The organism is Halobacillus sp. BAB-2008 (genome assembly GCF_000328325.1).
GTDB lineage: Bacteria > Bacillota > Bacilli > Bacillales > Halobacillaceae > Halobacillus.
In genome coordinates, this window is sequence record NZ_ANPF01000002.1 from 56,442 (window position 1) to 113,086 (window position 56,645).

The 56,645-nt window shown below is 45.6% G+C and carries 66 protein-coding genes and 1 pseudogene (2 of these 67 cut by a window edge); 26 read left to right on the top strand and 41 right to left on the bottom strand.

Annotation, left to right across the window (positions count from 1 at the left end):
- From D479_RS01105 to D479_RS19755, 3 genes are all read left to right on the top strand, one after another.
- On the top strand, positions 1-205 hold the 3' portion of the coding sequence (locus tag D479_RS01105; RefSeq protein WP_008632680.1) for a YbjQ family protein. It extends 119 nt beyond the left edge of the window; 205 of the gene's 324 nt are visible here — the last part of the coding sequence; its start codon lies beyond the left edge, outside the window; its stop codon occupies positions 203-205.
- A gap of 135 nt (positions 206-340) precedes the next feature.
- Positions 341-1,111 (top strand): SDR family oxidoreductase, encoded by a 771-nt coding sequence (locus D479_RS01110; protein WP_008632681.1) that lies wholly within the window; start codon positions 341-343, stop codon positions 1,109-1,111.
- A gap of 108 nt (positions 1,112-1,219) precedes the next feature.
- A complete protein-coding gene (locus tag D479_RS19755) occupies positions 1,220-1,735 on the top strand; it encodes a DUF6241 domain-containing protein (RefSeq protein WP_008632682.1) in 516 nt (171 codons plus the stop codon).
- Between the two features lie 64 nt (positions 1,736-1,799).
- Here D479_RS19755 and D479_RS01120 read toward each other — a convergent pair whose 3' ends face one another.
- On the bottom strand, positions 1,800-2,198 hold the full coding sequence (locus tag D479_RS01120) for a GNAT family N-acetyltransferase (RefSeq protein WP_008632687.1): 399 nt from the start codon (positions 2,196-2,198) through the stop codon (positions 1,800-1,802).
- 183 nt (positions 2,199-2,381) lie between these two features.
- Between D479_RS01120 and D479_RS01125 the strand changes: the two genes are divergently transcribed.
- Complete coding sequence (locus D479_RS01125; RefSeq protein WP_008632689.1) at positions 2,382-2,849, top strand: hypothetical protein; 468 nt, start codon at positions 2,382-2,384, stop codon at positions 2,847-2,849.
- Positions 2,850-2,874: 25 nt separating this feature from the next.
- Here the strand turns inward: D479_RS01125 and D479_RS01130 are convergent, their stop codons facing one another.
- Positions 2,875-5,025: a UvrD-helicase domain-containing protein gene (locus D479_RS01130; RefSeq protein ID WP_008632696.1), complete on the bottom strand. Its 2,151-nt coding sequence runs from the start codon at positions 5,023-5,025 to the stop codon at positions 2,875-2,877.
- Positions 5,026-5,148: 123 nt separating this feature from the next.
- On the opposite strand from D479_RS01130, the gene D479_RS01135 reads away from it, so the two are divergent.
- Complete coding sequence (locus D479_RS01135; protein ID WP_008632697.1) at positions 5,149-6,249, top strand: NADH:flavin oxidoreductase; 1,101 nt, start codon at positions 5,149-5,151, stop codon at positions 6,247-6,249.
- Between the two features lie 47 nt (positions 6,250-6,296).
- On the opposite strand, the gene D479_RS01140 is transcribed toward D479_RS01135, so the two are convergent.
- Together D479_RS01140 and D479_RS01145 are read right to left on the bottom strand one after the other, a co-directional pair.
- Entirely contained in the window at positions 6,297-7,010 is a 714-nt protein-coding gene (locus tag D479_RS01140; protein WP_008632699.1) for a PAS domain-containing protein, read from the bottom strand.
- A gap of 164 nt (positions 7,011-7,174) precedes the next feature.
- Positions 7,175-7,381 carry a DUF3006 family protein gene (locus tag D479_RS01145; protein WP_008632701.1) on the bottom strand — a complete coding sequence of 69 codons (207 nt, stop codon included), beginning with the start codon at positions 7,379-7,381 and terminating at the stop codon, positions 7,175-7,177.
- A gap of 185 nt (positions 7,382-7,566) precedes the next feature.
- On the opposite strand from D479_RS01145, the gene D479_RS01150 reads away from it, so the two are divergent.
- From D479_RS01150 to D479_RS20540, 4 genes are read left to right on the top strand one after another with little or no spacing between them, the layout of a single operon-like run.
- Positions 7,567-8,157 carry a TetR/AcrR family transcriptional regulator gene (locus D479_RS01150; RefSeq protein ID WP_008632702.1) on the top strand — a complete coding sequence of 197 codons (591 nt, stop codon included), beginning with the start codon at positions 7,567-7,569 and terminating at the stop codon, positions 8,155-8,157.
- 2 nt (positions 8,158-8,159) lie between these two features.
- A complete protein-coding gene (locus D479_RS01155; protein ID WP_008632703.1) occupies positions 8,160-8,513 on the top strand; it encodes a multidrug efflux SMR transporter in 354 nt (117 codons plus the stop codon).
- 2 nt (positions 8,514-8,515) lie between these two features.
- Positions 8,516-8,830, top strand: a complete 315-nt coding sequence (locus D479_RS01160) for a multidrug efflux SMR transporter (RefSeq protein WP_008632704.1) — start codon at positions 8,516-8,518, stop codon at positions 8,828-8,830.
- A 58-nt stretch (positions 8,831-8,888) separates the two neighbouring features.
- Positions 8,889-9,050, top strand: a complete 162-nt coding sequence (locus tag D479_RS20540; RefSeq protein ID WP_161484930.1) for a hypothetical protein — start codon at positions 8,889-8,891, stop codon at positions 9,048-9,050.
- Positions 9,051-9,086: 36 nt separating this feature from the next.
- Here D479_RS20540 and msrA read toward each other — a convergent pair whose 3' ends face one another.
- From msrA to nadE, 3 genes are all read right to left on the bottom strand, one after another.
- A complete protein-coding gene (msrA, locus tag D479_RS01165; protein ID WP_008632705.1) occupies positions 9,087-9,782 on the bottom strand; it encodes a peptide-methionine (S)-S-oxide reductase MsrA in 696 nt (231 codons plus the stop codon).
- A 63-nt stretch (positions 9,783-9,845) separates the two neighbouring features.
- Positions 9,846-10,409, bottom strand: a complete 564-nt coding sequence (locus D479_RS01170; protein ID WP_008632707.1) for an isochorismatase family cysteine hydrolase — start codon at positions 10,407-10,409, stop codon at positions 9,846-9,848.
- A gap of 12 nt (positions 10,410-10,421) precedes the next feature.
- Positions 10,422-11,162, bottom strand: coding sequence for an NAD(+) synthase (nadE, locus tag D479_RS01175; RefSeq protein ID WP_008632709.1), 741 nt, complete (start codon positions 11,160-11,162; stop codon positions 10,422-10,424).
- A gap of 153 nt (positions 11,163-11,315) precedes the next feature.
- Here nadE and bshB2 point away from each other — a divergent pair, with 153 nt between their 5' ends.
- Positions 11,316-12,002 (top strand): bacillithiol biosynthesis deacetylase BshB2, encoded by a 687-nt coding sequence (gene bshB2 / locus D479_RS01180; protein WP_008632710.1) that lies wholly within the window; start codon positions 11,316-11,318, stop codon positions 12,000-12,002.
- Positions 12,003-12,139: 137 nt separating this feature from the next.
- Positions 12,140-12,886, top strand: coding sequence for a FixH family protein (locus D479_RS01185; RefSeq protein WP_008632711.1), 747 nt, complete (start codon positions 12,140-12,142; stop codon positions 12,884-12,886).
- 40 nt (positions 12,887-12,926) lie between these two features.
- Here the strand turns inward: D479_RS01185 and typA are convergent, their stop codons facing one another.
- A complete protein-coding gene (gene typA, locus D479_RS01190) occupies positions 12,927-14,768 on the bottom strand; it encodes a translational GTPase TypA (protein WP_008632713.1) in 1,842 nt (613 codons plus the stop codon).
- Between the two features lie 257 nt (positions 14,769-15,025).
- On the opposite strand from typA, the gene D479_RS01195 reads away from it, so the two are divergent.
- Positions 15,026-15,955: an RluA family pseudouridine synthase gene (locus D479_RS01195; protein WP_008632714.1), complete on the top strand. Its 930-nt coding sequence runs from the start codon at positions 15,026-15,028 to the stop codon at positions 15,953-15,955.
- Between the two features lie 178 nt (positions 15,956-16,133).
- On the opposite strand, the gene D479_RS01200 is transcribed toward D479_RS01195, so the two are convergent.
- Together D479_RS01200 and D479_RS01205 are read right to left on the bottom strand one after the other, a co-directional pair.
- Positions 16,134-16,439, bottom strand: coding sequence for a 4a-hydroxytetrahydrobiopterin dehydratase (locus D479_RS01200; RefSeq protein ID WP_008632716.1), 306 nt, complete (start codon positions 16,437-16,439; stop codon positions 16,134-16,136).
- A 76-nt stretch (positions 16,440-16,515) separates the two neighbouring features.
- The gene (locus D479_RS01205) at positions 16,516-18,291 is read right to left on the bottom strand and encodes a M3 family oligoendopeptidase (RefSeq protein ID WP_008632717.1); all 1,776 of its coding nucleotides are present in this window, start codon (positions 18,289-18,291) and stop codon (positions 16,516-16,518) included.
- A 149-nt stretch (positions 18,292-18,440) separates the two neighbouring features.
- Between D479_RS01205 and D479_RS01210 the strand changes: the two genes are divergently transcribed.
- The 4 genes from D479_RS01210 to D479_RS01225 all read left to right on the top strand — a co-directional run bounded on the left by D479_RS01210 (position 18,441) and on the right by D479_RS01225 (position 21,140).
- Complete coding sequence (locus D479_RS01210; RefSeq protein ID WP_008632718.1) at positions 18,441-18,800, top strand: PilZ domain-containing protein; 360 nt, start codon at positions 18,441-18,443, stop codon at positions 18,798-18,800.
- Positions 18,801-19,146: 346 nt separating this feature from the next.
- Positions 19,147-20,088, top strand: coding sequence for a TIGR03571 family LLM class oxidoreductase (locus tag D479_RS01215; RefSeq protein WP_008632719.1), 942 nt, complete (start codon positions 19,147-19,149; stop codon positions 20,086-20,088).
- Positions 20,089-20,113: 25 nt separating this feature from the next.
- Entirely contained in the window at positions 20,114-20,833 is a 720-nt protein-coding gene (locus D479_RS01220) for a DUF5694 domain-containing protein (RefSeq protein WP_008632724.1), read from the top strand.
- A 40-nt stretch (positions 20,834-20,873) separates the two neighbouring features.
- On the top strand, positions 20,874-21,140 hold the full coding sequence (locus D479_RS01225; RefSeq protein WP_008632726.1) for a hypothetical protein: 267 nt from the start codon (positions 20,874-20,876) through the stop codon (positions 21,138-21,140).
- 2 nt (positions 21,141-21,142) lie between these two features.
- Here the strand turns inward: D479_RS01225 and D479_RS01230 are convergent, their stop codons facing one another.
- The 3 genes and pseudogenes from D479_RS01230 to D479_RS01240 all read right to left on the bottom strand — a co-directional run bounded on the left by D479_RS01230 (position 21,143) and on the right by D479_RS01240 (position 23,580).
- Positions 21,143-21,397: a hypothetical protein gene (locus tag D479_RS01230; protein ID WP_008632728.1), complete on the bottom strand. Its 255-nt coding sequence runs from the start codon at positions 21,395-21,397 to the stop codon at positions 21,143-21,145.
- A 159-nt stretch (positions 21,398-21,556) separates the two neighbouring features.
- On the bottom strand, positions 21,557-21,982 hold the full coding sequence (locus tag D479_RS01235) for a hypothetical protein (protein WP_008632730.1): 426 nt from the start codon (positions 21,980-21,982) through the stop codon (positions 21,557-21,559).
- A gap of 168 nt (positions 21,983-22,150) precedes the next feature.
- Positions 22,151-23,580 (bottom strand): annotated as a pseudogene (locus D479_RS01240) (aldehyde dehydrogenase family protein).
- Positions 23,581-23,740: 160 nt separating this feature from the next.
- Here D479_RS01240 and purU point away from each other — a divergent pair.
- Both purU and D479_RS01250 read left to right on the top strand, forming a co-directional pair.
- Positions 23,741-24,637 (top strand): formyltetrahydrofolate deformylase, encoded by an 897-nt coding sequence (gene purU, locus D479_RS01245; protein ID WP_008632738.1) that lies wholly within the window; start codon positions 23,741-23,743, stop codon positions 24,635-24,637.
- 114 nt (positions 24,638-24,751) lie between these two features.
- Positions 24,752-25,246 carry a L,D-transpeptidase family protein gene (locus tag D479_RS01250; protein WP_008632747.1) on the top strand — a complete coding sequence of 165 codons (495 nt, stop codon included), beginning with the start codon at positions 24,752-24,754 and terminating at the stop codon, positions 25,244-25,246.
- Here D479_RS01250 and D479_RS01255 read toward each other — a convergent pair whose 3' ends face one another.
- From D479_RS01255 to D479_RS20550, 11 genes are all read right to left on the bottom strand, one after another.
- Positions 25,247-25,903 carry a reverse transcriptase-like protein gene (locus tag D479_RS01255; RefSeq protein WP_008632749.1) on the bottom strand — a complete coding sequence of 219 codons (657 nt, stop codon included), beginning with the start codon at positions 25,901-25,903 and terminating at the stop codon, positions 25,247-25,249.
- Between the two features lie 45 nt (positions 25,904-25,948).
- Positions 25,949-26,374 (bottom strand): GNAT family N-acetyltransferase, encoded by a 426-nt coding sequence (locus D479_RS01260; protein ID WP_039870383.1) that lies wholly within the window; start codon positions 26,372-26,374, stop codon positions 25,949-25,951.
- Positions 26,375-26,439: 65 nt separating this feature from the next.
- Positions 26,440-28,014 (bottom strand): acyl--CoA ligase, encoded by a 1,575-nt coding sequence (locus D479_RS01265; RefSeq protein WP_008632756.1) that lies wholly within the window; start codon positions 28,012-28,014, stop codon positions 26,440-26,442.
- Between the two features lie 399 nt (positions 28,015-28,413).
- Positions 28,414-29,037, bottom strand: a complete 624-nt coding sequence (locus tag D479_RS01275) for a GntR family transcriptional regulator (protein WP_008632760.1) — start codon at positions 29,035-29,037, stop codon at positions 28,414-28,416.
- A gap of 66 nt (positions 29,038-29,103) precedes the next feature.
- Positions 29,104-29,952, bottom strand: a complete 849-nt coding sequence (locus D479_RS01280) for a YitT family protein (RefSeq protein WP_008632763.1) — start codon at positions 29,950-29,952, stop codon at positions 29,104-29,106.
- Between the two features lie 395 nt (positions 29,953-30,347).
- Complete coding sequence (locus D479_RS01285) at positions 30,348-32,075, bottom strand: PAS domain-containing sensor histidine kinase (protein ID WP_008632765.1); 1,728 nt, start codon at positions 32,073-32,075, stop codon at positions 30,348-30,350.
- 227 nt (positions 32,076-32,302) lie between these two features.
- Positions 32,303-33,172: a DNA-3-methyladenine glycosylase gene (locus D479_RS01290; RefSeq protein WP_008632777.1), complete on the bottom strand. Its 870-nt coding sequence runs from the start codon at positions 33,170-33,172 to the stop codon at positions 32,303-32,305.
- 240 nt (positions 33,173-33,412) lie between these two features.
- Positions 33,413-34,192: a delta-lactam-biosynthetic de-N-acetylase gene (gene pdaA, locus D479_RS01295; protein WP_008632779.1), complete on the bottom strand. Its 780-nt coding sequence runs from the start codon at positions 34,190-34,192 to the stop codon at positions 33,413-33,415.
- 85 nt (positions 34,193-34,277) lie between these two features.
- Complete coding sequence (locus D479_RS01300; RefSeq protein WP_008632781.1) at positions 34,278-35,582, bottom strand: Na+/H+ antiporter NhaC family protein; 1,305 nt, start codon at positions 35,580-35,582, stop codon at positions 34,278-34,280.
- Positions 35,583-35,673: 91 nt separating this feature from the next.
- On the bottom strand, positions 35,674-35,850 hold the full coding sequence (locus D479_RS20545) for a hypothetical protein (protein ID WP_161484931.1): 177 nt from the start codon (positions 35,848-35,850) through the stop codon (positions 35,674-35,676).
- 20 nt (positions 35,851-35,870) lie between these two features.
- Positions 35,871-36,020 (bottom strand): SE1561 family protein, encoded by a 150-nt coding sequence (locus tag D479_RS20550; RefSeq protein WP_008632783.1) that lies wholly within the window; start codon positions 36,018-36,020, stop codon positions 35,871-35,873.
- Between the two features lie 106 nt (positions 36,021-36,126).
- Between D479_RS20550 and D479_RS01305 the strand changes: the two genes are divergently transcribed.
- Positions 36,127-37,005 carry a mechanosensitive ion channel family protein gene (locus D479_RS01305; RefSeq protein WP_008632786.1) on the top strand — a complete coding sequence of 293 codons (879 nt, stop codon included), beginning with the start codon at positions 36,127-36,129 and terminating at the stop codon, positions 37,003-37,005.
- Here the strand turns inward: D479_RS01305 and D479_RS01310 are convergent.
- From D479_RS01310 to D479_RS01320, 3 genes are all read right to left on the bottom strand, one after another.
- On the bottom strand, positions 36,975-37,772 hold the full coding sequence (locus D479_RS01310) for a YfkD famly protein (RefSeq protein WP_008632787.1): 798 nt from the start codon (positions 37,770-37,772) through the stop codon (positions 36,975-36,977). The two genes, D479_RS01305 and D479_RS01310, sit on opposite strands and share 31 nt — an antisense overlap.
- A 58-nt stretch (positions 37,773-37,830) precedes the next feature.
- Positions 37,831-38,451, bottom strand: a complete 621-nt coding sequence (locus tag D479_RS01315) for a membrane protein (RefSeq protein ID WP_235601516.1) — start codon at positions 38,449-38,451, stop codon at positions 37,831-37,833.
- Between the two features lie 106 nt (positions 38,452-38,557).
- The gene (locus tag D479_RS01320) at positions 38,558-38,950 is read right to left on the bottom strand and encodes an OsmC family protein (RefSeq protein WP_008632790.1); all 393 of its coding nucleotides are present in this window, start codon (positions 38,948-38,950) and stop codon (positions 38,558-38,560) included.
- A gap of 147 nt (positions 38,951-39,097) precedes the next feature.
- On the opposite strand from D479_RS01320, the gene D479_RS01325 reads away from it, so the two are divergent.
- Complete coding sequence (locus tag D479_RS01325; protein ID WP_008632791.1) at positions 39,098-40,270, top strand: MFS transporter; 1,173 nt, start codon at positions 39,098-39,100, stop codon at positions 40,268-40,270.
- A 23-nt stretch (positions 40,271-40,293) separates the two neighbouring features.
- On the opposite strand, the gene D479_RS01330 is transcribed toward D479_RS01325, so the two are convergent.
- The 6 genes from D479_RS01330 to D479_RS01355 form a co-directional block, all read right to left on the bottom strand.
- Positions 40,294-41,292, bottom strand: a complete 999-nt coding sequence (locus tag D479_RS01330) for a zinc ABC transporter substrate-binding protein (protein ID WP_008632792.1) — start codon at positions 41,290-41,292, stop codon at positions 40,294-40,296.
- Positions 41,293-41,424: 132 nt separating this feature from the next.
- Positions 41,425-41,835 (bottom strand): Fur family transcriptional regulator, encoded by a 411-nt coding sequence (locus D479_RS01335; protein WP_008632794.1) that lies wholly within the window; start codon positions 41,833-41,835, stop codon positions 41,425-41,427.
- Positions 41,832-42,689, bottom strand: coding sequence for a metal ABC transporter permease (locus D479_RS01340; RefSeq protein ID WP_008632796.1), 858 nt, complete (start codon positions 42,687-42,689; stop codon positions 41,832-41,834). Before D479_RS01340 ends, D479_RS01335 begins: the two co-directional genes overlap by 4 nt.
- Positions 42,682-43,464 (bottom strand): metal ABC transporter ATP-binding protein, encoded by a 783-nt coding sequence (locus D479_RS01345; protein WP_008632798.1) that lies wholly within the window; start codon positions 43,462-43,464, stop codon positions 42,682-42,684. The genes D479_RS01340 and D479_RS01345 overlap by 8 nt, the downstream gene beginning before the upstream one ends.
- A 184-nt stretch (positions 43,465-43,648) precedes the next feature.
- On the bottom strand, positions 43,649-44,341 hold the full coding sequence (locus D479_RS01350) for an amino acid ABC transporter permease (RefSeq protein ID WP_008632800.1): 693 nt from the start codon (positions 44,339-44,341) through the stop codon (positions 43,649-43,651).
- A gap of 6 nt (positions 44,342-44,347) precedes the next feature.
- Positions 44,348-45,190, bottom strand: a complete 843-nt coding sequence (locus tag D479_RS01355) for a transporter substrate-binding domain-containing protein (protein WP_008632801.1) — start codon at positions 45,188-45,190, stop codon at positions 44,348-44,350.
- Positions 45,191-45,387: 197 nt separating this feature from the next.
- Between D479_RS01355 and D479_RS01360 the strand changes: the two genes are divergently transcribed.
- Positions 45,388-47,298, top strand: coding sequence for a heavy metal translocating P-type ATPase (locus tag D479_RS01360; RefSeq protein ID WP_008632802.1), 1,911 nt, complete (start codon positions 45,388-45,390; stop codon positions 47,296-47,298).
- 66 nt (positions 47,299-47,364) lie between these two features.
- Here D479_RS01360 and D479_RS01365 read toward each other — a convergent pair whose 3' ends face one another.
- The 3 genes from D479_RS01365 to D479_RS01375 are packed head-to-tail and all read right to left on the bottom strand — an operon-like array spanning position 47,365 to position 49,024.
- Positions 47,365-48,195: a YihY/virulence factor BrkB family protein gene (locus D479_RS01365; RefSeq protein ID WP_008632803.1), complete on the bottom strand. Its 831-nt coding sequence runs from the start codon at positions 48,193-48,195 to the stop codon at positions 47,365-47,367.
- Between the two features lie 19 nt (positions 48,196-48,214).
- Positions 48,215-48,544, bottom strand: coding sequence for a YtxH domain-containing protein (locus tag D479_RS01370; RefSeq protein ID WP_008632804.1), 330 nt, complete (start codon positions 48,542-48,544; stop codon positions 48,215-48,217).
- A gap of 12 nt (positions 48,545-48,556) precedes the next feature.
- Positions 48,557-49,024: a low molecular weight protein-tyrosine-phosphatase gene (locus tag D479_RS01375; protein WP_008632805.1), complete on the bottom strand. Its 468-nt coding sequence runs from the start codon at positions 49,022-49,024 to the stop codon at positions 48,557-48,559.
- 214 nt (positions 49,025-49,238) lie between these two features.
- On the opposite strand from D479_RS01375, the gene D479_RS01380 reads away from it, so the two are divergent.
- The gene (locus D479_RS01380) at positions 49,239-50,621 is read left to right on the top strand and encodes a sodium:alanine symporter family protein (protein ID WP_035388653.1); all 1,383 of its coding nucleotides are present in this window, start codon (positions 49,239-49,241) and stop codon (positions 50,619-50,621) included.
- 33 nt (positions 50,622-50,654) lie between these two features.
- Here D479_RS01380 and D479_RS01385 read toward each other — a convergent pair whose 3' ends face one another.
- The 4 genes from D479_RS01385 to D479_RS01400 all read right to left on the bottom strand — a co-directional run bounded on the left by D479_RS01385 (position 50,655) and on the right by D479_RS01400 (position 53,188).
- Positions 50,655-51,320, bottom strand: coding sequence for an SOS response-associated peptidase (locus tag D479_RS01385; RefSeq protein ID WP_008632807.1), 666 nt, complete (start codon positions 51,318-51,320; stop codon positions 50,655-50,657).
- 85 nt (positions 51,321-51,405) lie between these two features.
- Positions 51,406-51,777 carry a DUF1992 domain-containing protein gene (locus D479_RS01390; protein ID WP_008632808.1) on the bottom strand — a complete coding sequence of 124 codons (372 nt, stop codon included), beginning with the start codon at positions 51,775-51,777 and terminating at the stop codon, positions 51,406-51,408.
- A 39-nt stretch (positions 51,778-51,816) separates the two neighbouring features.
- Positions 51,817-52,455, bottom strand: a complete 639-nt coding sequence (locus D479_RS01395; protein ID WP_008632809.1) for an MOSC domain-containing protein — start codon at positions 52,453-52,455, stop codon at positions 51,817-51,819.
- Entirely contained in the window at positions 52,445-53,188 is a 744-nt protein-coding gene (locus tag D479_RS01400) for a YkgJ family cysteine cluster protein (RefSeq protein ID WP_008632810.1), read from the bottom strand. Before D479_RS01400 ends, D479_RS01395 begins: the two co-directional genes overlap by 11 nt.
- A gap of 167 nt (positions 53,189-53,355) precedes the next feature.
- Between D479_RS01400 and mreBH the strand changes: the two genes are divergently transcribed.
- The 4 genes from mreBH to D479_RS01420 all read left to right on the top strand — a co-directional run bounded on the left by mreBH (position 53,356) and on the right by D479_RS01420 (position 56,196).
- Complete coding sequence (gene mreBH / locus D479_RS01405) at positions 53,356-54,363, top strand: rod-share determining protein MreBH (protein WP_008632819.1); 1,008 nt, start codon at positions 53,356-53,358, stop codon at positions 54,361-54,363.
- 177 nt (positions 54,364-54,540) lie between these two features.
- Entirely contained in the window at positions 54,541-54,852 is a 312-nt protein-coding gene (locus tag D479_RS01410) for a hypothetical protein (protein WP_008632820.1), read from the top strand.
- 34 nt (positions 54,853-54,886) lie between these two features.
- Positions 54,887-55,255, top strand: coding sequence for a DUF1428 family protein (locus tag D479_RS01415; protein ID WP_008632822.1), 369 nt, complete (start codon positions 54,887-54,889; stop codon positions 55,253-55,255).
- Between the two features lie 20 nt (positions 55,256-55,275).
- On the top strand, positions 55,276-56,196 hold the full coding sequence (locus tag D479_RS01420) for a ketopantoate reductase family protein (protein ID WP_008632823.1): 921 nt from the start codon (positions 55,276-55,278) through the stop codon (positions 56,194-56,196).
- A 98-nt stretch (positions 56,197-56,294) separates the two neighbouring features.
- Here D479_RS01420 and D479_RS01425 read toward each other — a convergent pair whose 3' ends face one another.
- On the bottom strand, positions 56,295-56,645 hold the 3' portion of the coding sequence (locus D479_RS01425) for a M15 family metallopeptidase (protein WP_081594756.1). Its footprint extends 135 nt past the window's final position; 351 of the gene's 486 nt are visible here — the last part of the coding sequence; the start codon falls outside the window, past its right edge; it ends in the stop codon at positions 56,295-56,297.

Below are 56,645 nucleotides of genomic sequence, written 5' to 3' on the forward strand. Positions count from 1 at the left end.
GAACGTCGTCGGAGGAGAAATTAAAGACTATACAGCAATGATGGACGAAGCCCGTCAGCAGGCTATCGGGCGCATGATCAAACACGCAGAAGAAAAAGGTGCGGATGCGGTAATCGCCGTCCGCCTGGAAACCTCTACGGTTACAAACTCTGCTTCAGAAATAATGGCATATGGGACCGCTGTGACTCTTAAACCCAAAGAATAAGCTCAAGGAATACAAGAAACAACATTAGCCCCTGTCAACTCCCATTGAGTGGAGTACAGGGGCTTGATTTGTAGAATTCAGTATTTGGGTATAGACTATTAGCAATCCAAGAGAAGTTATAAAGGAGAGAGACGTATGAAACCAACTGCACTCATTACCGGTGCTTCCGGAGGAATCGGGTACGAACTCGCCCGCCTCTTTGCAAAGTCCGGGTACAACCTGATTGTCGTAGCAAGATCAGAGGCCAGGCTGGAAGCGTTAAAACAGGAATTGGACGGACATCCCGTCACCATAATTGTCCAGGATCTTTCCGAGCCAGGTGCTGCCCAACAGATTTATGACCGGGTAAAAGAACTCGGACTGACGATTACCGTGTTGGTCAACAATGCCGGGTTCGGTTTAAACGGAATATTTGATGAACTCCCCCTTGCCGATCAGCAGCAGATGCTGCAGGTCAATGTGAATGCTTTAACAGAACTGACTCACCTGTTCCTGCCTGAAATCAAAGCGGCGCGGTTCCGTTCGATACCGAAGGGGATCCTCAATGTAGCGAGCACAGCTGCATTCCAGCCAGGCCCTAGAATGGCCGTTTACTATGCGTCCAAAGCTTACGTACTATCCTTTTCCGAAGCTCTTGTCGAAGAGTGCAGAGATACAAGTGTGACAATCACAACTCTCTGTCCAGGTGCAACGGAGACAGAATTCTTCAAAAGAGCGAAAGCAGAGCATACAAAGCTCGTCTACAGCACTATGAAGCCGGAGACCGTTGCTAAATCCGGGTTTCTAGGCTTCGTAAAAGGGAAGCGCGTCGTCATTCCCGGAATGGCAAATCAAGGGATGGCCTACGCTTCAAAACTACTCCCCCGCTCTCTTGCCGCCAAACTGGCACACTATGTCGACCGTTAAGAGTATGCATCACAAATAGAGAGATTCCCCCGATAAACCTTTCGTCCTGAATCTTTTTTCTCTATAATAGAGATATTATGGAAATGAAAGGGATTAAAGGGGGATCTTATGAAGAAGTGGATCATCGGGATATTGTCAGGGGTCGTCCTCATTGTCGGAGCGGCTGCCTACTACTTCGCAAGCCAGGAAGAAACGATGACGGCAGAAGAAATGGAGACGACCAGACAGTCTGCCGAACAGACCGTAACCGAGGAAGTCGAACAATTCGAGAAAGAAAAGAAGAATCCTTTCGGAGACGAAAAGGCCGGTGGTGATTTGACGGATTCCGATTACCAGCAGTACATCCACGCCATGTCTCACCAGAAGGTCAAAGCAGATAAGAAGTGGACGAACTACGTCATCCATCCCGAGCGGATCGACTGGCTGCTTCAACACACCGCCTCTTCTGAATTACAGCATGGGGACACATATAAAGAGATTTTGACGCGCTGGAAGAACGATGATTACTCCCATGCCGTCTCCGATCACAACACCATTTGGAACCTTCAAAATGGTAATGTCGGAAAAGCGACAGGCCTGCTAACCGAACAAGAAGAAGTCCAATATATAGAAAAGCACCAGTAATAGATTGTCCCTGCACCAAGACAAAAAAAACGCCCGGACCGTGTGTCCGGGCGTTTCTTTGGTTCTACAATTCTTCTGCAGTCTTCCGGAAACCGGCGAAATTACGAAAACCCTGTCCTGTGTAATAAGAGGCAGAGCTTTCTGTTGCCAGCATCTCCATCCTCGTTTCAGGATAACACTCATGTGCTGTGCGCAACAACTGCTGCGCCACGCCGTTATTCCGATACTCTTCCTTAACGAGCAGCTCACAGATATAAAGGGTCATCGTGCCATCGGTAAGGCCGCGCAGGTAACCGATGACTTCCCCATCGGAAACGGCAACAAGCGCGGGCTCTGAATTCAGCCAGGAACACAGAGTCTCCTCGGCCCGATCCACAAGGACTTTCCAGTTTTCCTTTTCGTTCAACTGTTGAACGGCATCGATGTCGTGTTCTAGAAATGAGCGGACTTGAATGGAATTCATAAAATCCAACCTTTCTTCTTATAGGATGTTGATTCCCTTCTGCCGTCACCCAGTCATTGTAGATTCTATTTCTCTCCTACTTTATCTCTTTTTTAATTTTACCAGCCCTTTACATGCGCATTATCATAAGGGTTATGTTAAAATATTATCGGACTTTTTCGAATTATTCAAGGGGGATAAGACATGTTTAAGCGTTCCATCCTGATTATTTCTCTGCTTCTGCTTGCCGCCTGTTCTTCCCAAGACTTAGGTTTGCAGGATTTGGAGGAAGCACACCCGGACACATTCGCGGAACCTATCCAGGCTTTATCAGACAGTCAGAAGGAGCGACTGGGACTTCCGGATAAGCTGCCCTTTGACGTCTCTAATGTCCAGGCGAGTATAGATTCCAGCACCGTTACAATTGTATATGGATCAGAGAAAGAAACGGAAGCAGCCGTGCATACGATCTATGAGCCAGGTAACATCCTTCAGGAATCCGAGCTGCAGATACCTCTTAACAATGGAGCAGTAGCCGGTGTTCAAGAAAGAAACGATACCGTATTCGTCGAGTGGTATGAGTCCGACTCTGATGTCATATATCAAGTGGAATATAACGGAACAGGAGAGGACCGGACAGAACAAGCAATGAATATCGCAAATTCGATTTAAAAAAAACAGCCGCTGAGCGGCTGTTTTATATTTTTTCAAGTTTTTTAAAGTTTCGACTGATCGGCCGCGGAGCCTTCAGACGGTCAAAGAAAATCATATAATTGTTCCTCTTCCCATCGATTTCCTCAATAACGCCTTCACCGAAGACCGGGTGTTTCACCCGCTCGCCCTTCTTAAAGCCGCTATCGGTCGGTTCCGGAGCGCGGTAGGCAGCACGGATATATTCTTCTGCCTCCTCCCGTAAGGAAGGATCCATTTCTCCAATACTCTCATAAAGACCTTCTTCCACTTCGAACAGAAAACGGGAAGGGTATTTCTTCTGCCCTCCGTTCTGAAAGCCTTCCGATTCCGTCAGATACAGTTCCTTCTCCGCCCGGGTGACGGCTACGTAAGCAAGGCGACGCTCTTCTTCAAGGGCCCGTTCTTTCCGTTCCCTGAGCGCCCGGACATTAGGAAGGATATTCTCTGACAACCCGATCAGAAATACGTAAGGGAATTCAAGTCCTTTCGCTGTATGAATCGTCATCAGTTTGACGGAATCCTTTTGCTCCTCCCGGTCGTTTTCGGTATATAACGCCAGCATTTGAAGATACTCATCGAGGTGTATAGCTTCCCCCGCCACCTGTTCATACTGCACGACGGAATGAAGGAGTTCCGCCAGATTATCAAGCCGTTCCTGGTCCCCGTCTTCACGCCTGTATGCTTCATAACCGGTAGACTGCATGGACTCCTGCAAAAGCTCCGAAACTTTTCTCTCTTTCTGAATGGATCGAAGATGCTCCATTGATTCAATAAAGGAAGCTGCTCCTGTTCTCAGGAACAAAGGATCCTCCTGATATTTTTTCAATGTTTCATAAAGAGTCGTCCCGTCCTTTTCCGCCCTTTGACGAAGAAAGGTCATCCGCTTCTTCCCAATCTGCCTTCTCGGAACATTGATAATCCGCGCAAAGGAAAGATCATCTCCCCAGGCGATCATTCGCAAGTGTGCAAGCGCATCTTTAATTTCCATACGTTCGAAGAATTTGAAGCCGCCATAGATCGTGTAATCAATATTGGCAGCAATCAATTCCTGCTCGACGGAACGGGATAAGTAATTCGCCCGGTACAGGATGGCGATATCCGAACGTCGCCCGCCCTCCTTTTGAAGAATGGATTGAATTCTATCTTTCACCCATTTCGCTTCCTTGACTTCGTCTTTGGCATGATAGTGGAGAACCTTGACCCCTGATGGATGGACAGGGGTCATCTGCTTATCGACGCGAAAATAATTATTCTGGATCAGCGCATTCCCCAAGGACAGAATTTCCGGAGTCGAGCGATAATTTTCGTTTAGAAAAATGGTCTGAGCTTCAGGGAAATAGTTTTCAAAGTCGACCATATATTTCGGGTCTGCTCCCCGCCATTCATAGATGGTTTGATCCGGGTCGCCTACGACAAACAGGTTCCGATGTTTATCGGAAAGCATACGCACAAGTTCGAACTGTTTCAGACTGCTGTCCTGAAATTCATCCACCTGGAGATAGAAGAGGCGCTCCTGCCATTTCTCCAACACTTCTTTATATTGATCAAACAGGACGAAGACGAAATTTAACAAGTCATCAAAGTCAAGTCCATATACCCGTTTCTGCTTTTTCAAGTAACGTTGGATAATCTGACCGTCCAAATCGCCGGATGCTTCCGAATCGGGCATCTTCCCCCGGAGTATCATCTGTTGGACGTAATGTGTATTCCCCTTCAGGATACCGATTTTGTCCAATATCCGCTTGAATGTCTTCTCGTTCATCTTCAGTTCAAGCTCTTCGAATATTTCCCGAAGCAGCACTTTCTGATCCTCTACATCCAGAATGGCGAAATTCTTCGGATAGAATAAGCGGTGGATATCCTCCCTTAAAATACGGACACAGAATCCATGATAGGTGGTGATGAAGCCCGTATCCTGCTCCCCGCCGATTAATTTTTTGACTCGTTTTTTCATCTCATTGGCTGCCTTATTCGTAAACGTCACCGATAATATATTACCGGGGTCGATTCCGAGCTCTTCGACAAGAAAGGCGTATCGATTTGTCAAAGCGCGCGTCTTTCCTGACCCTGCTCCCGCGATAACCCGCACATATCCCTCCGTGGATGCGACCGCCTCCTGCTGGGAAGGGTTCAATCCGTTCAATAACTTCTCCATCGTGCTTCTCCTTTTCAAGAACATTTGTTTGTATTATAGCACATTCGGGGACTATTCCCATGATCCGACTGTTTGAGAATGACCAAAAGAGGAAACGAGGAAGGAAGAAGGAGATGAGAGACAATGAAGGACAAGGTACAACCTCTATTCACAGAAAAGAAAGTGCATCATACACACTTCCCGAACAGGTACGTCGTCGCACCAATGACGAGAATCAGCGCAGCTGATAACGGAATAGCGACAGACCGAATGAAGCACTATTACGAACGATTTGCAGCCGGTGGGTTCGGCGCTGTCATCACGGAAGGAATATACCCCGATAAGTCCTATTCGCAAGGGTATGCCAATCAACCAGGCCTTGCCGATGAGAATCACAGGGATGCTTGGAAGCCGATTATCCAAGGGGTTCAAAAGCACGGAACCCGGATCATCGCCCAAATTATGCATGCCGGGGCTCAGTCCCAAGGTAACGCCTATAAGGATCAAACCATCGCTCCTTCCGAAGTGGCACCAAAAGGGGACCAGCTTTCTTTCTATGGTGGAAATGGTGCGTTCTCAACACCGAGGGCAATGAACAAAGAAGACATCGCATCCGTCAAAAAGGCTTTCGCGACTTCTGCACGCCTGGCGAAGGAAGCCGGATTCGATGGTGTGGAGATCCATGGTGCGAATGGTTATCTAATCGATCAATTCCTTACTGATTATTTTAACCAAAGAGAGGACGAGTACGGAGGAGTAACGAAGAACCGGCTTCGTTTTGCACTGGAAGTCATAGAGGAAGTCAGACAGGCTGTCGGCAGTGACTATCTCGTCGGGATAAGAATTTCTCAAGGAAAAGCTTCGGATGGCGAACACCGCTGGGCGTTAGGAGAAACGGATGCGCGCACAATTTTCGGAGACTTGGGAGACAGCTCTCTGAACTTTATTCATGTTACAGATAAAGACGGCACCCAGCCCGGCTTTGGTGAAGGATCTATGTCCATGGCGGCTGCCGCCAAAACGTTCAGCGGGCTACCGGTCATCGCAAACGGCCAGCTTCAGGACCCGGAAAAAGCAGCAAGACTGATTAATGGAGAAGAGGCTGATTTTATCAGTCTCGGCACAAGCGCTTTGCAAAACCCTGATGCCCCTGACAAGATCAGACGCGGAGAATCACTGGAAGCCTTTGATTTCCAAAGCATTATGCTTCCCCAGGCTGATATTAAAGAACAGGAATGGAGATAACAACAAGAGCCGAGCCCCCATACAGGGAGTTCGGCTCTTGTTGTCAGTCAGGATTGTCCATAATAATAGCGGGTTGCCTGTTGAAGGTTTCGGAACGTACGAACACCGTCCAGTCTTATTCTATAATTTGTAAACTGCATCGCCACTTCCGGCCTTAGACCTGCAAGCGCCACCTCTACTCCAAGAAGCTGAAGGTTCTGGATCAGACGCCTTAGCAGGTCGCCCCAGGCTTCGTCAATAGAAGTAATACTGGCGAATTGGATGGCGAGTCTGTCTATTTGTTTTTTTTGACAGGTCGCAGGCACACGCGTCAACAGGGTTTCTTTTTGGGCTTCCCGTAAAATAGGCTGCAGCGGGAGCAGCCCGAACCCTTTGGCGATTGTTACAATATTGACCGTCATTTCTTCTATAATATAGGTCAGCCGATCTTCCTTTTCCTTTTCTGCGGTTTTATCCCTCACCCTTGCAAGGATGTACACTTCCCCGTCCTCACGAAATGACTTGGTGAACCACTCCAGTACGACCTCTTTCCCTCGGATCCGATGCTGCTTCTCTGCTACTTCTTCCCTCTCATCATTTCCGACTGCAAGTTCCAGCATGTCGCTGTCCGGGTACAGCTCAGAAAACCTCCTGCCGATGATCTCCTCCATCTCCAGTTCAAATATCCGTCCATAAGCTGGGTTGGCGTAGGCTATTCTATATTGCTTATCCGAAATCAAGACCCCTTCGTCCAAAAGATCCATCGCATTCTGCATAAGCATCCGGAACCCCCCTGTCTTCATACTTTCATTATGATGGGGGTACACTTGGAAAATCAAGATAATTCGACATAATTTTCTGAAAAAATAGTATAATTAAAGATGCATTCTTTTCTAAAGGTCGGCTTTCTGTGCAAATAAAAAAAGCACCCGCAAGAAGGATGCTTTTACGCCTTTTCCATTTGATCCAATCTGGATATGATAGCTACATGTTTTAGGTTCCCGATCGAGTCGAACTCGATTTCAAGACAATCGCCGGGCTTTACAAATCCAATTAATCGTTCTTTCAAGACAGAAAGTTCATTTCTCCGTTCAGAATCTTCAACTAAGACAGCATAGTTACCTTCGTATCGATCCAGTCTGTATTGGTTCACCGGTCCAATCCCCTTCTGTAGTTGGTCCACCCTTCTTTCCTGCGCCAGGCGGCTCTTACCTACCCTTACCCCTGTCTACTTATAGCTAAACATGTCGAATAAACCCCTGCTCTGGACATCGTTCTATGACCGTGATAAGATAGACTAACAAACGTTAGTTAGTTGAATGATAAGGAAGTGATCACATGACGAAAGAAAACATTATGGAAGAGAGTCTGACGCTCTTTGCCAACCAGGGATATGAGAATACGACCTTGGCAAACATAGCGGATGCGGTAGGAATTAAGAAACCTTCCATTTATAATCACTTTGACAATAAAGAAGCCATTTTTTTGAGCGTTTTATATCACGTGGCCGAGCGGGAATCCGATTATTTGATTTCAGAAACCTCGCTTTCTAAGGATCATACGATAGCCGAACGGCTTAAGCACCTGTATTGTACGTATTTGGATCATATGTCGAATTCGACGGAGGGAATGTTCTTCAAGCGGGTCACTTTCTTTCCGCCGGAGGACTTCTCTGATGACATCCAGGAAGTATTTCTGATGATTGAGAAAACACTGACAGATATTCTCGTACCGATTCTAGAACAGGGAATTAAAGAAAAAGTCATCCGTCCACTTCCGACGGAACAGCTGACTTCTGCCTTTTACACCCTTACTAACGGTCTATTCCTGGAAGAGAACTTTTATGACAAGGAAGTATTTCATAAGCGGCAGGAGGCGAGCTGGGAAGTTTTCTGGCTGGGCGTCCAATGCCCGGAGAAGGAGGAGTAATGATGGCATGGTTCTATCTGCTCGTAGGAGCTGTATTTGAAATAGGTTGGGCGATTGGATTGAAATTATCAGAAGGCTTTACGGATCCATTGTTCTCTACGTTAACAGTGATCGGGATTTTGATCAGCTTTTCTTTCTTTACGAAGGCGTTGACCATGTTTGATATTGGTACGGGATATGCGATTTTCACAGGTATTGGTGCAGCGGGAACAGCGATTCTCGGAATGACACTTCTCGGCGATGGCGGCGGCCCGGGAAAGGTCTTTTTTATTGTTCTTTTAATTGTCGGTATTATCGGATTGAAAATGAGTGACTCCTCGCCAACCACCGAGGAAGTCCAACACCAGGAGGGATAAGGATGGCATGGGTATTTTTAATTTTGGCTGGTATGGGAGAAATGGTAGCGATGTTCTTTCTTAAGCTGTCGGAAGGTTTCAAGAAAAAACGGCCGGCGGTCTTTGCAGTTCTGGCCGGGGCGACGAGCTTCTATTTCTTATCATTGTCTCTAAGAGAGCTTCCGATCGGAACGGCTTATGCCATCTGGACAGGAATCGGATCTGCTGGAACAGTGTTGTTGGGAATACTATTCTTCCGGGAACAAATCAATCCAAAAAGAATAGCCTTTGTGGGTTGTATCATAGCAGGCGTCATCGGATTGAAATTAGTCTCATAAATGTGACAATAGTGCTTGAATGATCGCTATTAAGCACGTAAAATAAGAAGAAGCTGCAGTGCAGCCTATTGTTACAGCATCGATGGGGGAACGGAAATTGCGAAAAGTATTAGTCGGTATTCTTATGTTGATTGTCGTTGGTTTCAGCTATATAGGGTACACGAGTTTGGATCATCCTGATGCCAGACCTTCTGCACCTCAAGAAGTGAAAAACTATTAAAATGAAAGGAAAGCCGGGATTCCGGCTTTCCTTTTTTTATGGCTCTGCTTTATAGGGAAGGTCCACGTCCCGATCCTCTCCCCATGTTTTCTCAAGATAGTCATCCCGTCCGGAATTTCCGCGGTAATACTCGTAGCGGAGCTTGTTCTTTTTATAGTAATCCTGGTGATACTCTTCCGCACGGTAAAATGCCCCCGCTTCTTTAATCGGGGTCACGATCTCCTCGGTGAATCGACCGGAGTCCTGCTGAGAAGCAAGGAAAGCTTCTGCCTTCTTCCGTTGGTCTTCGCTCTTATAGAAAATCCCTGTTGTATAAGAAGAGCCTCGATCGACGAACTGACCTCCGGCATCAGTAGGATCTACTTGTCGTATGAATACTTCCAAAAGATCAGAATAAGAGAGGACATCCGGATCATAATAGACTTGCACAGCTTCGACGTGACCGGTATCCCCGGCAGATACCTCTTTGTAAGTAGGCGTTTCTGTATGCCCTCCTGTATAACCGGAGACTGCTTCCTTCACCCCTTTCAATTTCTCGAAAGGCGGCTCCATACACCAAAAGCAGCCGCCGGCGAAAACAGCCGTTTCGTATCCTTCAGGGATATCCTCTTCCGTTACAGCCTCACTTCCGCCGCTTCTCTGGGTCAAATAAGCATATCCTTCTGGAACCAGGAAGACAGCAAGCAAAAGAAGCACAATGACTGCAATCCAACGCTTCCTATATTTCCTCATTCGACCTCTCCTCTCCCTTACAATATAACATGGGAGAGAGAAATTGGGGGATAGACAGTGCGCTCAGGAATAAAAAGCATGATCCCAACCGGTTTCAGTCGTCTTCCCTGTGTTTGCCGACAGTGAACGTTCTATGATTCGGAACGCGTTCTCATTATCCTCGGCACATTCGGAAGCCACTCCATCTCTCGGCACCCACAAATCGTACCCTCTCATATAAGCATCGTTAGCTGTAAAAAGAACACAAATATTACCGGCGACCCCGGTCAATATTAATCTCTCCACCCCCAACTGTTGCAGCAGAATATGGAGTTGTGTACCGAAAAATCCGGAATGCTTCGGTTTAATAATGAAATAATCGTCCTCTTCCGGAAGCATCCGCTCAATGACCGGTCTACCGATCCCCTGCTTACATTCTTCAATCAAATCGGGCACGTTGTCCTGCCACAGCCCGAAGTTGTCATTCACGTAGATGACCGGCACTCCTTTTGACCTTCCTTCTTCCTTTAAAGAAAGGATGGTATCCGTAATCGGAAGTGTCTGTTCCAACAAATCATTACCACCATCAAAATCCATTTTGTTGATCATGTCTATGATCAGTAAGGCCGTCTTCTTATCCTCTTTCATCATCCACCCTCCTTAAAATGGTTCCGGAGCGGCTGGAACTTCCCGCTTATGCTGCGTCTTTCGATGCCGCTCTTTCAACTGCTGTTCTGCCTCTTCCTCAATGTCTTTCCCTTTCAAGAATGAATCGATGGCATCGTAAGAGACTCCGAGTTCCTCTTCATCTGTTTGTCCTTCCCACAAATCCGCGCTCGGTTTTTTCTTCACAATGGATTCGGGGACTCCGAGTGCTACCGCCATTTCTCTCACTTCCTCTTTCCTTAAATGGAGCAGTGGATTCAAATCTACTCCGCCATCCCCGTATTTTGTGAAATAACCGGTATAGTCTTCTGCAGCATTGTCAGTTCCGACAACAAGATAATTGTAATTACCAGCCACTGCGTAGAGGGTGCTCATTCGAAGCCTTGCCTGTAGGTTAGCCCCGCGAAGCCGTTCGGTATCCCGGTTCCAATCCCCACGGGAATGCAGCTGCTGTTTGATCGTATCGTATGTAACCGAATACGGCTCCGTCAACTCGATCCCTATATAGTCGAGGTCAGCCGCTTCCACCACCTCTAAGGCTTCCTTCTGTTCTTCCATCTTCTTATGGATCGGCAGCAAAACGCCTAATGATTGTTCCGGAAAGGCTCTTTTAATTAGAAAAGCAACGACGGCGGAATCAATCCCTCCGCTTATCCCTACTAATACGCCCTCCATGGACGCTTCCTCTACTTTTCCCTGCAGCCATTCACATAAATAATTAATTCGATCCTCCATAGACTCCACCACACCTTTCTATAACGAATGTTACTAAGTGACTTTCCTTATTTTTCAAATAGATAAACATATAGAAGGGTAAACAAAAAACTTTTCATTTCTATGCATTTACGCAATAATGAGGGATAGCAATCCTTTCAAGGAGTGAAAAGTATGATAGAACAAGAACGCCATGTACTCGTTATTTTCCCACACCCTGATGATGAAGCATTCGGAGTATCCGGAACGATTACATCCTATATAAAACAAGGAACCCCTCTCACTTACGCCTGCCTGACGTTAGGTGAAATGGGAAGAAACCTTGGAAACCCTACATTCGCTACGAGAGAATCCCTTCCACAAATCCGGAAGCAGGAATTAATTAAAGCCGCAGAAGCCATGGGAATTGAAGACCTGCGCATGATGGGCCTTCGTGACAAGACCTTGGAATTCGAAGATGATGGAGAGATGAAGAATATGGTTCGTCAGCTGATTGACGAACTGGATCCATCTCTTATCATCACCTTCTATCCCGGGTTTGCCGTCCACCCCGATCATGAAGCAACAGCCCGTGCCGTCGTCCGTGCCGTCAGAGAGATCGATCCACAGGACAGGCCGAAGCTCCATACGGTCGCCTTTGCGAACGACACGGAAGAAAAATTGGGCAGACCGGATATCGTTCATAATATCGAATCCGTCCAAGAAGAGAAATTGAACGCCATGCGGGCACACATCTCTCAGACGTCCCGCACACTCCAGATGCTGGAAGAAGGCATCAAAGTAAACGATCCGGAAGCGATGAAATGGGTAAAAGATGAGCGCTTCTACACCTACAACTGGAACAATGATCAGGTCACCTAAAAGAAAGACTCTACGGAGTCTTTCTTTTTTACATCTCCATAAATCCTACTTGAACAGGCGACTAAAGAGGCCATGAAATGTCCATCCTGAAAATGATACCCTTATCATAGATCATAGAAAAGAAGGAGCTGGATTGGATGGAAAGACAATCGTGGTCGAGCGCTGTCATCATTTTCTTACTATTAACCGCTGTTACAGCCTGCTCCACAAATGAAGAACAGGAAGGCCCTCTCCGCCCCGAGGTGGTCATCCAAGTGGATCACGAGCCTCTCCCTGTCGGCGAACAAAGTGTCCTTCAAGCAGAAGTAATGAGAGAAGGACAGCCGGTAAAGAATGCCGCCTCCGTCAAATTTGAAGTCTGGTTTTCTGAAAAGGGACAGGACACATCTGAAATTTTGGAAGCAAAACATGTCGGTAATGGGAGATATGAAGCATCCTTTACATTTAAAGAAAACGGAGCCTATGAAGTGATCGCCCATACACAAGTTGATGATATCCATACGATGCCGAAGCGGATCATCGCTGCAGGAGACGAACTTCCAAAAGACGCTCATGATTCCGATAGATCCGCACAAATGGCGGAGAGCATGTTCATGGTTCAACTGGTAACCGAAGAAGACGTAAAGCAAGGAGAGCCGTCTTTACTTACGGTTCATATCAACCATATGGAAGAGCCTTTTTCCGACGCTGAAGTGAGACTGGAAATTACTGCACCATTTATGAAAGAGCCTGCCTATGTGGATACAGATCCTGTAGAATCAGGCGAATACCGAGGACAGTTTACGTTTCCCCAAACCGGTTCCTACAAGTTGAACGTTCACTTTGAGAAGGTGGATGAAGACATACACGGACACAAAGAAGAAACATTGGATATCGAAGAATAAAGAAAAAAAGGCCGCCCCATAGAAAGGGCGGCCTTTGTCATTAAATTTCTGTATTTTGGAGCTTTTTCTTCTTCGCCATTTTTTCACGTTCGTTCTTGTTGAGATATTTCTTACGAAGACGCACACTCTCCGGTGTAACTTCGCAATACTCATCATCATCCAAGTACTCAATTGCCTGCTCCAGAGTCATCTGGCGTGTTTTCTTGATCGTAGAGGTTGAATCCTTGTTAGCAGAACGGATGTTGGTCAAGTGCTTCTCTTTCGTAATGTTAACGGTAAGATCGTTCTCACGGTTATGCTCACCGACAATCATTCCTTCATAAACTTCTGTACCCGGTTCTACAAAGATCGTACCGCGGTCTTCCAAGTTCATGATTCCGTATGTGGAAGCTTTTCCTTTATCAAGAGATACAAGGACACCTTCCCGACGGCCGCCGACCTGACCTTTGGCCATAGGTGCGTATCCGTCGAACGTATGGTTTAGAATACCGTAGCCACGTGTCTGGGTCATGAATTCTGTGGAATATCCGATCAAACCACGGGAAGGTACAAGGAATTCAAGACGGACTTGGCCGTTTCCATCGTTGACCATATCCTGCATTTCACCTTTACGGTAACCAATGGACTCCATTACAGCACCCTGGTACTCTTCCGGTGTATCGATTTGCACACGTTCCACAGGCTCACATAGAACGCCGTCGATCTCTTTCAAGATTACTTTCGGCTTGGAAAGCTGCAGCTCATAGCCTTCCCGTCTCATATTCTCAACGAGAATAGACAAGTGCAGTTCTCCACGTCCGGAAACTGTGAAAGCATCAGGAGATTCCGTAGGATCAACACGAAGACTTACGTCAGTCTCGAGCTGTGTCATCAGACGCTCTTCAATTTGACGGGACGTTACGAACTTACCTTCACGTCCAGCGAAAGGACTGTTGTTGACAAGGAATGTCATTTGAAGGGTTGGTTCATCAATACGTGGGATTTCCATTGCTTCCTGATGTTCAGGGCTGCAAACCGTTTCTCCGACGTTGATATCTTCCATACCCGCAAGAGCGATGATGTCTCCAGCTTTCGCTTCTTCGATTTCGACACGTTTCAGACCGATGAATCCGAACAGCTTGGAAACGCGGAAGTTTTTAACGGAACCGTCTTTCTTCATTAGAGATACCTGCTGTCCAACTTTGATCGTACCGTTGAATACACGGCCGATACCGATACGTCCAAGATAATCATTGTAATCAAGCAATGTTACCTGGTACTGAAGCGGCTCATCCTTCGTATCCACTGGTGCAGGGATGTTGTTCATGATCAGTTTAAAGATCGGGTCCATCGTCTCCTGCTGATCCTCAGGCTCATCACCGGAAGTACCGTTCAATGCAGAAGCATAGACAACAGGGAATTCCAGCTGTTCGTCATCTGCACCCAGTTCTATGAACAAGTCCAGAACTTCATCAACAACTTCATCAGGGCGGGCGTTCGGACGGTCAATCTTGTTCAAGACGACAACAGGAGTCAATTTCTGCTCCAGTGCTTTCTTCAGAACGAACCGTGTTTGTGGCATACAGCCTTCATATGCATCTACGACAAGCAGTACGCCGTCTACCATTTTAAGAATACGCTCAACTTCCCCACCAAAGTCTGCGTGACCAGGTGTATCAAGGATGTTGATGCGTGCATCGTTATAATTGATCGCGGTATTTTTCGCTAGAATTGTAATTCCGCGTTCTTTTTCCAAATCATTAGAGTCCATGGCGCGCTCATCGACGTGCTCGTTATCACGGAAGGTTCCGGAGTAGTGAAGCATTTGGTCAACCAACGTCGTTTTTCCGTGGTCAACGTGTGCGATGATCGCGATATTACGTATATCATCTCTGTGTTGCATGAAGCACACACCTCTTTCGTATCATTATTCAACCGTTCTATTATAACACAGTTTCAAGGGCGCAGATACAAGTTTACATGCCTGATAATAATGGAAGCGTTTCATTGACTCACAAGTGTTTCGGAAGTCCGAATCTTTCCTTTCCATTGCAGAGCCACCACCATAACGCGTACAATATACAACAGCCCTTATCTGCTAACAATATGGCCTTTGTTGGTTGTCTATATACAGAAAACACTCGGAAATTAGGTGAAGCAATGAACACGAGACGTATCGGAGAATGGCTTGAAGTAGAAGTGCCGGAAGAATGGAACGGCTATACGATTGAACGGATCATGAAAAAAAAGTGGCATGTCCCACGAAAATTAATCCACAGCTTCCGGTCAAAGAAGGAAGTTACTCTGAATCAGGAAATCCCCCACTGGAAAACCGCTAAAGCGGAGGCGGGGGATATATTACGCATCCGCTTGTTCCGCCCGCGGCCCCTAGAGGTCGTCCCGACACCTATGCACGTGGATGTGATCTATGAGGATGACCACCTTCTTGTCGTGAATAAACCTGCCGGTGTGTTCACCCATCCAAATAGACCGGATGAGCATGATACATTAGTGAACGGCGTAGCCGCTTATTTCAAGCAGAAAGGCATTTTTTCCACTCCAAAGTATGTACATCGACTCGATCGGGATACATCAGGAGCCATTCTGTTTGCGAAACATGAACTAGCCATCGCCATGCTCGGAAAAGAGTTACAGGAGCGAAGAATTAAACGAACTTATTTGGCATGGGCCCACGGAAATCTCTCTCCAGCGAAAGGCCGGATAGAAGCACCGATTGGGAAAGATGACAGCCATCCGGTCCGCAGATGTGTAGCGGAAGACGGACAGCGCGCACTGACCCATTATGAAGTTGTCGAATATGACAGGAAGCAAGACGCTTCCTTAGTCAAATTGCGTTTACAAACGGGGAGAACCCATCAAATCAGGGTACACCTCAGCCATGCCGGCCATCCGCTTCTTGGAGATGAATTGTACGGCGGTGCCGGGAGTCTTAATTATAAACAAGCCCTGCATGCGGCCAAGTTGACACTCTATCATCCCTTTACACAACAAGAAGTTCATTGCCTTGCCATGCCGATGAAAGCTTCCCCATTGTTTACAGAAGCGCAGGTCCTTAAGCTCTCTGATTGAGCACTTATTCTTATGAAAGTGGTCTTATCAAAGGGCGGAGGAATAGGGGGCAGCTCTCTGATTGCTTTTCCCTTTAACTATTGCCTCTTTGGCAGACTGAAAAAAGATCCGCCCACAAAGGCGGATCTTTTAATGCACTTGTGAAGCTTCAATATAATTTAGCCATCATAAAAGACATTTACTTCCCTGTGATAGACGCATACAAATCATCATACTTCTCTGCGCACTTCAGATCGAGTTCAGTAAGACCCTTGGCATTCCATGATGTAAGCTTCATAGTCACCATCTTATAATCAATGCTGATGAAAGGATGATGTTGAATGTCCTCCGAATATTCCGCGACATGATTGACGAACTGAACCCCTGTAAGAAATTCAGAGAACCGATAGCGTTTGACGATGAATTTATCCTCACTGAGCTTCCAGCCGTCTAATTCTTCCATTCTCGCCTGCTTCTCTTCATCTGGAATCCTTTGCTCCTCCATCTCTTTCACGACTCCTTTTTGTATAGCTGCTTCTACTTATAAATACCCTTTTCCCGAAAATGGAAACACTGTCGGATCAGTTGTCCATAGACATGAACGTCCGGAGATCATGAAGGCATAAATCAAGTGCGTGTTCCCAAAAGTCTGCTTCCTCCAGGTTTACACCTAAGTGTTTCATGGCAAGATCTTCCACGGACATCCTGCCTGTATCTTGCAGCAGGGCCACATACTTATCCTCAAAGCCCTGCCCCTCCTCGAGAGCTTTCGCATAAATTCCCATGCTGAACAAATAGCCGAACGTATAAGGGAAGTTATAGAAAGGAACATCGGTAATATGGAAGTGGAGTTTGGACGCCCAGAACGTAGGATCGTATTCCTTCAATGTACCGACATATGCTTCCCTTTGTGCCTCCTCCATTAAATCGTTCAAGCGCTGTTTTGAAACAGCTCCGTGCTGTCTTTCTTCATAGAAACGGGTTTCAAACAAGAAGCGGGCGTGGATGTTCATGAAGAATGCGATACTGCGCTGAACTTTATCCTCCAAGAGTACTCGTTTCTCTTCTTGTCCTTCCGCCTGTTTGACCGCAGCATCTGCTACAATCATCTCCGCAAACGTGGACGCCGTTTCCGCTACATTCATCGCATAGCCCTGATTTAATATCGGAAGCTCATTCATAACATGCTGATGATAGGCGTGCCCAAGCTCATGCGCCAGTGTCGCTACACTCGACGGTGTCCCTGAATACGTCATAAATATCCGGGTTTCTTCACTGTCAGGAAAGCTCGTGCAAAATCCCCCTGGCTGTTTACCGGGACGGTCTTCTGATTCGATCCACCCTTTCTCAAATGCCATCTCAGCGAAATCAGCCATTTTCGGACTGAACTGCCGGAAATGCTTTAGAATGAAGTCTGCTCCTTCCTGGAAGCTCCAGCCTGTTCCTGAATGACCGATTGGTGCTTCTACATCATAGAAGCTTAGTTGATCGATTCCCAAGAGTTCGGCTTTCTTTTTCATATAAGGTATGTACTGGTCCTTATATTTTGTAATGGCATTCCACATCGCATCCAGCGTTTTTCTGCTCATCCTGTTATATTCGAGCGGCTCCTTCAACACGTTCGTCCAGCCTCTGTGTTTATACACCTGCAGGCGGAAGCCTGAAAGGTGGTTTAACGTGCTGCTGAAAAGATCCGATTGCTTTCCCCATACCTGCTGAAGTTTATCAAAGGCTTCCTTCCGTACAGCGCGGTCGGAGGAATCGAGCTTATTCGCCGCCTGCCCGATGGAAAGCGTTTCTCCATCCAATTCGATTTTCAGTTTACCTACAAGCTGATCATACATTTGTTCCCAGGCATCGTACCCGTCAACGCTGAGATCATTAATCAATGCCTCTGAATTTACCTCAAGCTTATCTTTCGCATGTTCTCTTCGCTCATTAAGAACGAAAGCCACATCACGGAAAGGTGGCTGATTCAACAAAGACTTCCATACGTCATCATCCGTCTGGACAAGCTTCTGATCGAAGACGGTTAAGCTGTTATCCACTTTGGCCCCAAGATCACCACGCTTTGATAGCCAGGCGGAGACTCCCTCGTCCTCCACGTTTTGAGCATTCAAGCAACCGACGAAAGCTCCGAATTCAGCCAGTTCCTTTAAAACCAACTGCAGCTGTATCAGTACGGCATCTAAGTCTTCCATTTGATCCGTATTCTTTGGAGCATGGAAATCCTGCACCAGCTGCTCCAACGTATCGCCATGTTGTTCGATGCCTTGGACATACGACTTCAATTCTGATGAGCTGCTTCCACCAGCAAATATACTATTTAAATTCCAAGTAACCGGATAAGTGGACATGGATACTCCCCTTCCTTAATATGTACCATCATTTTTCATTTGAACGCTTACATTATATCAAAAATTTCCTTTCTCCCCTATTTCTATATAGTCAAAGCCTCTGTTTGTCTATATAATGAAAAAAAAGAGTTTGGAAAGGATGAAGACTTGTGAGATACCGACGACAAGACCCCCTTCGTTATATATTTCCAAATCCTATAGGAGCCCGTTTTAAAATCATCCAGGTCGGCGACCGTCCGGTGGATTCATCGTTCGGCAAGGCGGTCATTCATGACTTGAGTACCGGAGGATTGAAAATGGCAACAGACATCAAGATTCCCCTCCACAAAGAGATTGACGTCTTCCTTCAACTGGAATTTGAAGGAACCTCCCTTTCCTTTACTGCCGATGTCGTTTGGATGAAGCCATATATGAAGGAATACCTTTATGGTTTGGATTTCAAAGGAGACCAGAAATCCGAAATTGTCCAGGCTTTAAAGAAATGGAAAGCGATTCCTGCCAACGGCTGATTTTCATTTTCTGTAACATAAAAGAAATATTTATGTAATAAAATTGAAACCTTTCCACTTTCTGATTCGTCTATATAGTAGTACGAAAACAAACATGTCGGAAAGGGGCGTTCATTATGAAGAAACGTATAGAATATGATTTTGCAGAAATCGCTAGTGTTGCAGGAGGGGCCGCCTTCCTGACCCTGTTCTTATACTTCATCATTTACGTCCAGTAAATAATATTTCAAGCCTCTCCTTGGAAGGAGAGGCTTTTTCGTATGCAGGCGGCAGTCTTTTTGATTAGAATAGGAGGAATCCTCTCTTTATAATAGAAGTAATCCCATTACAAACAGGAGGGAATTTTTTGGATCATTACCTGGAATACCCTGACATATTAAAGGAAGATCGAATTACGTTCGGTCTGACGCTCCCAATAGATAACTATCACGGTCGGAAGCCTGACATGACAAAGCAGTTGGAGCGGGCTCGCCTCGCAGAGAAACTTGGTTTCCACAGTTTATGGCTCCAGGATGTCCTGTTGGAGGATCCGACTTTTGAAGACCCCGCAACAGGACAAATATACGATAGCTTAATCTATCTTACTTACCTGGCCAGCCAAACGAAGACGATTCATTTAGGGACAGCCGCCCTTGTACTGCCATTAAGGCACCCGTTACGGACGGCGAAGGAGATCGCAAGCATCAGCAACCTTTTTCCCGGTCGATTGCTTCTCGGCGTTTCTTCCGGAGATCGAAGGAAAGATTTCGAAGGATTGAATGTTCCCATTATGGAGCGCGGAGAGTGGTTTCGCGATGCCCATCAGGTTATACAGGAGGCACTGGGTAAGGAATTTCCCGATTCCAAGTCCCGATTCGGTCGAATGGACAAGTCGAACCTTGTTCCCAAACCAAAGGAGAACATCCCTTTTTATATGACGGGATACTGCCAGCAGTCACTGGATTGGATTGCCGAACACAGCGATGGTTGGATGTTCTATCCTCAACGCCCGGATAAACAGAGGGAAACGATCCATCAGTATCGGGAAAAAGTGAGGCTCTATCACGGCGACGTCTTCCGTCCATTCTTCATGCCGCTTCCACTCATACTTGAGAAGGATCCGGATCACCCTGTCGAAAAGATCCCTGCCGGATATAGAACGGGCCGAAAAGGGTTGGTTGGTTTAATCGAAGAGTACCGATCGATCGGAGTCAATCACTTGATGTTCAATTTGGCGAGAAGCGAACGTTCTGTCGAAGCAGTCCTTGCAGAGCTGGGCAGTGAAGTACTACCCCTTTTCCGCCTATAAATGAAATAATGGAAAGGAGCACGGTATGGAAGATGCACAAATTCTCGTAATGGGCAGCGTACACTTTTCCGTTGAACCCGATACGGTCAATAACCAGCAGAAGAAGATATTAGAAGTGGTTGATTGTTTGAAGGAGTATGAGCCGACGAAGATTGCAGTAGAGAAATCTTTTCTTCTTGAAGAAGAGATTAACAAGCGTTACGAACTGTTTCAAGCCGGAGCCTTTCAACCGGCATATGATGAGGTAGAGCAATTCGCCTTCCGGATTGGCAAGGCCTTGAGTCTTCCTCGTCTCCACGCTGTCGACGCACAAGTTGATATGGACCGTCCACCCCTGAGTCAGGTGTTTGCCTGGGCGAAGGAGTACCAGCCTGATTTATTGAAAGAAATCGTAGAGATGCAGCACGAGTTGAATCAAAGCCGGCAGAAAACAGATATAATGGAGAAGTTAAAAGAGGTAAACAGACTGGAATATGGAAGACGATTACAAAGGTTGTACTGGAAGCTGTCCCAAATCGGCGATCGCTCCCATCCTTTGGGAGTGGAATGGCTCAACCAATGGTATCTTCGGGATTTAACCATTACAGCCAACCTACTGAAACTGACGGAACCGGGGGACAGGGTACTTATATGGATCGGAGCGGATCATCTGCACCTTATCAGACAAATGCTGGAAGACAGTAACCAAGTAAAAATCATTCATCCCTCCTTATTCCTTGATGGTTCCAACAAGCTTGCTGAGTAACCGGTTCCTATTGTCTATTAAAATAAGGAGGACTGATCCTATGGCAGAGAAATCGTGGACGGACCGCTTCGATCCTCTTTATTTCCCACTATTCACGGCCATTCCTGTCGGGGTATGGCTGACAGGAAAAGATGGCCCCTTTCAAGGGGTGGAAATCAGTTTATATATCATTACGACATTATTTTTATTCTTCTCTGGCAGCGTAGAAACCAGCAGCGACGAACGGAAGCACCGAATTTTTGGCTATTTGTATATGGTATCCGGACTATTCTTGGCCGGTGCCGGTCTGTACCGCTGGCTGAATTAGAATCAAATGAAGAAGAGCCAAGGCAGAATCATCGGGATCATAATGATCATGGTAAAGATCAACCAGGAGCTTGGATCTTCTTTTTTCGTCTGATTCCTGTAAGACACGCCCCAGGCGGCGAGTAATATCAGAGTCACGATGATGCTCCGCACATGAATATCTCCGTCTTTATTATTCATAAATATATAGACCGATCCTTCTGTCAGGAGCAGAAGACCGACAATAATATTGAACAGATGCGTAAACCGCTTACTCACAAAGCATCCTCCTAAATAAAATTAGCTTTTACACTCTCCAAGTATAGTACATCCTCTTTTGATTAGGAAGAACCGAGGATCGAAGCATAACGTGTAAGAAGACAAGGGGGCAGCAGTTACCAAAAAAGCACCCATATCCGGGTGCTTTTTTTTGTGCAATTATAAATTATCAAGTAGGTTTCGAAGTGGTCCTGTAACTTCGAAGAACGAGTAATCTTTATTGAGAACGCGCCAGGAGTCCTTGTACAAGTAAACCTCCAACAAGGTCCCTTGTTTTCCGGACAGCTTCAAGGCGCCACTGACATTGGTATCTGCCTCGATCGACTCTTCAACTGGAGGGGATGCTTTCATCGCTTCGAGCAATTGCCGGATTTCATCTTCCTGATCGATAATCCGCGATGTTCTTTCTCCTTTGAGATTATAATAGGTCAGCGTTAATGGACGCTTATAATCCTGCCATTCGTGCGGAGTGATATCATCCTTACTGAATGCAACAGGATTGAAGAAGTACCTGTGGTTTATGTAGCTGACAATGGTTGCCAGGATCATCACCGTCGCTATTGCTATCCATATTTTCTTCCACATCTTCGTCCCTTCCCGCCTCCTCTTTTACATCGATAAAATGAATGGCATATATTCTATACAAAGTAAGTTCTCTATTAAGTAATACGAAAAAAAGACTGCAATAGTTTCAAAATGGCTAAAGAAATTCCATTTATATAGAAAGAGCAGGAGTACGACTCCTGCTCTCTTTTAATCTTCTGAAGGGAAACCCAGTAGTGTTTTCACTTCCAGATATTCCTCTATACCATAATCTCCCCATTCGCGACCGATACCGGACTGCTTATAGCCTCCGAACGGGCCGGCGAAATCCGCTTCGGCATCGTTGACCTTCACTCTACCTGCACGGATGCTTCCAGCGACCTTCCTCAAGTTCTTCGGATCTTTCCCGAATACATAACCGGCGAGCCATAAACGGTATCATTAGCGATTTCAATAGCTTCATCAATAGAGTCATACGTAATGATTGTCGTTACGGGACCAAAAATCTCTTCCTGAGCAATGACCATAGAATTGTCTACGTCTGTAAACACCGTAGGCTTCGCATAGTAGCCGGTTTCCAGACCTTCCGGCTTACCAGTACCACCTACAAGTAAACGTGCACCTTCTTCCTGTCCTTTCTCAATGTAGGATTGAACCGTATCCCATTGTTTTTTCGACACGAGGGGCCCTATGCGATTATCTCCTCTTGGGTCACCAACAGGATATTCAGGAAGAACCTTCTTCACCGCATCCTCGAATGCCTCTTTCATGGAGGACGGCACAAGTACTCTTGTAGCAGCAGAACATACTTGACCGCTGTTATTTGCAATATGATTCACGGCGGACCTCGCTGCATCTTCGACATCTGCATCATCAAGAATGACAAGTGGTGATTTACCACCCAGTTCCAGAGCGACCTTCTTAATGGTATGAGAGGCATTTTCCATGATCTTCTGTCCGACAGCGCCGGAACCGGTGAAGGATACGAAGTCGATGTCCGGATGAGAGCTGATGCCGTCTCCTATGACCGAACCGGAACCATTTACCAGGTTGAAGACCCCTTTAGGCACTCCTACTTTGTCAAAGATTTCTGTAAGGATAATCGCAGCAAACGGCGTCAGCTCTGCCGGTTTCAAGATGACAGGACTTCCTGCTGCAAACGCGCTGGCAATCTTTGTAGATGTCTGATTTGTAGGGAAGTTCCAGGGGGTGATCAATCCACTTACCCCGACCGAATCTTTCTGGACGAAATGACCGCCTCGGTCCTCGAAGAAAGAGAAGTTCTTTAGAGATTCAGCTGCCTGGGAGAAGTGGTTATATCCCATGCTGTAGTGCACGTTCTCCGAAACGGAAACCGGTGAACCAAGTTCATCCGTGATCGTATCAATGATCTCCTGCTTGCGATTCTCGTATTCGGCAGCAATCTTCTCCAGCATCTCTACACGCTCTTCTTTGGACGTCTGGGAAAAGGAAGGGAAAGCCTCCCTTGCGGCCTGAACAGCTTTATCAAGATCTTCTTTCGTTCCCAGACTTATTTTCCCTATAACTTCTTCTGTAGCAGGATTAATTACCTCTTCTGTTTCATTTCCTGTAGAATCGATCCATTCTCCATTTATATAGTGTTGAAGATAGTTACGCATAAATAGATACACTCCTCTGATGTAATAAATTTACAATATCAAGATATATGAGACTATAACCGTAAAAACAGCAGATGAAACATACAAATGGCCGCCCCCTTCTCAAACTATCGGGATTCCTCTATAATTGGAGCAATAGGCAGAAGGGATGATCATTGGTATGACTTCAACACATCAGCACATACAAAAATACTTGAATGATAATGAAGATAAAGGGAGACTGCTCGTCAGCTGCCCGGATAAACCGGGTATCGTCGCGACCATCTCGAATTTCCTTTATGAAAATGGAGCAAACATTGTAGAGTCGAGCCAATATACGACGGATCACGTAGACGGCACATTTTTCCTGAGGATTGTTTTCGAGACAGAAGGACTGAAAGAAAAAGCAGCCGATTTAAAAAAACATTTCCATGCGATCGCAGAACAATTCCGCTTGGAGTGGAAAATGACATTTCTCCATGAACTGAAAAAGACAGCTGTTTTCGCATCCAAAGAACTGCATTGTCTGCGGGAACTATTATATGAATGGGAAAGCGGGGATTTGCTGACGGATATCGCCCTCGTAATCAGCAATCACGAAACAGGAAGAGAGTTGGTCGAGTCCTTCGGCATACCGTTCCACTACATTCCTGCCAACAAGCATATTCGGAAAGAAGTAGAGGCAGAACAGCTGGAGCTTCTTGAGAAATACGATATTGATTTGATCGTACTGGCAAGGTACATGCAAATACTGACTCCTGTATTTGTAGCCCAACACCCTTCCAGCATCATCAACATCCATCATTCGTTCTTACCAGCTTTCATAGGTGCCAACCCGCACAAACGTGCTTATAATCGGGGCGTGAAATTAATCGGCGCCACTTCTCATTACGTGACAGACGACCTGGATGAAGGTCCGATTATCGAGCAGGATGTTATCCGGGTCGATCACCAGAATGATATCGATGACTTGAAGAAAAAAGGACGTCTCATCGAACGAAGCGTGCTGGCCAGAGGAGTCAAATGGCATCTGGAAGACCGAGTCATCGTGAACGGCAATAAAACCATCGTCTTTTAATCCTTCCAACACTATTAAAAGTCACGAAAAAGCACCCGACTATTCGTCGAGTGCTTTTTCCATGTTTCACTTCATAGGATAGGTAATAACATCCTCCAAAAAGGAGTCGATCGTATGATCCACAGCGTAAGACCAGGTGAAACACTCACACAAATATCCAGGGATTACCGGGTTCCCCTCACAGATATCCTGCGGGCAAACAATCTATCAAACCCTGACATAATCTATCCCGGCCAACAGCTTCAAATACCAGGAATACCTGATCCTTCCACCATTCCTTATCGAATTGATGTCTCAGTAAACAATCGAAAGTTGAGACTTTACAATCGTAATAAACTTGTCAAAGAATATCCGATTGCTGTTGGAAAAATGCTGACTACGACGCCGATCGGTACTTTCATCATTATTAACAAAGCACCTGATCCGGGAGGTCCGTTCGGCACCATGTGGATGAGTTTATCTAAAGAACATTACGGCATCCATGGAACAAACAATCCCTCCTCCATCGGTAAAGCCGTTTCCAAGGGGTGTATCCGGATGCACAATGAAGATGTCGAGGAATTAGCTGACATTGTGCCCGTCGGTACTCGTGTAGATATCCATTTGTAGTTAACGGATTTCTGAAGTACTGGAAATCTCTTTTCCAGAAAGTGCTTCAGAAGCAAGACGATCCGCCTCTTTGTTGTCTTTCCGGGAGAGCAGTTGATAACTTGGTGTAATACCCGCGGTTTCAAGATCAGCATCGATCCGGTCCGCCCAACGATTCAGTTCTTCTTCCACACAAGCCCAATCGCCTTCCATCTGATGAATGACGACACGGGAATCACCGTAAAACGTGACTGGTAGATGTTGAGCACCGAGATTCGCCAGTTCTTGGACCGCCAAGTGAAGAGCAGCGTATTCCGCTTCATTATTTGAACCGAGCTGCTCTATCCTCGCACTTCTCCTTCTCCGCATCGCTTTTCCGTTCTGTTTGTAATAAATAACACACCCAAGCCCCGAGAGTCGATCATTTAAGTCAAAACCTCCGTCGAAATAAACAGAAACATCATGGGGCTCTGTTTCGAGCTGCTTCCTATACTTCTCCAAGTCCTTCCGTTTCCACATAGAATCATGTTGGTCCAGAAACTCGATCTTTTTCGCCCTTTTCGTCTTCTCTAAATCATCCGCAATAAGCAGTACTTCTCCGATGCTTTTTTCTTCAGAACGGAAGTGGATCTCCGCTTTTCCAGGTGTCTGATATGTACATTCCAACCTTATTTTCAATGGACAACCCTCCTTATTCTTCTATCTTACCCGAAGTCAGCTTTTTTAGAGCTTTTTATAAAAACCGGTCGCCGTTCCTTGGAATCCGTAATATCTGTATATTTCATGAGCGCGCTTCCTTTCCTCGCGGTTCCCGCTGTTTAACTGGATCGTTCCTGCCCCCTGCTCGGCTCCCCAATTCTCTGCTGTTTGCATAAGCTGTTTCCCGATACCTCTTCCCCGCTCTCCTGCTCTCACGATGAACGCAATGACTCGGATATGGGAGCGGTCATCATGATAAGCAAGCGAATGCGTCATACCTATCATCCCATGAATCCGGTCATCTTCTTCCCAAACAAACGTTTTGTATTCTTCCCTTAATTGAATCTTCTTCATACGGTCTGTCATTTGATCAACGTTGGTCGCATACCCCAGTTCCCCCATCAATCCAGTCAATTCAGCCGCATCTCCCTGCTGCATATCTCTAATCATACAATTCTCCCCTTCCAATCCATAGAAAAAAAGCCCCTGATCCATAACACAAGGGCTTATCTCTTTTAATTGTTCGTCTGCTCCAACTGCCTCAGCTCTACCCGTCTGATTTTCCCTGAGGTAGTCTTCGGCAGTTCTTTAATATATTTAATCCGACGCGGATACTTATAAGGGGCGGTTAGCTCTTTTACATGCTGCTGAAGTTCAACAGTAAGAGAATCCGTCGCTTCGTACCCTTGCTTTAAAACGATATAAGCCTTGACAACACTCCCTCGAACATCATCGGGGCTCGCAATAACGGCACACTCCTGCACGGATGGATGCTTAATAAGGGCGTCCTCTACTTCAAACGGACCGATTGTGTAGCCTGAGCTGATAATAATATCATCGCTACGCCCTTCGAACCAGAAATATCCATCTTCATCTTTCCTTGCCTGATCCCCTGTTACATAATAGTCACCTCTTCTTGTCATTTTCGTCCGTTCTGGATCTTTGTAATACTCCCGAAAAAGTGCCGGCGTATCCAAGTGTACGGCGATATCACCGACTTTCCCTGAATCCAAAGGCATTCCTTCCTCATCTATAATTTCTACATGGTTACCCGGGGTGGGACGGCCCATGGAACCCGGTTTCACTTCCATGTCTTTCATAATACCGACGAGCAGCGTGTTTTCCGTCTGCCCGTAGCCATCCCGCACAGTTACATGGAAATGACGGCGGAATGTATCAATCACTTCTCTATTTAACGGTTCTCCCGCTGAAACAGCACTGTGAAGAGCTGAAAGAGTATAATCAGCAAGGTTGTCGGCTTTCGCCATCAGACGGTACTCTGTCGGTGTACAGCAGAGTACGTTTACCTTCTCCTCATCCATCAGCCTCAAATATTTGTTCGGTTCGAATCTGCCATGATAAACGAGGCCCTTCGCCCCCTTGCCGAGCACGGATAAGAATGGACTCCAAATCCACTTCTGCCATCCCGGACCCGCAGTAGCCCAGACCGTATCGCCCTCTTCAATGGCAAGCCAATTGTCAGCTGCCGTCTTCAGGTGCGCATACCCCCATCCATGCGTATGAACAACCCCTTTCGGATTTCCTGTCGTACCGGATGTGTAAGATAAGAACGCCATATCGTCTCTGTCTGTATCAGCAGTTTCCATTGTCGAGGGATAATCCTCCATCAGCGCATCCAGATCGAACCATCCTTCTTCCGGTCCGCCTACACGGAACTTCAACAGACGGTCGAACTCTTTGACTCCTTGGAACTGTTCCGTGTATGGATGATAGCTTATCACCCCGCGGACTTCCCCGTGGGATATCCTGTACTGCAAATCTTTCGTCCTCAGCATTTCCGAACTTGGAATGACCACAAGTCCCGCTTTCAAAGCTGCAACATATACATGATACGCCTCCAGAAGACGCGGAATCATGACAAGCACCTTATCCCCGGCTTTTAAGCCTGCACTTAAGAAAGCGTTTCCAATTTTGTTTGCATTTTCAATCAGCTGATCATATGTAACTCCTCTTCGCTCCCCTGCTTCATTGATCCACTGCAACGCTTCGCGCCCTGTACCGTCTGCATACTTCTCCATCTCGGATACGATGTTATATCGATCTGGTGCTATCAAACTTTCTCTCTTCACAGAAACCCTCCTTTATGATCAATCGCGTCTTTAATCGCATTCATTATACCAAGTTTTTGGAATATTTCCAATAATGTTATTTGCGCAAAGGAAACATTATTGCTCCCGATAAATTGACAGATAATTATTTCGTATCTTATAATAAGTGACAAAGTATGGATAAGGAGTGTCGTTTAGTGAACGTTCAGGCAAGCAGAATCGTACCGGACAGCAAAACCTGTCTCTTGATTTCTATCGTGGTGTTGTCTGTATTTGTCTTATTTTCCGTCCTAACAAAAAACGCCAACTATGCTTACGCTTCCGTCCTGACTGTATTGCTGATTAACGGGTCCTTATTATTTCAGACAATGAAAAGAAAAAAAAGGGCGTGAAATCACGAGTGATTTCATGCCCTCTTTCTTACTGCCGGCTTCTTTCCCAGGACCAGGCGGTTGCATGGTACCTTGTGTGTTCATCTAAAGTTGTTTGCAACAGGGAAAGGTCTTGTTCTTCCAGTGCATCAACCACGCTGTAATGATCTTTTACCCTGCCTATAACAGGAATCGTTTTTGAATGACGTTCCAACATTCGTACATACACATGGACTTGATTAATGATCCGTTCCAGAAACTCATGGAGAAGCTCATTGCCGGTTTTCCAGGCAAGTAACAAGTGAAACTCTTTATCAGCTTCCAAATACCTCTCCACATCTCCAGCTTCCCACGCCTGCTCACCTTCCGAAATCCATTTGTTTAATTGTTGTAAATCGCTGTATGTCACTTGATTATAAACAAGTTCAGCCACTTTTATTTCCAAGTACTTCCACATCTCAAACGCCTGCAGCACTTCTGTCTCGGAAGGATTCATGACAAAGGCTCCTCGATGGGCATACAGCTTGGCAAACCCCTCGTCACACAGACGCCGGATTGCCTGGCGGATCGGTGTACGGGATACAGATAATTCGGCTTCTATCGATTTCTCGACAAGCTGTGAACCAGGAGAGATCTCTTTGGTAACGATCTGCTCCCGTAAGTGCCGGTACACCTCCTCCGATCTGGAAGAACGCTCCTGCTTTGCTTTGGAATAGTCTTGAGAGATAGTATCCCGCCTTTAGGCCAGCCGCTTGAAGTTCTGACCGAGAATTTCGTTCATAGAGTGGACAGTGATAAACGCCTGCTCATCGATATCGGTCATATATTTCTTTAATCGTGTATAATCTTTCCGGCTGAGGATGGTGGTTATTACTTCTTTATCTTCCTGCATGAACGCGCCCTTCGCTTGATGGATAGTCGCTCCCCGTCCAAGACGATCTACGATAAAATGACGGACGAGTTCGCTCTCACGGCTGATGATTACGATCTCTTTATTATCTTCAAACTGCTTGAGCATATAGTCAATGACAAGACCGTTTAAAATCACTCCGAAGAAAGCGTACATTCCCACGGTTGGTCCAAATAGGAAGATGGAAGATGTTGCAATGGCTATATCTGAAAACAACACGCCCTTCCCGACTTCAATCGAGAAGAATTTATTAAGAATCATGGCAAGAATGTCTGTACCGCCCGTTGAGGCTCCCTGATGGAAGACTAAGGCCATACCCGACGCAGCAATGATTTGACCAATAATAAGCTGAATTAATAAATCATCACTTAAAGCTTGCTGCATAGGAAAGAACGTTTCCAACCCCCAAACCATGACTGATAATGCCATACTTGCATAAATGGTTTTTAAACCGAATTGGAAACCTAAGAAGATAATTCCAACAATGAACAGCAGAATATTTAACACCAACATGATCAATCCGAGAGAAAGATCGGGAAATACTTTATTCATGACGATGGATAGACCACTTACTCCACCGGTAGCTAGATCGTTGGGAGACAGGAAGAAGTGCACGTTGACGGCAACTCCCAGCGCCCCCAGGTTCATCAGTAGAAAAGACCTTATCTTTTTAAGCATCAGAAAGCCTCCTTTATAAAAAATATAGAATAATGTCGAATTCAAATTGTAGTACAATCGGGATTATAGAGCCCATAACTGCGTTTGTAAACAGCTGTGCCTGTAAAAATATCAATTCTTTTATGTAAGCGATTGACGTTAAAAAATTCAATAATTAATAAAAACACGTTAACACTAATAAAAATGTGACGATACATATGATAAGTTGTAATATTTTGCAGATAAGGATATCGTTAGTTTCCCTTTCTTATACTGCACCAGTTTCCCGGCCTTTCTCCCCATAAAAAAAACCACCACTACATAAGTAGTGGCGGTTTCATTCGTCTTTTATCGCGGTAATCGTACAGTTACTGCTGTCCCTACACCTTTTTCACTCTGGTAGGTGATGGTTCCATTTAGATCGGCGACGATTTTTTTGTCACCATGACTCCGAGCCCCGTCCCTTTCTCTTTCGTAGTAAAGAACGGCTCTCCAATCTTAGCAAGCTCCCGGGATGTTAGACCCGGTCCATTATCTCTAACGGAAAGCGTTAGCTCTTCGCTCGTTACTTCAACTCCCACGCGAACTTCCCCACCATGATCCACAGCATCAATGGCATTCTTAACAAGGTTAATCAATATTTGGTTCATCCGCTTCGGTTCTGTTCTGAACGCTTCCTGGTCTTGCGAACAAGCACAGTCAAATAAAAGCAGAATCTGTTTGTCATTAGCCTCCGGCTCTAAAAGGCGGAGAACATAGGACACAAGCTGTTCCGGATCGATCTCCTCCATCTGAATCGTCGATTTCGGCTTAGACAGCATCATGAAATCTTGGACAATCGCCTCTATCCTGTTTACTTCATCCAGGATAATCTCCTGATAATTATCTCTCAGCTCGGGGTTTGCTGCGCCGATTTGCAGAAAACCTTTGATTGCGGTTAACGGGTTCTTAATCTCATGTGCGATTCCAGCAGACATCTGCGTAATCGTGGATAGCTGTTGTGTCTTTTCTTTAAACTCCAGCATTTCCTTATATTCCGTCACATCTTCGTGCAGTCCAAGCACATACGACTTACCATTGTAGTCCACAGGGAAACCTTTGGAGCGAATCCATTTGTATGCCCCCTCTTCCCCCTGGTTCAATCTGTATTCCACTTCATGCATCTGCTTCCTCATTACTTGAAACGCGTCCTGCACTTTCTTCTTATCCGCCCCATACACTTTCTCAAAAACAAGACCTGGATTTAAAAATGCATCTCTTCGCGTTATCCCAAACAGGGATTGAAACGCAGGACTGATATAGTGGAGCTCTTCATAGTCCGGTTCGCTGATCCAAAAAACATCTTTAATGTTATTCGCCAGCAGAGCAAAACGCTCTTCTGATGCTTTCAAAGCCTGCAAATGCTTCTTATATTGCGTTATATCCTGTACAAACACTGTTATTCCAAGTTCTGTAGGGTGAACCGTGACCTGAACATCGACGCCCTGCTCAATCAAATAGCCCTCAAATTCGACCGTTTCCTGTGTCTCCATCGCCCTCAAATAGTGCTGGAAGAAATGATAATATTGATCAATCGGGAAGATGTTCCAAAGTTTTTTACAATAGTTACTGTAAAAAGGTACCGCTGTCATTTCTTCCATTTTAGGATTGGCATAGATCACTTCCCAATTAGGGTTAATGATTGCTAATCCATGCGGGAATTTGTCCACTAAGTGGGACATACGATGCTTCAATTGGGCTTCTTTTGGATCCGTAACGTGAACCATCTGTTGGCTGAGGCTGGAAGCCAAACTCACAGGTCCCTCTAATTTTTCAGAGCGCGGCTCCGCTTCAGGACGATTTGCTTTCATAGTAAGATCGTTTAAGGAAAAAGCAATTTGACCGTTAGTCAGATGAACCATTTTGCAGTGATACTTGCGAAGGTTATTCTTATCTGTCAAATGGACGGACATTTCCCTCAAGCCTTCTGTCAGCAGCTGATGAAGCACCTGCTGCAGGCGGTGTTGGGCCGTATGCCGAAAACTGCGGATCCATTGAGAGAATGACATATCTGTATCTTCTAAATGAAGAGTTCCTTGCATTTCCTGATTCAGCGTAACCGTTTGTAAACGCAGATCGAGTAGACATGCCGGTGTACCATTCAAACTTAGAACATCCAATATTTCGCCACTATGAACTTGGTCAGAATACCTCTCTCTTATCACCAATATTAAGACCTCTTTCCTTTTATCCGTTCCATATTTTCCAATATGTGTACTATTATAACGCAATCCAGAAAAATTTTGTATATATTCAAATAATTTATCACTTATTTTCTATTCTCTACACCATACGTGAAGATTACAGAAAGTATGACTTTATTCTTCTGTTTTCACCCTTCAATGCTGCGCCATAAAGTCAAAGAAGCATAGCTCCTGTATGGATGCCAGCCTGCACTGTGCGTTTCCATCTGTTCATAGGACGGTTTTTTGTCCATATCGAAATATACCTTCCACGCGTTCTGAATTCCAATGTCTGCCTTTGGGAACAGATCCTGTCTTCCTAATCCGAACAACAGCCAGTTCTCAGCAGTCCAGGGCCCGATGCCTCTTATTTTCACTAATTGTTTCTTGACTTCTTCGTCACTCTGTCCGGAGAGAGCGGCCAAGTCCAACCTGCCCTCTGCGATCATTCTGGAAGTGTCTATGACGTATTCTGCTTTCCTTTGGCTGAATTGCAGTGCCCTGAGATCCTCATACTTCAGTGCGGCTGTCTCCTCTGGGTCGGGGTAAAACCATACCCCGTCTTTCGTTGATCCGAACGTATGGACAAATCTTGTACTTAGCGTGTAGGCAAATTTCATATTCAACTGCTGATGAATGATCACTTTCATTAAGCAGTCATACAAATGAAAATCTTTAACGATCGGTGTTCCGGGATGGTCCTGAAACAGCTGCTTTACATTCGTGTCCATGAAGTGCTGATGAATATTCTCTAAATTTACCCCCCACTGAAAAAGCTCTTGTACATGCGTGACTAAAGCATCTTTGTCTTTCACGCTCTCACCGGAAACTTCAAACACCGGTTCAGCAGTCGTCCCGAGGCCTTGGACACGGACAATATGTCGTTCTTCCCCTAACTTCACCGGGACATCAACCCAGCGCTCAGCTCTGTCCAAACGCGTCAAAGGATCGAATTGCCATCGAAGTAACGTGTAATCAAAATCATAAAAACCAGTTGCTTTAAATCTTTCTTTCCACAATTCAAAAATCCTCCCCTCTTTTTATAAAAAATTCCATAATAGTTAAAATGTATTAGGTTTATCGGAAAATTATAAGCAAATATGTAATAACTTCCCCATTATTCGACACGAATCCTCTTATTTCCCTATGTACACTTCTTCCTTGCCTCTTCCTTTTCCTTCTTTCCTCGAACATTTCATGAATAAAATTAAAAAGCTGTACCGTAGCAGTACAGCTTTTTGGTTGGAATACCGCCGAAGTTATAACTGCCAGAGAGGAGCAGGCACTATCTGTTTGATCATCAAATCATTTAAATTCCCAAAACGATAGCCGCGTTTCCTGAGCTCATCAATTAATTGGGACAGCGCTTCTGCGTTATCCTGAGATACGGTATGCAGCAAAATGACCGCTCCGGGATGTATTTGATCAATGACGCTGTTGTAGGCATACTCCCATCCCTTTTGTTTGTCCGTTTCCCAATCTTTAAAGGCAATGGACCAGAATGCATGCGTATAACCAAGCTCCCGCGACCATTGCAGTGTTTGATCGTTAAACGTCCCTCTCGGGGGACGAACAAACGTCATGACGTCCTGGTCCGTCAATTTCCGGACCGCTTCATCCACTTTATCCAGTTCTTCTTTCATTGTCTCTTTTGATATCTTTGTGAAGTCCGGATGGCTCCAGGAATGGTTGCCGATCAAATGGCCTTCTGAAGCCATCCTCTTCAATAAATCAGGTGCACTCTCAATGTAATGACCCGTTACGAAAAATGCTGCCGGAACCTGCTTTTCTTTGAGGATGTCCAATACTTTACCTGTGTATCCTTGTTCATACCCATTATCGAAGGTCAGGTAAACAACGGGTTGTTCTGTCTCGTCATAATAAAAACCATCGTATTTATCTATCATCGGTTTATAACGACCGACTTCAGGGACATTTCCATCTTTGCTCTTACTGTATCCCCAGCCTTCTGCGAAAGCAGCGGTTGGATAAACCAGAACCGCACTTAAAAGTACCAGGAGAGAGATCACTTTCCACATACATATCACTCACTTTTTTCTTATTATGTGTGATGGATGGGAGAATATAAAAAAAGACATGTGGGAAAAATACCCACACGCCTTTTTACAAGAATAAGGAAGCCGCCCATCCGAAAATGAACAACGGAATGTTGTAGTGAAGAAATGTCGGCACACACGTATCCCAAATATGGTTGTGTCTGCCATCTGCGTTTAGTCCCGAGGTCGGTCCCAGGGTACTATCCGATGCAGGGGATCCAGCATCGCCGAGTGCTCCAGCTGTTCCGATCAATGCCGCCGTGGCCAATGGAGAAAATCCTGCAGCCACACAAATCGGTACAAACAAAGCAGCCAGGATAGGAATAGTCGCGAAGGATGATCCTATTCCCATTGTCACAACAAGACCTACAAGGAGCAGAATGAATGCTATGAAGGCTTGATTATTACCAAGGTAATCAGAGCTGACCTCCACAAGCGCAGATACCGATTCTGTCGTCGTCAGTACATTTGCATAGCCGGAGGCAACCAGCATAACAAAAGCAATGAACCCCATCATAGCGATTCCATCATTTATTACTTTATCCCCTTTAGAATAAGGTACGACGCGGAAAGCGAACATCAGTACAATTCCCGCAAGCGCAGCAAGGACGAGGTTAGCCCAGACAGCCTGGATAACCAATGTGACGATGATTGCTACGATAGTCAGAACGTGCTTTTTGTTGAATTTCTGATCTTGCGTCTGTACAAGTACATCTTCTTCGTTCGCCTGCTGTTCATTCACCACTGTCGGCTTTCTATAAGTGATGAGAACAGCAATCAGCAATCCGACAATCATACCGGAACCTGGGATAATCAAGGATTGTGCGATCGTTCCGATGCTCAATTCAATTCCATTCGATTCCATGGACTTTTGAATCGTTTGGTGGAATATATAACCGAAGCCGACAGGAATCATAACGTAAGGAGCCTTCAATCCGAACGTAAGCGCGGCTGCAACAGCACGACGATCCAATTTCATTTCATCAAACAGTTTCAGTAAAGGTGGTATCAATATAGGAATAAATGCAATGTGCACAGGTATGACATTCTGAGATAAACTTGCTACAAAGGCAATGACAAAAACGATCATCGTCCTTTTATTCTTCAACACGCGAAGCAGATAACTGACAAGGATGGTGGTGATACCCGAGTAACTGATCGCAATTGCAAAAGCTCCTAATAATATATAACTTAAAGCTACACTTGCCTGTTCTCCCATGCCGTTAACAAGGATTTCCAGTGAGCTGGTTAACGTTTCACCGTTCATCAAGCCGGCAGTCAGGCCAGCAGCAAGGATAGCAACAATGACGTTCACACGCAATAGACTGAGCACAGTCATTACGAGGACAGATACGACGACTGCCCAAGCCATAAGACATTCTCCTCTCAATAATTCAATGCATTAGCGATTTACTATGATAAAGCATTATTTTAAAAAAATCAACCCTGCGGATGAGGGTTTGTCACTTTCCCATGACGTATACGATCATCGCGAGCATCACGGTAAAGGAGGAAACCAGGATCATCGTTATTTTACGGTCGGATTTGCGTCCGGCGGCCAGACGGGTGAGAAACATAATCATGGTCAACATAAAAACAAATCCTGCAACCGGAGATAAATAAAAGATCAACGACTCCATGAACTTCCTCCTTTACAGCTTCAGTCCATCTGGCGCTCTAAATCTTCCAGCATGGAAATTAAGCGGTCAATATCTTCTACAGATGTCTCTTCAGGATCAAGCTGATCCAGGCGGCCCATGAAATCCGCAAGCTTTGCCTTCAGGTCCTGAATTCTCTTTTGCTGTGTCATGATCGTTACACCCCTTACGTTCTTTTTTGTCTGCATTTATCATAGTACAAGTATTCCGATGTGTCCATGGCTTAGGGTTAAACCACTACTTAAAGGAGATGGAAACATGACATTAAAAGAATTTATCACCTATTTAGATGAAAACACAGCAATAAAACTGCTGATTGTAGCTGTTATCATCTTTCTCTCTGCACTCGTGTTACGAAAAGTCATTCACTCCTTCTTCAAGAAGACAGATTTCATGGAAGAGCGTAAGGAGAAAACGCTGGAATCCATGATGAACTCCGTTATCAGTTATGCCTCCGTCATCGGATTTCTGCTTATAGTGCTTAATGAATTCACTTCCATAGGCAATCTCCTTGCAGGAGCTGGAGTGATCGGGATCATTGTCGGATTTGGTGCCCAAAACTTGATCAAGGATTTCTTTGCCGGACTTTTTCTCTTATACGAAAAACAGCTTCACAAGGGAGATTACGTCACCATAAATGATACCTTTCACGGTACTGTAGAAGACATCGGCCTGCGCTTCTTAAAGCTCCGCGAATGGTCTGGAAAGCTTCTTACAATCAGTAATGGACAAATTAACACCATAGAGAATTTTAATTTCGAATACATGCGTGTCATAGAGAAAGTAACCACTAATTTTCATGAAGACCCACGCAAAGTGATGCTCATTCTTGAGAAGGCATGTGAACGATTGAATGAAGAACTGCAGGAATACTTAAAGAAAGACCTGACAGGAAAGCCGTTGGAACCGTTCCAAGTGTACGGCATGACATCCCTCAACGATCAATACCGTGGGTATCAATACACCGTAACTGGTCTTGTCATCGATCTCGTTTACTGGACAGCTGCAAAAAAAACACGCTTCATTCTAGCCGAAACGTTGTATGATCATCAGATCCGTTTGGCAGAACAGCGTGTAGAAGTAAGGTCAACCGTTGATGACAGTGATTATTTCAACTCAAACGAAAAGCTGACATGATCCTGAATCGGGATCCAGGCACCGATGCCTTGACGAGTCACATTCTTAATGCTCAGCGTCTTCTTTGAACCCTTGAGTTGAATATAGACATCTCCAAAGGTCACATCACCTTTTTCGTTTACAGCAGGGGCATAGGCGTGTAGTATCCCGACTTTATTCGTGGGTACTGCATAACTGTTGTTCTGTTTTGTACCTTTTCCAATAACTGAGTTGAACGATAAAGGCAGTTTCGTATTGTTTTGAGCTTCCAGTAAAATCAATTTCATCATTTGATCACTCTGGCTGATTCGTGAAGTCAAGCCACCCTTCACCTGTTTTTCTTCTTGTTGAAGATAGCTTAGTTTCTCAACACTTTCGCCACCGTGATTGTTTTTCTCATTCTCATTAATTTTTTGGTATTCCCAGTTGATGTTCGTCTCTTTTGATTCATAAGCGAGCGGCCATCTTCCAAGGAAGATTTCTCCCCGGTAGCCGATTGCTAATGGGGACGGCTTCAATGATGTTTCATTGAGCATTTCGATGAGCTGTGGGTTTGTAATTCGGATGTTCGTGTCCTTCATCAATTGTTTGGTGATGTCCTCTGCTTCCAGCAGCTGCTGATCATCCGTTGAGTTCGGATACGTATTGTCCTTTGATATATTCAATACATGGCTCGGGATATCCCCTTTATCATCTTTGGACTGCTTCTTTTCCGCAGATATGGTCCCTGCAGCTGCAAGGGTAAAGAGGCCGATGAGTATTATCAGTACCAACCATCGTTTATTCAAAATTCTGGCCACCTTTCTTTTTTTATATTTTGTGAAAGGTGGCCGAGACTATACATGATTACTCTGACAACAACTTGTTCATCAATTGGTTCGCCTTACCTTCGAAGAACTGGATCATCGGACCGATAAAGACGAGAATCAGTATGGTACCGATTCCAACCGGCCCACCGACCAGAAGTGCTACGACTAAGGCAAATCCTTCTGTCATGGTCTTTGATATGGTAATACTGAAACCAAAACGCTTTCTCAATGAAATCATCAAGTTGTCGATGGGATTTAATGAGAACTGCGGCTGCAGATAGAGGGAAACCCCTATACCTAAGATAACAATGCCGCCGAGAGACAATCCGATTCGGCTCCACAAAGTAGTCAAGTCTAAACCTTCAAAGGCATGGAGAAGCCAAAAATCAATAAACCTCCCCAACACAAGAATGGTTATAACCGCCAGGATATCGGGTTTTTCTTTAGCTATCAGCGCATTGACTACAATCAAAATCGCTCCTATGATAATGACCCATGTCCCGACAGTCAGTCCAATGATCTCAACAAGACCGACGTTAATAGCATCCCACGCGCCAGCCCCAAGATCCGCTTCAATCGTCATGGCTATCCCCAGTGACATGATAGTCAGACCAAGCAGATAAAAAAATGCTTTAATGACAAAGTTTCTCAATTCCAATCCCTCTTCTCCCTATGTTGTCTGCTCAAAGATGTCAGAAAACCTTCGAACAAAAAAAAGAGCAGTTATCCAAAAAACGATGTTTTTGGATAAAGCTCCCTTTATTCTACTTGCTTAACTGAATTGTCTCAAGAGATTCTTCTACTACAATACTGTCCTTGACCGATTGTACCATAGAACAATTCTTCTTAGAAACGTTCAAATTCTTCAGCAGCTTGTCCTGATTCAGGTGATACCCTTTGATCACAAAATGGAGATGCACCTTCTCTATCCGGTTGGCTTCATCCGGATTTCTCGTTACTTCTGCTGTAACTTTAATATCTTCATACTCCACACGCTGTTTATCAAGAATCTTCCTAAAAACACTCACACTGCACCCGGCTATGGAAGCAACCATCAACTGATAAGGGCGGAATCCGAATGCTTCATCTCCGGATATGTTCAGCTGTCCAAATTCCACGGAAGTACGCACTCCGTTCTCTTTCAAGTAAAAATCCATCACTGTCCCACTTCCTTTCTCTCAACTGATACTTAATTATATAATAACCGTTTTCCGAGTGAAAATAACCAGCTCAGATGAATAAAAGCTTGTTCCTGCACCTGCTTTTCTATAGGATGGAACATGCAGAAAGAGGTGTCAGACGCTATGAATTATATGCGAAGACGATTTTGGACATTAATCAGCCTTGTAACGATTTCAGGATTTTCCCAAGGGATGTTACTGCCGCTCCTGGCTATCATTCTGGAACAAAACGGAATTTCCTCTTCCGTTAACGGGCTCCATGCCACCGGATTATACATAGGAATACTCCTCGCTTCGCCATTTATGGAAAAGCCGTTACGGAGGATCGGGTTCAAACCGATGATCATGATTGGAGGAGCACTCGTTGTGGTTTCGCTGGCTCTTTTCCCATTATGGCAGGCACTGTGGTTTTGGTTTATCCTGAGAGTCGCCATTGGGATCGGGGATCAAATCCTTCACTTCGGAACCCAAACTTGGATCACAGCGACCGCAGATAAAAAGTCATTGGGAAAAAGCATAGCTTACTATGGACTTTTCTTCAGTGCAGGATTCACGATAGGTCCACTGATGACAAACCTATTGACTTTCGGAACATTCGCTCCATTCTTACTATCTTCTTTGCTGAGTCTTTCCGTCTGGTTACTTATGCTCCGGATCAGAAATGAAATGCCCGAAGCACACACGGCGACGGCAAGGGAAACCAGTTCGCTGCAACGCTTCCGACAGGCACTGCAACTTGGGTGGGTGGCTTTTCTTCCCCCGCTTGCCTATGGATTCCTGGAAGGAACCCTGCACGGGATCTTCCCTATTTACGGACTGAGAATCGGCCACGATGTCCATACACTCTCGTTCATCATTCCAAGTTTCGCTGCAGCAAGCTTACTTTCACAGATTCCACTTGGTACGATGAGCGACAAGTACGGAAGGAGAAACGTCCTATTAACAGTTGTCACGTTAGGAATTTTTGCATTTCTTGGTGCCGCTGTCTGGGAAGAATCCGTCCTCGGCCTTTTTACTACTTTTGCTATGGCAGGACTATGTGTCGGTTCCCTCTTCTCACTGGGGATATCCTATATGACCGATTTGCTCCCTAGAGACCTGCTGCCTGCCGGTAACATATTATGCGGAATGGCTTTCAGTATAGGCAGCATTCTCGGCCCTTTCTTATCCGGGTCATTCCTCGACCTCTTGCCGGGTATGTCCTTCTTCTACGTTATCGTCGCCTTGTTGCTTATCGTCCTTGCAGCGACATTCATTAAAAAGAGTCCACAAACACAAGAAAGAGCCGCGGAATGATTCCGTCAGCTCTTTCTTTTCTTTCATTCGGTCAGTGCTTTCTCAAGCACATCTAGATTGCGGTTCATAAGAGAGAAGTAGTCTTCATCTTGTTCTATATCCTCTTCTGTCAGCACAGCAAGGTTATGGAATCGAAGCGTTTCAGCTCCGATTTCCTTTTGAATGATCTCTGAAACTTTCGGCGTAATGTTCTGTTCAAAAATTACGTAGCGCAAGTCATGATCTTTGGCTTCCTTTACGATTTTCTCCAAATCTTTTTGGGAGGGTTCATTGGTCGGGCTTAAACCGGAAACGGAAATCTGCCTGATGCCATATGCCTCTTCCCAATAACCGTAAGCGGCATGAGATACAATGATTTCTTTTTTGTCCTTACTGGAAATCGTATCATGGAAGGATTGATCAAGGTCTGTCAACTTCCCTTCCAGCTCTTTGAAGTTTTCCTCATACCGATCCTTCTCTTCCGGATTGAGATCTACCAGTTGGTCTTTAATATTCTCAGCCATCTCTATAGAGCGAACAGGGTCCAGCCAGACATGCGGGTCCTGTTCGCCGTGATTATGACCTTCATGGCCGGACTCCGCTTCATGTGCATGATCATCCGCTTCCTCAGATGCCCCATCGTGCGTGTCCCCTTCATGAGTATGGGCACTCTCCTCTAAGTCCATCCCATTCGCTGCGGCAAGAATGGATACTCCTTCCGGCTCAATCGCTTGGGATATTTTTTCTGCATATCCTTCAAGACCCGCACCATTGTAAATGAACAAATCAGATTCCGCCATTTCGACCATTTCCTTCGTTGTAGGCTCATACGTGTGCGCATCTGAACCAGGCGGGAGTATAGACGAGACATCTACTGTTTCTCCCCCGATCTGCTCAGCGAAGAACTGTAATGGATACACCGTCGTATAGACTTTTAATTTTCCTTCCTGTCCTTCTCCTTGACCGGATGTTTCCTTGTCTCCACAAGCTGTCAGTATAAAAACACTCAATAGAATGATTGCTGTTATCCATATTTTTCTCATCTCAGGCCTCCTTGCCGTCCTTATCCTTTTGGGATTATATCGTAACGATTACTTTTTGTAAATGGTAATCGTTACTTTTTGATTCAGAATAAAAAACAACAGCCTGTACAGCGTGGTACAGACTGTTATCCCTTATTGGCACTGCGGACATTTTCCATAAATCTCAAATTTATGATTCTCTACGTCATACCCGCTTAGATTTTCATTAATACTTTCCATCGGACAGAATTCAATGGACTTCGTCTTACCGCAGAGGGTACATATGAAATGATGGTGATGCCCATGCGTGTCACATCCGAGGCGGAAGTGCTTCTCTCCGCCCAGCTCGGTCGCTTCCAGAATATCCACTTCCGTCAACATATACAGGTTCCGATAGATCGTATCATAGCTTACCCCAGGGAAATCTTCCTGGATTTCCTTCAAAATATCCTTAGCAGCGATGTATTGATCCTGATTGATGAAAATGTCGAGGATGCGTTCCCGCTGTTTCGTACGTTTATATCCTTTTTCCTTCAGTTTCTGCAGTGCTGTCTCGATATTCATCCGACTTCACCCTTTATCCATAATTGCGTCCTGACTTTCTTATACAAGATAGATAAAATTAGTATTAAAATAGCGATTACAACAATCGTCCCTCCTGGTGGAACGCTGAGATGATAGGAAGAGAACAGACCAAGCATAACAGAGATTTCCCCGAATGCAATGGACAACCCGATCGTCTGTTTAAAGCTTCTGGCTATCCGAAGCGCTGACGCTACCGGGAGCGTCATCAAGGCGGAAACAAGTAAAATTCCGACCACCTGCATGGAAGACGCAATGACGAGCGCGACCATGACGATAAATAATAAATGGATCCACCTTCCATTAACTCCTGAAACAGAAGCATGCTCTTCGTCGAAGGACAGGACGAACAGCTCTTTGTAGAAGAGAATGACGATCATGACGACGATCATCGTTATTACCAGTACGGTCCACATACTGTCTCTGCTTACCGCTGTCACGCTCCCGAACAAATAACTGAACAGATCCGTGTTAAAGCCGTCTGCGAGGGAAATGAGAATGACACCAAGACCGATTCCCCCGGACAGGATGATTGGTATAGCAAGCTCTTCATAGTGCTTATATACCTTGCGCAGCCGCTCAATCAGCACGGCCCCCCCAACGGAGAAGACCATCCCCATATAAATCGGATTCCAGTCGTTGATTCCTGTCACCTTTTTCTCCAGCAACAAGCTGGCGGCGATTCCCGTCAACGTAATGTGGGAGAGAGCGTCAGCAATCAGTGACAGTCTACGAACGACAATGAACACCCCGAGTAAAGGTGCGACGATTCCGATAAGCAGCCCTGTAATGGCGGCGTTCTGTAAAAATTCATACTGAAAAAAACTTTCAATCATGATGGTTCACCTCTGCGTGGTTATGGCTCAATTGTTGAACAGCATGGCCGTATAGTTGGTTGAGATCTTCTTCACTGAACTCTTTGTAATCTTTGGAAGCCCCGTGGAAGTGAACCGTCTTGTTCATGCAGATGACGTGTGTTGCATGGTCCGTAATGGTACCGATATCATGGGTAACCATCAACAAGGTAATCCCCTGCTCTTTATTCAAACGGCCAAGAAGGTTGTAAAACTCCGTTACATGCTTTGCATCCACACCGACGGTCGGCTCATCCAATATCAGCAGAGCAGGATCACTTACTAAAGCCCTCGCTATGAACACCCGCTGCTGCTGGCCTCCCGACAGCTCACCGATGTTATGGTCAGAAAATTCTTCCATCTCTACCGTTCGGAGAGCTTCCATGGCTTTATCTTTATGTTTTTTATTGAAGAACTTAAAGGCACCTATCCTGGAAACAAGCCCTGTCTTCACTACCTCCAATACTGTAGCTGGAAAGCCGGAATTAAAGCTGTTCGCTTTCTGGGAGACAAAACCAATTTCCTGCCAGTCTTTATAGTCCTTAATCGGCTGGCCGAACAAGTTAATTTTCCCACGATCCGGCCTGATGAGACCGAGCATAAGCTTAATTAGAGTCGACTTGCCTGAACCATTGGGACCTACAAGGCCCAAAAACTGTCCCTGCTCGATGGAAAGATCTACATCTTTCACAACCAATTCCCTTTCATATTTAAAAGAGACATTCTTCATTTCTAAAATGCTTTGTTTAGTTTCCATCCTTTTTCACTCTTTCAAAAGATTTATGTCAGGCGGGCGTATCCGCCAACAATTCATAATCATTACGATTTAAACCCAATACCTATCATAAAGGAGGATAGCTTATGAATCAAGCAGCTCACCTTACATTCTTCCTCTCGGACAAAAGAAAACCGGAGCAGCAGATCTGCTCCGGTTCCCATCATTATAAATATCGATTGTAACGTTTCTCTAAATAGTCCTGCAAAGCCGAAAACAACATCGTAAGCGGCCAGTAAATAAGGGCAGCAGTAATATACATCGTCATTGAGTCTACTGTACGGCCGGCAGCTATTTGAGCTTTGTTTAATATTTCCGGTACAGAAATCATGGCCGCAAGCGACGTTGCTTTCAACAAATCAAGAAACACATTACCGAGGGGCGGGATCGCAATCCTCGTTGCCTGCGGCGTAATGATCCTCCGTATGGTCTGCCAGTACGTAAAACCGAGGGCACGCGCCGACTCCCATTGCCCGGACGAGACACTATTCAAAGAAGCGCGGTTAATCTCGGCAATATATGCGGCGCTGTTGGTACCGAAACCAATAACGGCAGCAGCCGTTGCAGTAAGCTTGATTCCAGCAATAGGCAGACCGAAATAAAGCACGAACAAATAAACAAGAATCGGCGTCCCGCGCATAAACGAAATGTAGAACCGGGCCGGCCAGCGTAACCACCTGCGCTCTGATCCTCTCGCAAGAGCTAGAAAAAAGCCCAACACGAGTCCGATCAGCATACCAGCAACAGCAAGAAGAAGCGTATACGGCACACCTTCCAAAAGAAAAGGCAGGTTTTCCAGTGCACGATCGACATCGAACAACTTGTCTGTTTGGATGTTATTGATTTCTATTCCGAACATAAGAGCTTAAATATCCAATCCTTCGATTTCCTGAATATCTTCATCCGGTTTCTTGGAAGCATCCTGCCCGCCGAAGAATTCCTCTGAAATCTCCGTCAGAGTGCCGTCTTCCCGCATTTCCTGAAGAACCGCATCTACTTCTTCCTTCATATCTCCTGCATCTTTCGGAAGGACGATGGCAGAATTGGTGGGATAGAATTTCAAATCAGGATGCAGCTGGACTTTGATGTCCGGCAGCGCTTCAAGTGCAAGAGACTGCAGATAGTAGTCATTGATAATGAAGTCTGTGTTACCGTTCTCCACATCACGAAGATATACATCGTTTGCAACATTTCCATATGTCTTCGTTTCCGCGCCGAAGTGTTCTGCAATTTGAGCAAATACTGTCGTGGCTCCACCACCATGTACTTTTCCTTCCAGATCATCAAGCGTCTCAATGCCTGACATATCCGACTCACGGACAATCATAGTGGAATAAGAATATTTATACGGCTCACTGAAGTCAAATTTCTTCTGACGTTCCTTTGTCACTTCCATATCATTAATGACAGCATCTACACGACCGCTCTCAATGGCTGCCGTAAGCCCGTCTACTCCGAATTCCTCGAACTTCACTTCCAGACCGAGGCGGTCTGCTACTTCCTTCATTACCTCCACGTCATACCCTGTCAGCTCATCAGAACCTTCCGGATAATAAGAAGCAGGATAAAGCGTTCCTGATGTTCCTACAACAATTTCCCCTTTATCTGTGATTTCGCTCCATTTATCTGCGGATTCTTCCTCTGATCCACAAGCAGCAAGGAGGAATGACATGACAAGCATAAGTATAAATAAGACACGTTTACGCATGGACTGTGCCACCTTTCTGATTTTTTTCACACTTGTATAATATAGCAACTTGACACCTGTATTTTCAACTGACCAGGCGGAATTTTTTCTTTCCATGTTGGAATTGACTTTTTTGAGCACCATGCTATGATTATAACATATACTAAATTATAATAATTATAATCTAACAAACGATATAAGAAAGGTGTGTGAAAGCATTGAATCTATCCGGAACATTAAAGCATTCCCTGCTATCTTCTAACCGGGGGAAACATTGGAAAGACCATTCCGAACTGGCGGCAGCAATACTCAGCGGTCTGCTTGTTCTATTCGCCTGGTACGGGGAGTCGCACTGGGATCCTCCTATTTACATAGGAATCTATCTGGCGGCTTTTCTAATCGGAGGATACGCAAAAGCGAAAGAAGGAATAACAGAAACGCTGAAAGAACGTGAATTAAATGTCGAGCTCCTCATGATTCTGGCAGCCGTCGGCTCCGCGTCCATCGGTTATTGGATGGAAGGAGCCATATTGATCTTTATTTTCTCTTTAAGCGGGGCCCTGGAGACTTATACGATGAACAAAAGCCAGAAAGAGCTGTCTTCCTTGATGAGCCTCCAGCCCACACAGGCACTGCTGGTCACTAATACAGGCTATGAATGGACCGATGTATCCACACTGCACATCGGTGACCGTATTCTTGTAAAACCAGGAGAACGTGTTCCTGCAGATGGAGTCATTACCCGAGGAGCATCCTCGATTGACGAAAGTGCCATAACAGGAGAGGCCGCTCCCATTTATAAACAAACGGATGGAGAAGTATATGCAGGAACCATGAACATGGAGGCAAGCATCGTCGTCCATGTAACGAAAAAAGCGAACGATACTCTCTTTCAGAAGATCTTTCATATGGTTCAGCATGCTCAGAGCGAAAGGCCACCATCCCAACTGTTTATCGAACGTTTCGAAAGCCTCTATGTCAAAGGCGTCCTGGCTGCTGTCAGCGTGATGCTCTTCCTCCCCCACTTTCTTTTTGGGTGGACCTGGATGGAGACAATCTACCGGGCGATGATTCTTCTTGTCGTTGCATCCCCTTGTGCTTTAGTGGCATCCATCATGCCCGCCACTCTATCCGCCATCACTCATGGTGCACGGAACGGCATCCTTTATAAAGGAGGTGTCCACCTTGAACACCTGGCACATATTCGGGCAGTAGCGTTCGACAAAACGGGGACACTGACAAAAGGAAAGCCATCCGTTACGGAATTCATTGTGGAAAATGAAAAGGATAAACAAACCTGCTTAGCTGTCGCTGCTTCTCTCGAGGAGCATTCCAATCATCCACTTGCCGAGTCAATCATGAATTATGCAGAACAGCACAAGGTGAACACTGTTCCCATTGAAAGCGTGCAGAATCACAGTGGATACGGACTTGAAGGTACGTATGATGGAGACACTTGGTTATTAGGAAAAGCGGAATTTGTAGGAAGAGAGGAAGCAGCAGCCTTCAAATCGCAACATGAAGTAGATTTCGAGTCCGACGGGAAGACCGTCATTTTCCTCAAAAAAAATCAGAAGATCGTCGCCCTTTTCGCCGCGAAGGATACGGTACGCGAAATATCCAAGAAAGCCGTACGAATGCTGAAAGATCAGGGCATATATACCCTGATGCTCACTGGGGACAATTCAAAAACAGCGAAAGCAATCGCAGAGGAAGCAGGAATAGATCAATACATTGCGGAGTGCCTGCCGGATCAGAAGCTCAAAGAAATCAATGAGCTCAAAAAACGTTTCCCGCATGTGGCCATGGTCGGTGATGGAATTAATGACGCTCCTGCTCTGGCGGCCGCTGATGTAGGTATCGCCATGGGAGAAGGAACGGATGTAGCATTGGAAACCTCAGACGTCGTCCTGATGAAAAATGACTTGAGAAAGATTACGCAATCCATCCATTTGTCTAAACGTATGAATCGGATCATCAAACAAAATGTCATCTTCTCCATTCTGGTCATCACACTGCTCATTATCAGCAATTTCCTGCAGTTTCTTGACCTTCCACTTGGAGTGATCGGTCACGAGGGAAGCACCATTCTCGTCATCTTGAACGGCCTCAGACTTTTAAGAAACTAATGATAAATGACCATAAGAAAACCGCTTTCATGAGGAAAGCGGTTTTCTTGCTCCTGATGTTCAAGCTTATTCAGCCGTGCGGCTGTGTCTCCGCTTGTGAGTCATCGCATTAATTTCTCCGCCGAGAATAATCACAAGACCGGATAAATAAAACCATATCATTAGTACGATGACCCCACCGAGACTTCCATATGTTGCCGAAAAATTACCTAAATTACTTACATAAAAGGAAAATAATAGCGATACAAGCTGCCATCCGAATGTAGCAAACAGCGTCCCACCGATTGTATCTTTATACTTCAACCGCTTACTGGGCGCTGTAAGATACAGGAAAGAAAGCACCAGGAAAAAAATGATGGAGGAAATCACCCATCGAAGACCATTCCAAACTGTCAGAAAACCTTCCGACAATCCAAAGAAAGAGAACAGCTGAGCTCCGATCATATGCCCAAGCACCGGAAGCAGGAACGCAATAGCTATGACGAATACCATAGCGATCGTCAATACAATAGCAAGGACCCTCGAAATGAAGAACGTCCTGTTCTCTTCGACCCCGTAAGCCCTGTTGAACGCTCTCATGATAGCATTCACACCGTTGGAAGCCGCCCACAGCGTACCGATCAAACCAATGGACAAAAGGCTTCCATTTTCGGTACGGAGCAAGGAGGAAACATTCTCGGTGATCATTTGAAAGGTGTCCGGAGGCGCATACGTGCTGACAAACGCAAGAACCCTCTCTTCATCAATATGAAGATACCCTAATAAAGTCACCAGGAAAATCATAAACGGAAACAAGGATAATAAAAAGAAATAGGCCAGCTGTGCCGACATCCCTCCTACATCATCCTCGCCGAAACGGACAAACAATTCTTTGATGAAACTCATGATGCTTTTCACAATCCCTCACCTCTTGAAGTTAAGAAGCCTCTTCCGGTTTATCGACAGCTTCCAGCTGTTCCTTCACTTCCCGGTTGAGTTCACCTACTTTATTAAGCATACTCTCCGCTTTCTGAATTAATTCAAGGAGATCTTCCACCCCTTTGTTCACTTGCGCAGAGAACCCCTCATAACACATACGTAGATTGTGGATGGCTTCCGACGGGTGCTTCACATAAGAACGACATTTCCTTCCGGCATCACGCGTCTGCTCCATCGTATAACTCCTCGTATCTTTATCCAGAAGAGCAATGACCCCTCCAGCCACAGCCCCGTACACCAGGCCTTTCCACAAATTACTTCGACTCATCCTATTTCCTCCTTACAGGTTATTTTTCTGCTTAATGTCTTGCAGGAGACGCAGGCACCCATCGTACACGAGTTCATAAACGTATTCAAAATTACCTGTGAAGTATGGATCCGGCACCTCTTCTTCCTTTGCATCCGGTACATAATCCATCAACTTCCTGATTGTCACGTCGTTTTTCACTCGAATCGCGTTTAAATCTTTCATATTCTTATCGTCCATTGCGATTATATAATCGAAATCGTCCCAGTCCGCTTCTTTCACTTGACGCGCCTGTATGCCGTCATAAGAAATATTTTTACTGCTCAAAATTTGTCTTGTTCCCTCATGAGGGGACGAGCCGACATGCCAATGACCAATTCCGGCAGAATCGACTGTGATCTTCCCCTCCAGTTTTTCTCTCTTGACCAAATCCCTGAAGACGGCTTCAGCCATCGGTGAACGACAGATGTTCCCTAAACAAACGAATAATACATGTATCATTTTCCGTTCCTCCGTATAGTAGTATTTCCCATTCTTTTCATTCTATGAAAGGTGACGGAAATCCTGCTAAACCATGGATTCCCCTCTCAATATCTTCCCATATCCTGTCGAAACGAACCACATTTTTGCAGGAACGCGCGGAATTGTCCTTGACATTCTGTTTAAATTTTCGGAATATTTTAATATGGTCCATTTAGACAAATATAAAAGGGGGATGACCATTTTGAACGATTTTCTGAGCAATATCAGCGGAGTCGTATGGGGACCTGTCCTGTTGATTCTGTTGGTAGGTACAGGCATTTATTTGACCCTGCGTCTCGGTTTCCTGCAATTTAAGTCCCTGCCTTATGCATTGAAGCTAGCCTTCAAACCGGGACAGAAGAAGAGGAAGAATGAGAAAGGGGACATTTCTCATTACCAGGCATTGACTACAGCTCTGGCTGCTACGATCGGAACAGGTAACATCGCAGGAGTGGCGACAGCTGTCGTACTCGGAGGACCCGGAGCCGTATTCTGGATGTGGATCACAGCCGTGTTCGGAATGGCTACGAAATACGCCGAAGCTGTCCTTGCCGTTAAGTACCGCGTTGAAGGAAAGAACGGAGAAATGTCAGGAGGACCGATGTATTATCTCTCCCGCGGTCTGAAAATGAAGTGGCTTGGACAACCACTGGGCATGCTCTTTGCTGTATTCGGTGCGATTGCAGCTTTCGGTATCGGAAACATGGTACAGTCCAACTCCGTATCAGACGTTATGCAGGGAACCTTTAATGTACCGACATGGGTAACGGGAATCATATTAACTCTTTTGGCAGGACTAGTGCTTCTAGGTGGAATTAAGAGCATCGGTAAGGTCACCGCATTTTTCGTTCCAGTAATGGCTTTGTTTTATGTTATTGGTGCATTGATCATACTCGTACTCAATTACAATTTGATCATCCCGGCTTTCGAAACGATCCTGACAGACGCTTTCACTGCCAGCGCCGTCGGCGGAGGAATTCTGGGAACCGTCATCCGCTATGGTGTAGCGCGTGGTGTGTTCTCGAACGAAGCAGGACTTGGATCTGCACCAATCGCTGCCGCTGCAGCCAGAACCGATTATGCCGGACGGCAGGCATTGGTCTCTATGACTCAAGTTTTCATCGATACCATCATTGTATGTACCATGACGGGTTTGACGATCGTCATGGCTGATCAGTACACAGGAGGATTAGATGGAGCAGACCTGACCTCTGCATCCTTCGCTATCTTCCTTGGTGATGTCGGCTCCTACATTGTCGCTATCGGCCTTGTATTCTTCGCTTTCTCCACCATCGTCGGTTGGTCCTACTACGGGGAGAAGTGCTTCGGCTACATTACAGGGCAGCGGGGAATAGGTATCTACAAATCCGTCTTCGTCCTGTTTGTTTTAGTCGGTGCAGTCTCCCAGCTCGACACGGTGTGGATTTTTGCAGATATTATGAACGGTCTAATGGCTTTCCCTAACTTAATCGGCCTTCTCCTTCTTTCCGGGGTCGTCGTTTCAGAAACGAACAAATTCCTGAAAGTTGCTAAGAAAGAACGACAGCAGGAAAAAGAAGCGAAACAGGCAGGATAATTAGAACCCTCCCGCAAATGCGGGAGGGTTTGCTTATGCCAGCGGCTGTATGCATGCTTCTCCTTCATTCCCTGCCTTATTCACATAATCACTGACGGGGTAGGCTTCCATATCTGCACTTTCCACCTTTTGTATGAATGCCTGAGCCTGTTCCTTCGTCCAGCGATGAGGGTCTAACCAGTTCTGGCTGGTCTCTCTGGAAAGAATGACAGGCATACGATGATGAATTGGATTCATGAAAGCGTCCGCTTCTTTCGTCAAAATGGAACAGGTGAAAAGATCGCCATCCCCCTTTCCCCATTTATCCCAAAGACCGGCAAAAGCAAACACGCGTCCATCTTTCCTCGAAATGCGCATAGGCTGCTTCCCATCTTCCGTCTGTTTCCACTCATAGAAGCTGTCTGCAAGGAGGAGACACCTTCGCTCTTGGATCAGCTTCTGGAAACTCGGTTTCTCATGAGCTGTTTCGCTCCTTGCATTGATCATCTTGTAGCCGATTCTCTCATCCTTCGCCCAAGAAGGCACGAGCCCCCATTTCATATATCCGGCCCGCTTTTCAGAACCGTCATGAATAACCGCAAGCACCTTCTGGCCGGGTGCTATATTATACCTTATCTGATAGTCGGGAATCGGACGAGTAATTCCGAATTCTTTCCGGATCTCCGACTCGTCAGCCAGCAGCGTGTATCTTCCACACATAGGAAAAGCCCCCTTTTTCTTCTATTATATATGTAGCACCCTTCCCTTTATACAAAGAGGAGACACAGATACCTGCGTCTCCTTGCTAAAAACCGAACTTGCGGTGTATTTTGTTTTGATACCTTCGGAAAACTCCGGTATTCCCGGTGTCTCTCTTCTCCATCATCATATCGAAGCGCAGCTTCTTCTCTTTCCATTCCTTTGTGTAGTGGGAAATAAGGGATGGATCGTTGATTGCCGACAGTAATTCCTCAAGGTCGACCATCTCTTTTTTCAGCATCATTTCTTCAGGAAGCATATGGGCATTCTTTAAAATACGATACCCGTTACGCAATTCTTCCGGAAGGTGGGCAAACTCGTCTTTCGGGAGAGGTTTACCTTTTCCGGGCAAATCGTCGAACTCCCCGTTTTTTAAAGCCTGCTTAATCTTCTCTTCGACGATGTGATAATAATCCATCTTTCCCCACCCTCTCAGCGAAATACGGACAGCAGTTCCCTATAAAAGCTTCTTCCGGAGGTTTTGTTTTAATCCTTCCGCTAACGGTTCTAAACGAATTATACGTTCAAGCAAGGCAGGGCTTTCGTTATGCCCGTACCTGACGTCATTGACGTCCGAAACCGTTACACCTTCCGGATGAGCTTCGATCAATGCCAACATATCCCCCGCAGCAATCTCCCCCTCTTTCAGGACACGAAGATAGAATCCGGTAAACCCGCTGTCGATGACGCGCGCAGGAAAATCATCGATACCATGGGTACGTGCGATGATATAGCAGGGTTTTCTTGGTTCAGACACTTGAACCACCGCACTACCCAATTGGTATATATCGCCGATTCGAGCCTCGGCTTCCTGAATTCCCTCCACGGTCAGGTTTTCTCCGAAAGAAGGAAAGGAAAACGTATGCCCGTAGTGACTTTCCCAATGCCTGTAGTGCTGGGCAGGGTATAAGCAGAGCGCCTTATCACGGCCGCCGTGGTTCTTTTTATCCGCCTGTTCGTCTCCTGCCAGGTTGGTGAAGGACAAAGGAACCCGGTCACTCACAGGTTTCTTCCGATAGGCACTCTCAAGGTCGCCCTTATCTGTGGCATATACTTCCGGACGGCCGACATTCAAGGATAACAGTTTATAATTCACTCCATGTCCCCTCTCTGTATTGTTGGACCCAGGCAGGGAGATAATCGTACTGCCAGGCATCCATCGGATAATCTACGAAGACATCCTCCCCGTTCTCATACAACGCCTGAATCAATTCATTCACTGCCCCGAAGTAATACGTGTAAAGAAACTCATAGCTGAAAGGTTCCTTCGGCATATCGTTCTTCGCACAGACTTGCGGATCACTGTAGTTTAAGTAGGTACGGCAGGGAATCGGTCGGACTTCGTATGCCATACATAACTTCGTTTCCGGATCCAGCATGGGACAAGGAAGATCCAGTTGTTTGTAGGCTAACTTCGTTTCCGGCGCTTCATGATCCATCTTCATAGCTTTGTTCAACTTCTCTTCCTGCCGGACATAGTACCGATCCCAATGTTGGAAGATAGCCTGCTTCCTGTCCTCAGAGAATTGCTCAATAGAACGGAACATCATCCTCGCTTCCATCTTCGAAACGACTATTGGAAAATAACAGCAGAATGCACATCCCATGAAACAATTCGGCTTCATACCTGCGAATTCCTCCATACGTTCTATTTCTGCATCCACTTCTTTCAATAAACGCTGGAAACCGTCCAATATGACTGTTTCCGTATCCTGCTCACTATCCAGCAGATGATCTATAATGTCATCGAAAAATGCCGGGTCCACTTCATAGGACTGGTTGATCTTCTCACATTTTTTGATAATTTCTTCATGTTTTAGAAAACTCATAAGGAAAAACTCCTCCATCTATCGTTGTCTCTATTATACATCTCTTGCAAGCATCGCTACCACCATAGACCTAACCACGAATTTCCTCTTGTTCCACCCCCATAAAAAAACTATGATGAAAGAAAGTATATAATTAAGAAATATGTCATCTTTGGAGGTACGCCTAAATGTTATCAAATGCTGAAATCGGTATCGACCTCGGTACTGCGAATATACTGATCTACTCTAAGTCAAAAGGAATCCTGCTGAATGAACCTTCCGTCGTAGCTTACAATACAGAAACAAAGAATGTGGTAGCTGTGGGGAAAGAAGCCAAAGAAATGGTAGGAAAGACCCCAAGAAATATCATCCCTGTCCGTCCATTACGCGACGGAGTGATCGCCGACTACGATATGACAGCCCAAATGTTGAAAGAACTATTGAAAAAAGTTTCCAAGAAATCCGGTATTTCCATGAGAAAACCAACGGTCGTGATTTGTACACCTTCCGGCTCTACATCTGTAGAAAGACGTGCTATACATAACGCAGTAAAAAGTTATGGAGCTAAACACGTCCATTTAATCGAAGAACCGATTGCTGCTGCAATCGGAGCCGACCTTCCTGTAGATGAACCGATCGCCAACGTTGTCGTCGATGTCGGGGGTGGAACCAGTGAAGTAGCCATCATATCATTCGGTGGTGTCGTTTCCTGCAAGTCCATCCGTACCGGTGGAGACGTAATGGATGAGGAGATCATCCAGTATGTACGCAAAGCTTATAACGTCTTAATCGGTGAACGCACAGCTGAACAGGTGAAGATGGAGATCGGCTATGCACTGATTGATCATGAAGAAGAAGTGATGGAAGTGCGCGGCCGAGATATGGTCACAGGCCTCCCTAAAACAATCGAACTTAAATCCACGGAAATTCAAGGAGCATTGAAAGAGTCCCTGGAACAGCTGCTTGAAACCATTCGGGCGACGCTTGAAGAATGCCCGCCTGAATTGAGTGGGGATATCGTCGACCATGGCGTAATTCTTACCGGCGGCGGCTCTTTGCTTAACGGCATGCAGGAATGGCTTTCCAATGAAATTTCTGTTCCTGTGCATATGGCACCAAGTCCGCTGGAATCCGTTGCGATTGGTACCGGACGATCTATCAAAATGATACAAAAACTGCAAAAAGCATCTAAATAAAACACTGAATACCCCGCCCTTATAAGGCGGGGTTTGTTCTTTACCGAAGAAAGGATTTCGTCCATCTATGTCGAATAGGATAAGAATAGGGTCGATTCTCCAACACTTAAGATGTTTAAAACTCCGTTATCGGGTGAAAACTCGCCATGTACACTACCTAAACAAGGAGACTCGGAAATGAAACTATCCACTATATTGAAATGGGTGACCGGAGTATGTGAAGCACTTTTAGCTATTCCCATCGCCGGTGGTCTATTCATTGTCAGCAGCGGCTGGGCTCCGCTTATGACCATGTTTATTCTGCATTTAATCACACTAGTAATTGCCGTTAAAGATAACCGTGCTTATGTAGGAAGCGTATTTGGTCTCGTAACGAACGTACTTGGATGGATTCCAGTAATTGGATGGATCCTGCACACTATCACTGCTGTCATCCTTCTCATTGACGCAGGCCGATCTACAGCATTGGATAAAAAAGCAGCAGAATAAAAAGCCCATTCCTATATTCAAGGGGGACGTTTTTATGTACACGGTGTTATGCATTTTCCGTGTGAAGAAAGAGAAACTGGATGATTTCCTGAAGACGGCCAAGAAATCCGGAGAAATGCTGCAATCCCACGGTTCGCTTGAGCATACGATCTATTTCTCAAAAGAACTGACAGGGCGGCAGGGTTCCATGGGCATCCTCAATTTAATTGAACTGGAAGAGGATGAAGAGCTTCTCCTCGGCCAGAGCATATTTGAGAGTGAAGAAAGCTACCATGAAGTCATGAAGTCTATCGGTTTTAATGACATCATTCATTACTTGAACGGTCACATTAAAGACATTGTTGAAATGAACAGGGTCGTCACTTCCAGCTTCACCACAGAACCGACAACACAGATGAAATAAATTCGATCGGGGGAAGAAACATGAAAATCGTTGTACTTGGAGCAGGAGCGCTTGGCGCTTACTTCGGAGCAAGGTGGGAAGAGGCCGGCCACGAAGTCGTAAATTTAGTCAGAGATGGACGCGCGGATCAAATAGAGAAGAACGGCTTGAAGCTGCACAGCACGATGGGAGATTACGAAGTAACGAACCCACAAATCGCGCGTCACCCTGAAGAAATCGAACACCCTGATGTCGTTTTTCTAGCCGTGAAAGGATACCATTTAAGCGGCACACTGGAATGGCTGAAACTGCTGGTAGAAAAAGGAGCGAAAGTTTACCCGGTCCTGAACGGCATGGAGCACATTCACATTCTGCAAAAAGAGCTTGGAGAAGAGGCCGTCATCGGCGGTCACGCCTATATTATTGCAACATTGGATGAAATGGGTCATGTTGTACATACCAGTAAATTCCACGACCTTTATTTCGGTCCTCTCCATCCTTCTCAACAAAGTATATGCGAAGAGCTTGCTATCGCCTGCAATCAGGCCAACCTGAACGGCACATTGAGTCCGCACATTCTTAAAGATATGTGGAAGAAATATATGTTCATCACAGCCTTCTCCGGTATTACGACGGCAGTAAATCAGCCGATCGGGGTAGTGAGAAGCTTTCCACAAACGCTCCAGACAGCGAAGCATATGCTTGAGGAGATGAAGGAACTCGCTAACGCACATCACGCTGATTTGACAGATGATCAAGTGGAAGACGCCTTTCAACGCCTTCGTAAGCTGGATGGTGAGATGACCTCTTCCATGCACCAGGATCGTCGTAAAGGACTCCCTCTGGAAGTAGAGCACCTCCACGGCGGAGCCTTGAGGCTAGGGAAAGAAGCCGGCCTTTCCATGCCGTATATCGAGACAATCCGTGCTGTCATTAAGCCGTATGAAGCTTATCAAGCATAGATCATACAAAAGAAATCCGAACGCTCCCCTGTTAACAAATAAGCAGGGACGTTCGGATTTTCTTTTGTATGAGGCGGAGGAAGCCTCCTTATTCCCAGTTAATCATCCGCAAAATCATCGACGACCGGGCGCTTGCCGTTCTTCAAATCCCGTATCGTTAATCCGAAATCCATCTGCAGATGAGGGTAATCTTTAAAGTTTGACCAATCCCCTCCCCATTCAAAACCGAGGGACTTCGCTTCTTCGACCACTTCCATCCAGTCAGGTTCACCGTTCCCATTATCGTCTCTGACCCTGTCCCACACGACGTCCCCTTCCGCTGTTCGAAGGGCGAAATCAATGGCAAGGCCATAATTATGATAAGACTCCCCACCTTTGGCGGATGTGACGATGCTCCCACCTTCGGAACGCCCCTGGGCATAGAGCGCGTCTTGTCGTTCCATGGTACG

Excerpts from the sequence above, each read along its gene's own strand:
- D479_RS01375 (WP_008632805.1), bottom strand. The coding sequence starts at position 49,024 with ATGATACATGTATTATTCGTTTGTTTAGGGAACATCTGTCGTTCACCG.
- D479_RS01330 (WP_008632792.1), bottom strand. The coding sequence starts at position 41,292 with ATGAGAAAAATATGGATAACAGCAATCATTCTATTGAGTGTTTTTATA.
- mreBH (WP_008632819.1), top strand. The coding sequence starts at position 53,356 with ATGTTATCAAATGCTGAAATCGGTATCGACCTCGGTACTGCGAATATA.
- D479_RS01140 (WP_008632699.1), bottom strand. The coding sequence starts at position 7,010 with ATGCTTATGCAGAATGCGATGGATCTTTTGGACGAAGGGGTCTTGATT.
- D479_RS01260 (WP_039870383.1), bottom strand. The coding sequence starts at position 26,374 with ATGATTAGAGATATGCAGCAGGGAGATGCGGCTGAATTGACTGGATTG.
- D479_RS01125 (WP_008632689.1), top strand. The coding sequence starts at position 2,382 with ATGTTTAAGCGTTCCATCCTGATTATTTCTCTGCTTCTGCTTGCCGCC.
- D479_RS01135 (WP_008632697.1), top strand. The coding sequence starts at position 5,149 with ATGAAGGACAAGGTACAACCTCTATTCACAGAAAAGAAAGTGCATCAT.
- D479_RS01390 (WP_008632808.1), bottom strand. The coding sequence starts at position 51,777 with ATGGATTATTATCACATCGTCGAAGAGAAGATTAAGCAGGCTTTAAAA.
- D479_RS01410 (WP_008632820.1), top strand. The coding sequence starts at position 54,541 with ATGAAACTATCCACTATATTGAAATGGGTGACCGGAGTATGTGAAGCA.
- D479_RS01200 (WP_008632716.1), bottom strand. The coding sequence starts at position 16,439 with ATGGAGGAGCAAAGGATTCCAGATGAAGAGAAGCAGGCGAGAATGGAA.
- D479_RS01220 (WP_008632724.1), top strand. The coding sequence starts at position 20,114 with ATGGAAGATGCACAAATTCTCGTAATGGGCAGCGTACACTTTTCCGTT.
- D479_RS01160 (WP_008632704.1), top strand. The coding sequence starts at position 8,516 with ATGGCATGGGTATTTTTAATTTTGGCTGGTATGGGAGAAATGGTAGCG.
- nadE (WP_008632709.1), bottom strand. The coding sequence starts at position 11,162 with ATGGAGGATCGAATTAATTATTTATGTGAATGGCTGCAGGGAAAAGTA.
- D479_RS01120 (WP_008632687.1), bottom strand. The coding sequence starts at position 2,198 with ATGAATTCCATTCAAGTCCGCTCATTTCTAGAACACGACATCGATGCC.
- D479_RS01420 (WP_008632823.1), top strand. The coding sequence starts at position 55,276 with ATGAAAATCGTTGTACTTGGAGCAGGAGCGCTTGGCGCTTACTTCGGA.
- D479_RS01280 (WP_008632763.1), bottom strand. The coding sequence starts at position 29,952 with ATGCTTAAAAAGATAAGGTCTTTTCTACTGATGAACCTGGGGGCGCTG.
- D479_RS01305 (WP_008632786.1), top strand. The coding sequence starts at position 36,127 with ATGACATTAAAAGAATTTATCACCTATTTAGATGAAAACACAGCAATA.
- D479_RS01300 (WP_008632781.1), bottom strand. The coding sequence starts at position 35,582 with ATGGCTTGGGCAGTCGTCGTATCTGTCCTCGTAATGACTGTGCTCAGT.
- D479_RS01110 (WP_008632681.1), top strand. The coding sequence starts at position 341 with ATGAAACCAACTGCACTCATTACCGGTGCTTCCGGAGGAATCGGGTAC.
- D479_RS01150 (WP_008632702.1), top strand. The coding sequence starts at position 7,567 with ATGACGAAAGAAAACATTATGGAAGAGAGTCTGACGCTCTTTGCCAAC.
- D479_RS01385 (WP_008632807.1), bottom strand. The coding sequence starts at position 51,320 with ATGTGTGGAAGATACACGCTGCTGGCTGACGAGTCGGAGATCCGGAAA.
- D479_RS01235 (WP_008632730.1), bottom strand. The coding sequence starts at position 21,982 with ATGTGGAAGAAAATATGGATAGCAATAGCGACGGTGATGATCCTGGCA.
- D479_RS01225 (WP_008632726.1), top strand. The coding sequence starts at position 20,874 with ATGGCAGAGAAATCGTGGACGGACCGCTTCGATCCTCTTTATTTCCCA.
- D479_RS01335 (WP_008632794.1), bottom strand. The coding sequence starts at position 41,835 with ATGAATATCGAGACAGCACTGCAGAAACTGAAGGAAAAAGGATATAAA.
- msrA (WP_008632705.1), bottom strand. The coding sequence starts at position 9,782 with ATGAGGAAATATAGGAAGCGTTGGATTGCAGTCATTGTGCTTCTTTTG.
- D479_RS01350 (WP_008632800.1), bottom strand. The coding sequence starts at position 44,341 with ATGTTCGGAATAGAAATCAATAACATCCAAACAGACAAGTTGTTCGAT.
- purU (WP_008632738.1), top strand. The coding sequence starts at position 23,741 with ATGACTTCAACACATCAGCACATACAAAAATACTTGAATGATAATGAA.
- D479_RS01250 (WP_008632747.1), top strand. The coding sequence starts at position 24,752 with ATGATCCACAGCGTAAGACCAGGTGAAACACTCACACAAATATCCAGG.
- bshB2 (WP_008632710.1), top strand. The coding sequence starts at position 11,316 with ATGATAGAACAAGAACGCCATGTACTCGTTATTTTCCCACACCCTGAT.
- D479_RS19755 (WP_008632682.1), top strand. The coding sequence starts at position 1,220 with ATGAAGAAGTGGATCATCGGGATATTGTCAGGGGTCGTCCTCATTGTC.
- D479_RS01380 (WP_035388653.1), top strand. The coding sequence starts at position 49,239 with ATGACCATTTTGAACGATTTTCTGAGCAATATCAGCGGAGTCGTATGG.
- D479_RS01345 (WP_008632798.1), bottom strand. The coding sequence starts at position 43,464 with ATGGAAACTAAACAAAGCATTTTAGAAATGAAGAATGTCTCTTTTAAA.
- typA (WP_008632713.1), bottom strand. The coding sequence starts at position 14,768 with ATGCAACACAGAGATGATATACGTAATATCGCGATCATCGCACACGTT.
- D479_RS01325 (WP_008632791.1), top strand. The coding sequence starts at position 39,098 with ATGAATTATATGCGAAGACGATTTTGGACATTAATCAGCCTTGTAACG.
- D479_RS01355 (WP_008632801.1), bottom strand. The coding sequence starts at position 45,190 with ATGCGTAAACGTGTCTTATTTATACTTATGCTTGTCATGTCATTCCTC.
- D479_RS01400 (WP_008632810.1), bottom strand. The coding sequence starts at position 53,188 with ATGAGTTTTCTAAAACATGAAGAAATTATCAAAAAATGTGAGAAGATC.
- D479_RS01170 (WP_008632707.1), bottom strand. The coding sequence starts at position 10,409 with ATGAAAGAGGATAAGAAGACGGCCTTACTGATCATAGACATGATCAAC.
- D479_RS01185 (WP_008632711.1), top strand. The coding sequence starts at position 12,140 with ATGGAAAGACAATCGTGGTCGAGCGCTGTCATCATTTTCTTACTATTA.
- D479_RS01415 (WP_008632822.1), top strand. The coding sequence starts at position 54,887 with ATGTACACGGTGTTATGCATTTTCCGTGTGAAGAAAGAGAAACTGGAT.
- D479_RS01320 (WP_008632790.1), bottom strand. The coding sequence starts at position 38,950 with ATGGATTTTTACTTGAAAGAGAACGGAGTGCGTACTTCCGTGGAATTT.
- pdaA (WP_008632779.1), bottom strand. The coding sequence starts at position 34,192 with ATGTGGAAAGTGATCTCTCTCCTGGTACTTTTAAGTGCGGTTCTGGTT.
- D479_RS01195 (WP_008632714.1), top strand. The coding sequence starts at position 15,026 with ATGAACACGAGACGTATCGGAGAATGGCTTGAAGTAGAAGTGCCGGAA.
- D479_RS01205 (WP_008632717.1), bottom strand. The coding sequence starts at position 18,291 with ATGTCCACTTATCCGGTTACTTGGAATTTAAATAGTATATTTGCTGGT.
- D479_RS20545 (WP_161484931.1), bottom strand. The coding sequence starts at position 35,850 with ATGGAGTCGTTGATCTTTTATTTATCTCCGGTTGCAGGATTTGTTTTT.
- D479_RS01340 (WP_008632796.1), bottom strand. The coding sequence starts at position 42,689 with ATGATTGAAAGTTTTTTTCAGTATGAATTTTTACAGAACGCCGCCATT.
- D479_RS01370 (WP_008632804.1), bottom strand. The coding sequence starts at position 48,544 with ATGAGTCGAAGTAATTTGTGGAAAGGCCTGGTGTACGGGGCTGTGGCT.
- D479_RS01155 (WP_008632703.1), top strand. The coding sequence starts at position 8,160 with ATGGCATGGTTCTATCTGCTCGTAGGAGCTGTATTTGAAATAGGTTGG.
- D479_RS01130 (WP_008632696.1), bottom strand. The coding sequence starts at position 5,025 with ATGGAGAAGTTATTGAACGGATTGAACCCTTCCCAGCAGGAGGCGGTC.
- D479_RS20550 (WP_008632783.1), bottom strand. The coding sequence starts at position 36,020 with ATGACACAGCAAAAGAGAATTCAGGACCTGAAGGCAAAGCTTGCGGAT.